Raw genomic sequence first — 46,815 nt, 5'->3', positions numbered from 1 at the left:
CAGCGCGGCGCAAAGCCGCCGCCAGCGTGACTGTGCTGACCCTGGGGCCACCTTGCTCGGCAAGGCCTTGGGCCAACCCCCTCATCGTCGCGTTTGGATGGCTTCTCACCAGCTCCCGCAACTGCGCGTGATGCTCCTCGTCGATGGCCAAGGGCCTTCCCATCTTCCCCATGACTGCATCTCCATGTTCAGTTTAGGAAGAATAGGTCTTTCTTTGTTTTGTCTCCACCCTCTTTACGAGTAAAGAGAAGTGACATCTCACACGTTCTAAAACAGCCAACCCCGTACAGCCGCGACAGCAGCTAGAAGCAATAAAACTCCGCCCACCCACGCTCGTCTGCGCCAGCAGCTAGAAGCCTCAACCCAGCCCCATACCCCATCACCCCTCCCGCAACCGATACTTGAGAATCTTGCCCGCCGCGCTAGTCGGCAACGTCTGCACAAACACCACCTCCCGCGGCACCTTGTAATTAGCCATATGCCGCCGTGCCCAGTCAATCAACTCATCGGCACCAACCTTGCTGCCATGCCGCAACACCACAAAGGCCTTGCCTGCCTCGCCGAGGCGCTCGTGCGCAACGCCCACCACCGCCACCTGCGCGATCGCCGGATGCGACACCAGCAGCTTCTCGATCTCAGCCGGATAGCAATTGAAGCCCCCGACGATAAACATGTCCTTGATACGGTCGGTGATCCGCAGGTTGCCACGCACGTCCAGCGTACCGACATCGCCCGTGCGCAGCCAGCCACCCGCATCGATCGCTTCCGCAGTGGCTTCCGGCAGCTGGAAGTAGCCCCGCATCACGTTGTAGCCGCGCACCGCCACCTCCCCGGGCTCGCCTGCCGGCACCGGCAGGCCGTCGCTATCCAGGCAGCGCAGCTCGATACCGGCCATGGCGCGGCCCGAGGTCAGCGCCACGAGATCGGCATCGTCTCCGGCGCGGGTCAGCGTGGCGAACCCACACGATTCCGTCAGGCCATAGCCGGTGAAGATTTCGCGAAAGCCCAGTTCGCGCTGCATGCGCTGGATCAGCACGGGCGGGATCGCCGACGCGCCAGTAACCGCGACGCGCAGCGAGGACAGGTCGAATTCCCGCAAGCGCGGATTGTTCAGCAGAGTCTGGTAGAGCGTCGGCGGGCCGGGCAGCACCGTAATGCGCTCGTTCTCGACGCGGGTCATCACCGCCTCGGCATCGAACACCAGGTGCGGCAGGATGGTGGCGCCGCTGACCAGCGCCGCCAGCCACCCGGCCTTGTAGCCAAAGGTGTGGAAAAAGGGATTGACGATCAGGTAGCGGTCGCCAGCCTCCACGCCGGTGATCGAGGCCCAGCCGTGGATGGCCTGCAGGTTCTGCGCATGCGCGGTCATCACGCCTTTCGGGCGGCCGGTGGTGCCCGAGGTGAACATGATGTCCATCAGGGTGTCGCCGGTTACGGCACGCTCGCGCGCACGGAACTCCGCCTCGCTGGTCCGCGGTGCCAGGGCCAGGAAATCTGCCCATGCAAGCTCATCCGGCGCCATCTGCCGCCCCGCGCGCGCGCGCAGCACCACCACGCGCTCCAGTGTGGCGGGCCGGTGCGGCGCCAGCATTTCCGGATAGCTCTCGCCGAGGAAGTCGTCGATGCAGAACAGTACCCGCGCGCCGCTGTCGGCCAGGATCGCGCCGGCCTCCATGCCCTTCATGCGGGTATTGATGGGCACCAGCGCCGCCCCGACGCTGTGCGTGGCCAGGGCGGCGACGATCCATTCCGACAGGTTGGGCGCCCACACGGCGACCCGGTCGCCAGGCAACACGCCGAGCGCGAGCAGGGCACGCCCCGCCTGCGCGCGCAGCGCGTCCAGCGCCGTGAAGCTGAGCCGCAGCCCGTCCTCCTGGATGGCGATGCGCGCGCCGTGGCGCGCGGCAGCTGTGCGTACCAGCTGCGGGATGGTGGCGGGAACGGTCTGCCCCGCGCTGGCGGCGTCGGCCAACCCCTGGGCGGTGTCGATGGTGTCGGTTGTCATCATGTCAATCGGGAAATTTCAGGTGCAGTTCGCTGCCGGCCGCGCGGGCCTGGCAGGCCAGGGTCCAGCCGGCCTCGCGGTCGGCGGTGTCGAGCACATGGTTTTCGCCCAGCGTCGCCTCGCCGTGCGTCACCTGGCACATGCAGGCGCCGCACAGGCCGGTGCGGCAGGAGTTCGGGGCCGCAATGCCAGCGCGCAGCATGGCGTCGAGCACGGTCTCGCCGGCCTGTGCGTGGAGCCGGTGGCGCAGTCCATCCAGCTCCACCTCCAGCGCAGCCGGTGCGGAAGCCGGCGGGGCCGCTTCTTCGGCCTGCCCTGCGGCGGGCGGCGGCGCGCCGAAGCGCTCCACGTGAATCCGCTCGCGTGCCACGCCAAGGGCCTGCAAGGCGGCCTGGGCACCGTCCATGAACGGCCCCGGCCCGCAGATAAAGCAGTCGGCGTGGCCCCATGGCGAGGCCAGCGCTTCGAGCTGGGCCTGCGAGGGCGGCCCTTGCACGCTGTCCAGCCAGTGGATCACGCGCAGCCTGTGCGCGTGGCGCGCGGCCAGGTCGCGCAGCGCGTCGCGGAAGATCACGCTGCGTTCATCGCGGTTGGCGTAGATCAGCGTGACGTTGCCGCCGCCATGGCGCAGCGCAGCCTTGGCGATCGACAGCACCGGCGTGATGCCGCTGCCACCGGCGAACAGCAGCAGGTCGCCATCCAGGCTGCGTGGCGTGAAGACGCCCGCGGGCGGCATCACGTCAACCGTGTCGCCGGCGCCGAGCTGGTCGCAGATCCAGTTGGATACGCGCCCGCCGCGCACGCGCTTGATGGTCACCCGCAGCGCGTTGTCGACCTGGGGGCTGCTGGACAGCGAGTAGCAGCGCTGCTGCGCGGCGCCCTCCAGCGGCACCTTGAGCGTCAGGAACTGGCCTGGCCGATAGGCGAAGGTATCGCGCAGTCCTTCGGGCAGTTCGAACACCAGCGAGCTTGCCTCGTCGGTCTCGGCCACCACCTGGGCGATGCGCAGCGGGTGGAATTGCGCTTGCACCATGATGTCCGCGATCAGGCGATGCCCATGATGGTCTGCGCATTGTCGATGCGCAGCTCGGCGCCGTTGACGTAGCGCGACTCATCGGAGGCCAGGAACAGCACCAGGTTTGCCACGTCGCCGGGCAGGCACATGCGTTGCATCGGATCGCCGCCCGCTTGCTCATGGGTGGCCGGGCCGTCGGCCGCGCCTTGCATCAGGGCAGCCGTCATCGGCGTCAGGATGCCGTCCGGATGCACGGAGTTGCAGCGGATCTTGTAGCCGCGCTGCTTGCAGTAGGCCGCCACGCTGCGGGTGAGCGCGGTGACCGCACCCTTGCTGGCGCTGTAGGCGCAGAACATGCTCATGCCGCCCAGCGCCGCCACGGAAGACATGTTCACGATGACCCCGCCGTTTTGCTTCATCGCGCCCACGCCATACTTGCAGCCCAGGAAATAGCCATCGGCATTGATGCGCATGATGCCCTGCCATTGCGCCAGCGTGGTGTCCTCCACCGAGCCCAGCGCCAGCACCGCGGCGTTGTTGACCAGCACGTCCGGCGTGCCGAAACGCTCCTGGGTGCGCTGCATGACCTGCTGCCAGCCGGCTTCGCTGGCGATATCGTGGGGCACGAAGATGGCGGCGTCGCCGATCTCGCGCGCCACGGTATGGCCGGCCTCCTCGTTCAGGTCGGTCAGCACCACGCGCGCGCCCTCCCGCGCCAGCAGCAAGGCGTCTTCCTTGCCGACGCCGCTGGCGGCGCCGGTGACGATGGCGATCTTTCCTTCAACTCGGTTGCTCATGGCTTGTCTCCTTGGTGTGTTCGTCGATGTGTTCATTGCGGCCCGGCTGGTCCGCCAGGGCTGCCAGGGCAACGAGATGGCGCCCGGCATTGCGCCCCGACCAGATACAGTCGGCGAGCGAAAGGCCGCTCACGTAGTGATTCGATGCGATGCCGACCGCGGTGCGGCCGACCGCGTACAGGCCCGGGATCGGCGCCGCCCGGCCGCCGGCTCCTTCCGCCAGCACCTGGCCGCACGCCTCGTCCACGCGCAGGCCGCCGAGGGTGATGGCGGGACAGGGAAAAGCGCGGCTATGCGCGGAGATATCGATGGCCAGGTAGGGCCCGCGTTCCAGCGATGCGCACATCGCCGCGGATTTCCCAGTGGGGTCGGGCAGCTCGCCGCGCGCCGCCGCGTTATACGCAGCCAGCGTCGCCAGCAATGCCGCGCGCGGCATGCCCAGCTTGTCGGCCAGCAACGCGATACCCGGCGCACGCGTGGCGCCGAACAGCATCAGCATGATGGCGGGCACGCGCTGGAAGGCCCAAAGGCGTCCGGTGACGCAATCGCGCAGGGCCGCGCGCGCCAGCCCGGCGTTCAGGATCAGCCATGCGCGGCCGCCGTGCTCCTCGCAGATGCCGTGGCCCAGCCGCGCGCCGTAGACTTCCTCGTTGCCGATGCGCGCGCCTTGCGCGTCGACCACGCAGCCGCGCGCCCAGTCGAACGGCGGATTGATGAAGCGCCACGCGGAAACGCGCTCCAGGTGGCGCGCCGCCGCCCCGACCGACAAGCCGAGGCGAATCCCGCTGCCATCGCAGCCGGTCGTGCCCAGGCGCCAGTTGCGGCGGTACTTGGGCGCATGCGCGGCCACCATGACCGGGTTGAAGATGAAGCCGCCGGTGGCCAGCACAACGGCGCCGGCACGCACGGCACAGGGCTGCGCGAAATCGTCTTCCAGCTGCGTCACGCGCCGGCGCAAGGCATCGGCCAGCGCCGGGGAAAGGTTGTGCAGGCGCTCGGCCGAGCGCGCCAGGCGGGCATGCCGGCGTTGCAGGCGGCCCGGCGGCAGGCGCCGGAGTTCCACGCCAATGACGGTGCCCCGTCCATCGACAATCAGGCGGCGCGCCGCCGCGTGGCGTATCACGTCCACCCCGGCCTGCGCCTGCACCGCGCGCCGCAGCACGCCGTACAGCACGTGACCGGACATGCCGCTGCCCTGGCAGCGATGGCCGCGCGGCGCAGGCTCCGCGTGGCGCGCGTACTCCGCCACGGCCTCGTTGCCCGAGTAGTAGAGGTAGTAGTCCTGCGCGGGATACGAGGTCTTGCGTGGCGGCACGGTGGCGGCAAAGCGCGCACCCAGCTGCTCCAGCCAGCCGATCATGCCCGCGCTGTGCGCGCAGAAAGCCTGCAGCGTGGCATTGCCCACGGCATCGCCAACCTCCTGGCGCAGGTAAGCCGCCATGGCCTCGGGCGTGTCACGGTAGCCGGCGGCGTGCTGGTAAGGCGTGCCACCGCCGGCATACACGACGCCGCCGCTCCTGGCGCTTGCGCCGCCGCCTTCGAAGCGCTCGGCCACGATCACGCCGAGCCCGCCCCGAGCAGCTTCCAGCGCCGCGCAGGCGCCGGCCGCGCCGAAGCCGATCACGGCCACGTCGCAGCGCGCATCCCAACGGTAGGCGTCCGGGTCGGCGACGACCAGCGGCGGCAATACCGCGTTGACGCCGCCGCAGGCGGGATCAGATGCGAGATCAGAAGCGGGATCGGGAACGAAGGCGTTGGCGGTCATCGCGCAGGCTCCGGCACTGGGTTCACCTTACGCCGCCCGCAGGCTGGCCAGCGGCGCCGAGGTGGAGTAGGCGCCATCCACATAGACCAGCGGCGCCACCTCCCCGGCCAGCCGGACTTCGCGCAGGCGGCCGATAAAGACGGCGTGGGTGCCATAGTCGAAACGGCCGTCCTGCTCGCAGATCAGGTTTGCCTGAGCATCCCGCAGGAAAGGCACGCCCAGCGGGTCGGCCTCCCACTGGCCCGTGGTAAAGCGGTCCTCGCCCTTGAGCCGGCCACTGCAATCGACAGCAATGTCGCGATGATCGGCCGCCAGCAGGTTGACGCAGAAATCCACCCCGGCATTGAGGGCCGGGTAGATCGAGGCATTGCGATGGATGCAGATCAGCAGCGAAGGCGGGTCCGCGGACAGCGAATCGACCGCGGTGACCGACATCGAATAGCGGCGCTCGCCCTCGCGGCAACTGACCACCGCAACCGAGCGCGCCATGCGGCGCATTGCCATCAGCATATCGTCGCGCAGCGACGGGGAAATAGTCTGGTTCATCATGCCTCCTGCCTGTGTGATGGTATTAGTCCGCTTGGCCCTGCCCGGCCGCCCCGCCCGCCAGCACATCGGCGGCGATCAGGCCGAAGGTCATGGCCGGCCCGATGGTGGAGCCCGCGCCCGGATAGCTGGCGCCCATCATCGAGGCGCTGGTATTGCCGATGGCGAACAGCCCGTCGATGGGCGAGCCGTCCTCGCGCAGCACGCGGGCGCTGGCGTCGGTCGCCAGCCCGCCCTTGGTGCCGATATCGCCAGCGTCGATGCGCACCGCGTAGAACGGCGCGCGGCCGATCGGCGCCAGGCACGGGTTGGGACGGACCTGGGTGTCGCCGTAATAGGTATCGAAGACGTTGTCGCCCTTGCCGAAATCCTCATCCACGCCTCTCGCCGCAAAGCCGTTCATGCGCTCGACGGTGTGCGCCAGGCCGCCCGGGTCGATGCCGGCGAGCCGCGCCAGCGCGTCGAGCGAATCGGCGCGCAGCAGGACGTCCGCGAAGGGGGCCGGGATGCGGCGGTCCGGCATGACCGAGCCGGGCAGGATCGGCCCGCAGGGATACTTGCGGCGGAAGGTGGCATCGAACACCAGCCACGCCGGCACGCTGCAGCCCGTCCGCTCGTGGTCGCGGTACATCGCGGGCACGAACTCGGAGTACGGCGCGGCCTCGTTGACGAAGCGCCTGCCCTGCCCGTTGACCACGATGCAGCCGGGCAAGGCGCGCTCGACAAAGATCGCGCGCTGCTTTTCCTCGCCGCCGACCTTCACCGTTGGCGCGCCCCATACATGCGACATCAGCTCCAGCGCCGCGCCCGCGCGCTGCGCGGCCTGGATGCCGTCGCCGGTGTTGTGCGGCGGCGTGGCGCTCCACTCGGCCCGGCTGGGATGCGGCAGGTATTGCTCGCGCATGGCCTGGTTCCGCTCGAAGCCGCCCGCGGCCAGGATCACGCCGCGCCGGGCTTCGATGCGTACCTGCGCGCCATTGCGCCGCGCCAGCACGCCGGTGACGCGCGCCGCGCCGCCGTGCTCCTCCACCAGCAGGTCTTCCAGCGCGGTATCGAGCCACAGCGGGATGCCGCGCTTCATCATGGCGTGGCGCAAGCCGCCCACCAGGCTGTTGCCGAGCGTGAGCCGGCGGTCGCGCGCGGTGCGGCGGCGCCAGCCGAGATCCAGCCAATAGCGCCCGAACTGCCGGGCCGCCACGCCCAGCCAGCCCCGGCTCTTGCTCAGCATGGCGTGGGCCTCGGCGGAGGTCACCGCCACCCGGCCCGCCACCAGCGTCCCCGGCGAAGGCGGCCGCAGCCGCGCGAACTCCTCGCCCAGCTGCGCGCCGTCGAACGGCATCGGATCCAGCGCGCGATATCCGGGCAGCGCGCCCGGCAAGCGCTGGAAGTAGTCGGCGTAGCGCGGCAACGAGTAGTAACGCACCGCGGTGCGCTGCTCCAGGTAGCTAAGCATGCGCGGACCGTGCTCGAGGTAAGCACGCAGCTTGGCGGGCGTGGAGCGGCCTTCGGTGCACGCCTCGAGATAGGTGAGCGCGGCGTCGTAGCTGTCGCTGCCGCCAGCTTCTTCAATATGGTGGTTGAGCGGGATCCAGATTCCGCCGCCGGACACCGCCGAGGTACCGCCATACAGGCCGCTCTTCTCCAGCACTACCACGGACAGACCGCGATCCGCCGCGCGGCAGGCGGCCAGCATGCCGCCCGCTCCTGAGCCGACCACCACTACATCAAACACCGCGGTGCCGCCTGCCTGCCCTGTGCCCTGGTTCATGTTCCGCTCCACGCCGGCCTCAGATAAAGAAATCGGTGTTGGCGCGGCCCATCATCACGCCGCCCAGGTTCTGGCCGAAGCGATCCAGGTTGTTGGCGTAGTGGGCACGCGCCGCATGCAGGTCAAGGAAGCGGCGTACCAGCGGATTGGTGACGTAGATACCGTTGCCGCCGGCGTAGCGCAACAGGCTGTCGGCGAGTTGCGCGCACCGCTGGGCCACCTGTGACGACTGGTAGCGGAAATGCAAGCGGCGCGCGGTATCGAGCTGCTCGCCCCGCTGCGCCGTTGCCATCAGTTCGTCGAAATTGCGGTGCAGGATGGTGCGCATCTCATCGATGCCGGCCGCCGCGTTGGCGCAGGCGAGTTGCGCGCCGCCGTCCTCGGCCGTCCTGCCGCCGCTGTTGGCGCTGACCCGGCCATCGGCATAGGCGATGAAATCGTCGAGCCCGCCTTCCAGCGCGCCGATGCAGGCCGTGCAGACGGCACGCACGAAGATCTGGGCGAACGGCAGCTGGTACAGCGGTGCCTGGTTGAGGGACAAGCCCGGGCTGGTGCCCTTGGCGCCGTCGATGGCGCTATGGGTGCGGTAGGCCGGCACGAACACGTCGTCCACCACGATATCGTGGCTGCCGGTGGCGCGCAGGCCCAGCACATCCCAGTTGCGCACGATGGTGTAGTCGCTGCGCGGCAGCAGGAAGGTGCGGTACTCGGGCGCGGCGCCGGCCTGCTGCGGCGGCACCAGGCCGCCGAGGAAGATCCAGTCGCACAGTTCGCTGCCGCTGGAGAACTTCCAGTGCCCGGAGAAGCGGAAGCCGCCGTCCACCGGCACCACCTTGCCCACCGGCATATAGGTCGAGGCGATCAGGGTGGCGTTGTCCGCGCCCCAGACGTCCTGCTGGGCCTTGCCGTCGAACAAGGCGAGCTGCCAGTTGTGCACGCCCACCACGCCATAGACCCAGGCGGTGGACATGCAGCCCTTGGCCAGGGCCATCTGGATGTCGAAGAAGGTTTGCGGGTCCAGTTCATAGCCGCCGTAGCGGCGCGGCTGCAAGACCTTGAAGAAGCCCGCGGCCTGCATGTCGGCCACGGTTTCGGCCGGGATACGCGATTGCGCCTCGGCCTGGCCAGCGCGCTGCGCCAGCACCGGGATCATTTCGTGCGCGCGGCCGATCAGTTCGGCCGCCAGTCCTTCGGGGTAGTTGTCTCGATGCACCGCCATCTCCTCTTGCCGGCCACCGGGCCGGTCTTGTCGTGCCTTCATGCTGGCATCGCCGCTGCCCCGCGCCATCGTCCGGGGAGACTAGTCGCGCAGCAGCGATGGTCCGATGGCTCGCTCAGGCGAGCGCGCGCAGCTTGCGGCCCTGGGCGCGGAAGTGCGGGATCACGTGCTCGCCGATATTGCGGATGGTTTCGAGCTGGGCCCATTGCGGCACCGTGCCCATCTGGCAGATGAACAGGATCTCGTCGGCCCCGGCGTCGATCAGGCGCTGCACATAGCCGATGCAGTCCTCCACCGTGCCGTAGGCATGGTTGGGGTTGAGCATCATCATCGACGGATCGCTGAAATCCACCGTGACCTTCTCCGAGGCGAAGCTGGTCTTGATCACGGCCTTGCCCTGCGCGTCCTGGTCGGTGATGTTGTCCACATCCCAGCCGTCGGGATTGGGGCGCTCGCCGCCGGCATACCAGTACGCCAGCGACTCCATGAAGTAGCGCTGCCCCTTGATGCCGATCTTGCGCGCCGCCACACCGTCTTCCAGCACGATGGTCGGGCACAGGGCGGCAAGATGCTGGTGAGGACGGAAACCAACCTGGTCCTTCGCCTGGCGCGTCTCGTAGGCTTCGCGATAGATTGCATTCTTCTTCGCCACGTCTTCCGGGCCGCCAAAGCCGAGCACCAGCGCGCCCATGCCGCGCGCGCCGGCGCGCTTGAGCGTATCGGCGTTGGTACAGGCCAGATACATCAGTGGGTGCGGGTCCTGGCGTGGCTTGGGATGGATGGGGCGGCGCGGGATCTTGATGAACTCACCGTCGTGCTCGATCTCGTCCTGGGTCAGGATCTTCGGGATCAGGTACATCGCCTCGTCGATCATCGGGTGCAGGGTTTCGAGGTCGTAGCCAAAGGTGCCCGCCTCCTGCTGCGTACCGCCCTTACCCACGCCGAAATGCACGCGCCCGCCGGAGAGAATGTCGAGCGTGGCCACGCGCTCGGCTACCTTGACCGGATGGTTCATCGCCGGCGGCAGGCAGACCACGCCGTGACCGATGCCGATGCGGCGCGTGCGCCCGGCCACAAAGGCCAGGAAGGTCTCCGGCGCGCTCATGTGCGCGTAGTTGGTCAGCGCCGTGTGCTCCACCGCCCAGACGACATCGAAGCCCATGTCCTCGGCGAGCTCCACCTGCTCCATGATTTCGTCGAACACCTTGTGGTCGCCGGCGCGCGACGCGTCGACAGTCTGCGCTTCGTAGATCAGCGAAAATCGCATTGCAGTCCCCTTCCTTTGCATTTGGTTTTCAGGCCATCGGCCGGAAGCGCCGCCGCGTTGTCGTGGCGGGCGGCGCCATCGCCGGCACCGTCATTGCTGGCCTGCGTAACCGCAGTGTGTGCGGCCGGGGAAAGTGCGGCATCGTCTGATTGGATTATGCGCAGCGGCGCCGTGTCCCTATCATGTCCAGGACCACTCACCACATGCACACGGATACGCCCTCATGAAGATTCCTCCGCTTCGCCAGACGTTGCTGGCCGCCCTGCCGACAGGCACCGCGGCGCACGCTCACGCGCCCGACATCCTGCTGTCCGGCGACGACGGTGATCAATCGCTCAATATCCGTGCCGTGTGCCGCCAGGCGGCGTCCGCCGGCTGACAAGGAGCGCAAGCATGCAATCGAACCTCTTGCTTTACCCGGTGGACGATATCGATGCCGCCCTGCCGTTCTTCGAGCAGGGCCTGGGCCTGACGGTGAAGTTCCGCGATGGCGGGCGCTATTGCGCGCTGGACGCCGGCCCCATCACGGTAGCGCTGGTGGCTGGCGAAGAGCGGCTGGTCTCCCAGCCCGCACTGGCATTCCGGCTGGAAGCGGGCGAGGATATCGCCGCGGCGATCGAGCGCCTGCTGGCGGGCGGCGCGCGCGTCGCGCAGCCGCTCGCCAGCGGCCCGCACGAGCTGCGCGCGGTGCTGACCACGCCACAGGGATTCCCGCTGGTGGTCAGCGCCAAGCCCGCCAGGCCGGCGGGCTAGCGCGCTTTAGCCGAGCGCCACCACGCTGCTGAGCAGCATGCGCACCAGCGTGGCCTGCCGGGTCACGCCGGTCTTGGAGAAGATGGCGCGCAGGTGCGCGCGCGCCGTATTCTTGCTGATGCCGAGCTCCTCGGCTGCTTCTTCCAGCGCGAGGCCGTTGGCCAGCTGCAGCGCAAGCTGGGTTTCCGCCGGCGTGAAATCGAACAGCTTGCGCACCACCTCGTGCGAAGCCTGCGACTTGCGCTCCGGGTCGCGGATGAAAATCACGCACGAAGGCCGGCGCTTATTGTCTTCGGACCACTCGCTCAGCGGAATCGTGCGGATCAGCACGCCCAGCTTCGCGTTGCCCGAAGGCCGCGTGATCGACATCGCCTCCATCACCGCCGGCGCGGTGCCGATATGGCCCATGATGGCTTGGCGCAGCAAGCGCTGGAACTGGCGGTTCTCCTGCGCGTACTCGACATCCAGCGAGCCCCTGGCGATACGGATGCCGTCCTTGTCGGCAAGGATTTCGTCCGCGGCCGAATTGGTCCGCATGATGGCGCCGGTCTCGTCGAGTATCGCCATGCCGACCAGCATGCGGTCGATGGCGCTGGCGTACAGGGTGCGCTCCGACTCCACCACATCCATGCGCGAGTGCAGATCGACCGCGCGCCGCAGGTGCGGCAGCAGCACCGCGCAAATGGCTTTGTCCGCTTCCGAGAAGTCCGGCGCGTCGACGTTGCGGCAGACACGGAGTCGGCATTCCACGCCATCGTCGGTGCGGATGTCCGCGCCCATCATATAGCGCACGCCTAGCGGCTTGAGGAACTGCTGGTACAGGTCGCTGTTGCACCACGCGCTGGTGCCAATCTGCTCGTCGATCGTCACCACCCGGTCCGCGGGCAAGTCGACGAAGGGATCCATCGCGTAGTAGTAGTTGTTGTACATGGTCTCGCCGGGCAAGGTGTTGCCGCCCTCCTCGCTGGCATGCACCATCAGGCCCGCGCGGTCGCTTGCCGGCGAGCGCAGGATCAGCGTGACGTAGTTCGCACGCAGGTGGGTGCGGATGAGTTCCAGCGCCTTGCTCCATGGCACCTGCTCCATGGCCCCCTGGTAGATCTTGCCAAGCAGCGTGCTGAGATCCGCCAGCGAGAGCGCCACCGGCGCGTAGCAAAGCGCCGCTTCCTGGCTGTGGCTTGCCTCCATCAACATACCTCTTGTCTCCCGTTATCCACGCCAGGCTCTGCGGCCGGCGTTCGCCATGACAGGGGCGCTGCGCGCCCCGGCGGTTCCCGATTATATGGATCGCCACTGCGCCGGTGGCGGCATTGTGCGTCATGGTTTGCACCTATTCGCGCGCCATGTGATGCCGCCGCTTGCGGATAGGCCAGACCTTACCCTCCTGCCGCGCGCTCACATACCGCAAACGGACTAGGTGACTCCCCCCTCAGGGCAATCCCTGAGCCTGCCTTGCGCCTGGCACCTCACTCAAACAGACGATGCGAAGGCCCGGCCGCGCCGGTAGAAATGGGCAAACGCAATCCAGCGCGCCATCCCTTCCAACCACTTCGCGAGGAGACCTGCCATGGCGGCAAACGAGACCGGAAAGACCGCAGTGATCACAGGCGCCGGCGGCGGCATAGGCCGGGCCCTGGCCCACGCGCTCGCCGCGCAGGGTGTGGCACTGGTGCTGGCGGACAAGGATGCCGACGCGCTGCGGCGCGTGCACGGCGAACTGACGCACCACCGGCAAACGATAGGGACGCTGCAAACCGATGTGGCGCAGGCTGCCCAGGTCGAGCAGCTTTGCGCGCGCAGCTTCGCACTGCTGGGCCGGGTGGACCTGCTCTTCAACAATGCCGGCGTGCTGGCGACCGGTGCCTGCTGGGAGCTGGATGCCGCCGTGTTCGAGCGCGTGCTGAACGTCAACCTGTGGAGCGTCATCCACAGCTTGCGCGTCTTCGTGCCTCGCATGGCGGCACAAGGCAGCGGGCATATCGTCAACATCGCCTCAATGGCGGGTCTTGCCGTGGGCCCCTGGCTTGCGCCCTATACCGTGTCCAAGCAGGGCGTGGTGGCGTTGAGCGAAGGGCTGGCGATGGAGTTGCAGGCGGCGGGCCTGCCGCTCAAGGTATCGGTGGCATGCCCAGGCCCGGTGGCCACCGGCATTGCGCTCGACCTGCCGGCCGGCGCGCAATGCGGCGTCGGCGGCATGAACCAGGCGCTGCAGGCGAGCATCGCGCAGGGCATGCCAGCGGCAACCATGGCCCGGCACATCCTCGACGGCGTGGCCGCTGGCGATTTCTGGATCCTGCCGCACGCCGAAGCCGCCGCCGCCGCGCAAGCGCGCGCCAACGGCATCGCCAGCGGCAGGGCGCCGGCCTTCGCCTTCTGAAGCGCCTGCCTGGCCCGCACCCCTGCACTTCCTCCCGTCCGCATCAGGAAAAACCAATGCAATTCGACCCGCAAGTACGCGCCCTGCTCAACGCCATGGCGCAGTTCCCGCCACTCGACTTCACCACCATCACGCCAGACGCCTACCGCGCCGTGCTGGCCGCGCACCCCGCGTTCGCGCCGGGGGATGCGGTCGCGGAAGAACGCGAACTGCGCGTGGCCGGCGCCGCCGGCCCCTTGCCCGCCCGCCTCTACCGCCCACATGGCAATGGCCCCTGGCCGCTCACGGTGTTCTTCCACGGCGGCGGCTTCGTCACCTGCGGAATCGATACACACCACAATATCTGCCGCTCGCTGGCGAACCGCGCGGGCACCCTGGTGCTGTCGGTCGGCTACCGGCTGGCGCCGGAGGCACGCTTTCCCGCGGCTGCCGACGATGCCTGCGCGGCGCTGCGCTGGAGCGCGGCGCACGCCGCTGAGCTGGGCGCGCTGCCGGACAGGCTGGCTGTCGCCGGCGACAGCGCGGGCGGCAATCTGGCCGCGGTTGCGTGCCAGCAATTGCGTGGCAGCGTGGCGCTGCGCCACCAGTTGCTGCTTTATCCCTACCTGGATTGCGCGGATGAATCCGGCAGCTGGCGCACCTTCGCGCAAGGCTGCTTCCTGACCGAGGACATGTTGCGCTGGTATGCCCGCCACTATCTCCCCGAGCCACCCGACCCGCGCCATGCCGCCGATGTACGCGCCAGCCCGCTGCGCGAGCGCGAACTGGCGGGCGTGGCACCGGCCACCATCATCACCGCCGAATTCGACCCCCTGCGCGACCAGGGCGAGGCCTACGGCGCCGCCATGCAGCATGCCGGCGTGGCTGCCGCCATCCATCGCTGGCCTGGGCAGATTCACGGCTTCATGAGCATGCAGGGCTTGCTGGAGGCAGCCGACGCGGCAATCGACCTGGCGGCGGCAGCCTTGCGCGCCGCCTTTGCCGACGAGCGGGAGGCGGCATGAGCGCCACACCGATCGGCGACGTGCTGCGCGCCATCGCCACCGGCCAGCGGGTCGTGGTCTTCGAGGACGACACCGAGCAAGCCAGCGGCTGCGTGCTGGTTGCGGCGGACCAGGTCAGCGAGGCCGACGTCAACTTCATGGCGGCGCACGCGCGCGGCCTGGTCTGCCTAGCCATCACCGAATCCAGGCGGCGGCGGTTGAGCTTGCCGATGATGGCGGGCGCAGGCAAACAGCGTGAGCCGTTCACCGTGTCGATCGAAGCGGTGGAAGGCGTCTCCACCGGCATCTGCGCCGCCGACCGTGCGCTGACGATGCGCGTGGCCAGCGCCGCGCATGCGAGCGCCGGCCACCTGGTCCAGCCAGGGCACGTCTTTCCCATCGTGGCGCAACCAGACGGCGTGCTGCGCCGCGCCGGCTTTGCCGAAGCCTGTTCGGATCTGCCAAGGCTGGCCGGGCGCGAGGCCGCGGGCGCCTACACAGTGTTGCTGGACGATGCCGGCGAGTTGTTGCGCGGCGCCGCGCTGCTGGCCTTCGCCCGCGAGCACGGCCTGATGGTCTGCGCGATCAGCGACCTGATCCATCATCGCCTGCTGGTGGAGGGCGCGCTGCGCCGCAGCCAGAGCGGCCGGCTGGCCACGCCCTACGGCGAGTTCGCGGTGCATGCGTACTACGACGCGCCCCTCGACGCGGTGCACCTGGCGCTGGTGCTGGGCCGGCCGGAGCTGGGCAAGCCGGTGCTGACGCGCGTGCAGACGGTGGAGACCTTACGCGATGTGCTCGCGTTCGAGCCAGCGCAAAACCAGGCAGAGTTCGCGCCGGGCTGGAACCTGGCACGATCGCTGGCGCGTATCGGCACGGAGGGCTGCGGCATCCTGGTCTTGCTGGCCGAACGCGAGCCGCCTCACCAGCTACTCGAACAGGTCTCCCGCCTGGGTCAAGACAAGGGACAGCCCGCGCCGCCATCGTTCGCGCAGCGCGCGCTGGGCGTGGGGGCGCAGATCCTGCGAGACCAGGGTGCGCGCAAGCTGCGGCTGCTGAGCCAGCCGGTGCCCTATCGCAATATCGCGGGATTCGAGCTGGAGGTCACCGAGTTCGTGCCGCCGGCCTGAGCCAGTGCGGCTATCTCCCGCGCCAGCCGTCTCGCCGCGTCGCGCAGCACCTCGTCCTGCGCGGCGGCGTAACCGATCACCAGCGCTGGCGGCATTGCCCGCTCCCGGCAGAACTCGCCCAATCCCTGCAGCGTCAGCTTCGCGCCGGCGCAGGCTTGCACCACATCGTGCTCGCCGATGCCTTCCGGCAACCACAACACGAAGTGAAACCCGGCGTGCTCGCCGCTGACACGCAGGTGCTCGCCCAGCACCGCGCGCAGTTCCGCCAGCACGATATCGCGGCGGCGCAGGTACACGCTCCGGGAGACGCGCAGGTGGCGAGACAGCGCACCGGAGCGGATAAAGGACGCCAGCGCCAGCTGCTCAACCAGGCTGTTGGAGCGCCCGGTGGTAGCACGCAACTGGCGCAGCGCGGGCCGCAAGGCGTCCGGCATCACCACGTAGCCAATGCGCAGCGACGCATAGAGGCTCTTGTTGAAACTACCGCAGTGGATCACGCGATCAGCATGATCCAGCGCCTTGAGCGCGGGCAGCGGCGCGCGGCTGTAGTTGAACTCGCTGTCGTAGTCGTCCTCCAGGACCCAGGCGTCATGCGCCTTTGCCCAGTCGAGCAACGCCAGCCGCCGGCTCACGGACATCGTCAGGCCCAGCGGCGCCTGGTGAGCGGGCGTGACGTACACCAGCGCAGCATCCGCATGCTGGCGGATGCCATCCATCGAGATGCCCTCCTCATCGACCCGCACCGGCGAAATGCGCGGCGAGGACAAGCTGAAGAGCGGTACCGCCGACAGATAGGCCGGATCCTCCAGCAGCACGCGGCCCTGCTCGCGCAACACCACGCGGGCAGCCAGGTCGATGGCTTGCCGGATACCGGTCACGATCATCAGTTGCCCGGCGTCGCACCGAATGCCGCGGGTCGCCCGCAGGTAGGCGGCGATTTCCCCGCGCAGTGCGAGGTCGCCGCAGGGATCGTCGTCGCCTAGTTGTTGGGCGGACAACGACCGCAGTACGCGGCTCACATGGCTTCGCCATTCGTCGAGTGGAAACAAGGCGGGATCGGCCAGGCGGGCCACGAACGGCAGGCCCGCCACGACGCGCGTCGGCAGCGCCACGGCTGTCGGGGGAGCAATGGACTGCGCCCCGGGGTGGCTGATTTCCTGCAGCGAGAACTCTTCAGGCAGCCTGGCGCTCACGCGCGAGCCCGAGCCGACCCGGCTCGATATATAGCCCTCCAGGCGCAACTGCTCGAACGCCAGTTCGACAATCCCCCGCGACACCGCCCAGCGCGCCGCCAGCGTACGGGTCGACGCAAGCCGCGCGCCGCGCGGCAGGCTGCCGCCAAGGATGGCCTGGCGGATGCTGCGATACACCCACGCTTGCTTGGCTTCGCCCGCACTCCTTGGCAGCACAGCCAGGTCCAGCACTTCGGCGTCCCGCATCTTCGGCATAAATGGCCCAATTAAAATTGCTTGATTCGGCACTTTTAATTGTACCAATCTGGCGCGATAGTCCTTGCGAACCCACTCACTGAATCGTCATGGAACCCTTCGCCACATTGCATCAACCCATTGGTGTCTTCGATGCCGGCATCGGCAGCTATGCCGCCGTCCGCCTCCTGCAGGAACGCTTCCCGAACCAGGACCTGATCTATCTCGCCGACCGCGCCAGCTTTCCCTATGGCGGCAAGGACAGGCAGGCCTTGCTGGACGCCACCGCGCAAGCCGTGCAACGCCTGCAGGGGCTAGGGGCGAGCGCCATCCTGATGGCGTCCAACGCACCCTCGGTCACCGTGCTGGAGGATTTGCGCCGCACCGCCAGCGTGCCGCTATTTGGCGTGGTGCCGCCGGTTGCCGAGGCCCTGGCGCTGTCGAAGTCCGGGCAAATCGGGGTGCTGGGGGTGCGATCGTTGGTGGAAAGCGCCGAGCTTGGCGCGTATATCGCGGCGGCCAGCCGGGGGCGCGGGCAAGCGTTCTCGTTCAATGCCTCCGCGCTGGTCGAGCTGGTGGAGTCGGGGGCGTTCCTGACCGATGCCGCGCGCACCGGCGCCGAAGTCGATGCATTTGTGCGCGCTATCCTCGCCACGCACCCGGAGATCGACGTCTTTACCTTGTCGTCCACGCACCTGCCCTGGCTCAGCGATTATTTCCAGCGGCTGTTTCCCGGCAAGGCCTTCGTCGATCCGGTACGCGCCGCGGTGGAAGCGCTTGCGCCGCTATCGACAACCGGCACTGGCCGGGTTGTTTGTGCGGTTACGGAGAACCGGATGCATACGGTGTTGGATTTTCGTTTGATGTTGGCGGGTATGGGGATTGAGTTGGATGTGGTGGTGGTTGGGGAGGGGATTTAGGGGTGGTCGCTTCTTTGAACGGCGTTGGTTTTTGGACCCAAGGGCCGTACGACATCTGCCTGCGGGGTTGGTCGCTGTTTGTTTGAGCGGCGTTGGCTCTTGCACCCAAAAGCCATACGACATCCCCCTGCGGGGGCTGCCGGTCACTCTTCTTTGCGTCGGCAAAGAAGACTAACGAGAAGAAAGCCGACCCTGCCGGGAGCAGAGCAATAAGGCTCCTGAGCCTCGGTGGTTGCGTCGTACGGCCAGGAGTGTTGGCTAGCGAATCCTACCGGCCCCAAGGACATCATTTCTGCATGACCTATGGGTTACGTCGTGCAGCCCCTGACCTCGCTTGCGGTGACCATTCACACATCTGCCGTTCGCGGGGCGAAGTGCTGCGCCGTTTCGGGTGTGGCTGGTTTCGTGGTTTTGTCTCGGAGGACGAGCGCCGTGGGTGTGAGCGCGGCCCTCGCGCACGGGCCACGGTGCCCACTACGAAACCAGAGGGGGATGAAGCAAGGTGCCGCTCGCGCCGGTACGGCAGGGCATCAAATGGCCGGGCGCCCGCCGTCAGAGACAAAACCACGAAACCACCAGGGCCGGCAGGATCGTGGCACTGCGTACCGCGAACGGCAGATGCCCGAACGCGCACCGAGCAAAGCGATCAGGGACACCACGACGTGACCATTGGGTCATGCCGTAGAGATGACCTCCAAGCCGGTATGGCAAAGGCCAGCCAACACTCCGGGCCGTACGACGAAACCACCGCCCCACATAAGCCTCATTGCTCTGCTCCCGGCAGGGTCGGCTTTCTTCTCGTTAGTCTTCTTTGCCGACGCAAAGAAGAGTGACCGGCAGCCCCCGCAGGGGGATGTCGTATGGCTCTTGGGTCCAAAAACCATCGCCGTACAAAGAAACAGCGACCAACCCAGCAGAGCGATATCGTATGGCACCTTGGGTGCAAGATGCCACCGCCGCTTACAAACCCTTCAACCCCTTCAAATCCTCCTCAGCAAACACCTCCTCCGCCATATGAAAAGCCGAATTAGCCGCCGGCACGCCACAATAAATAGCGGTCTGCAATAGCACTTCCTTGACCTCGTCGCGGCTAACCTTGTTGTTAGCCGCGGCGCGCAAATGCAGCTTGAGCTCTTCGCCGCGGTTAAGCGCCACCATCATGGCGATGGTGATCAAGCTACGCGAATGGCGCGGCAAGCCTTCGCGCGTCCAGATCTCGCCCCATGCATAGCGCGTGATCAGGTTCTGGAACTCTTCGGTCAGCGGGTTGAGCTTGGCCAGCGAGCGATCCACGTGGGCGCTGCCCAGCACCGCGCGGCGCACGGCCAGGCCGGCCTGGTAGCGCTCGCCATCGTTGGCGGGACGGCTGGCGGGCTGTTGCGCCTCGCCGCCCAGGAAGTCCAGCAACGCCTCGGTGAAGCGCGCGGGCTGTTCGCGGTTGGACAAGTGGGCCGCTTCCAGCTCGAGATAACGCGCACCCGGAATGGCGTCGGCCAGGGCGCGCCCTTCCGCCGCGGTCGTGGACGGGTCCGCGCTGCCGGCAATCACCAGCACCGGCACGGGAATCGTCTTGACCGCTTCGCGCAGGTCGGCGTCGCGCACCGCGGCGCAGTTGGCGGCATAGCCCCGGGCATCGAGGCCGGTCAGCACCTGGCGCAGGTCGTCCAGTTGATTGCCGGCGGCGCTGACGAAGGCAGGCGTGAACCAGCGCTGCAACGAGCCTTCAACCAGCGGCGTCATGCCGTCGCGCAGCACGCCTTCGATGCGCGTGTTCCACGCCTCGGGCGTGCCGATCTTGGGCGCGGTGTTGGCCAGCACGATGCGGGTAAAGCGCTGCGGTGCGTTCACGCCCAGCCACATGCCGGTGAGGCCGCCCATCGACAAGCCGCAGAAGGCGGCCTTCTGGATCTGCAGGGCATCCATCAGGGCGATGACGTCGCTGCCCAGTTCCGCCACGCTGCTCGGGCCCGGGGGCAATGCGGACTGGCCGTGGCCGCGGGTGTCGTAGCGCAGGATGCGGAATTGCTGGCCCAGCGCTTCGGCCTGCGGCGCCCACATGGTGTGGTCAGTGCCCAGCGAGTTGGAGAAGATGAGGACGGGCGCGGATGCCGGGCCTTCCAGAGTGTAGAAGAGGCGGTTGCCGGCGTGGGTGATGAAGGGCAAGGTGGTCTCCAGAGAATTCGGTTTGCGATTCAGTTACGTGTTCTTCGTGTGTTCTTCGTGTGTTCTTCGTGTGTCCCTCAAGCGCCTGTGGCTGGGTTCCCGGGACGCTCAATGCTGGCCAGCTTCCTGCCGCCAGGCCGCCAGGACCGCATCGACGAATCCCGCTGCCTGCCCGGCATAATTGGCCGGATCGCAAACCCGGTCCAGCGCCGCCGCATCCATCAACCCCGCATGCGCTGCGTCCTCGGCCAGGGTCGCGCCCAGGGCTTCGCGCAATGTCGTGCCTTCGGCAACGGCCCGCCGGCAGGCGCCTTCCACCAGGTGATGCGCGGGCAGCCGGCCAATCTTGCCGCCGAGTTCCAGCATGGCGGCTTCCGCCAGGATCAGCCCGTGCGTCACACCCAGGTTGGCGCGCATGCGCGCGGCATCCACCTGCAATCCTCCCACCACTTCCAGCATCTGCCGCAATGCCCCTGCTGCCAGCGTGACGATTTGCGGCAAGGTGTCCCATTCCGCCTGCCAGCCGCCCAGCGCGCGCTCGTGCTCCTGCACCATGCCGGCCAGCATGGTCGCCACCAGCGGCGGCACGCGCACGGCGGCGGTGAGCACGGCGGCGCAGCCAACCGGGTTGCGCTTGTGCGGCATGGTGCTGGAGCCGCCGCGCCCGGGGCCGGTGGGCTCCGCGACCTCGGCGACTTCCGTTTGCATCATCAGCGACACGTCGCGGGCGACTTTGCCCAGCGTGCCGGTGAGCATGCCGAGCGTGGTGGCTACCTCGACCATGCGGTCCCGGTAGGCATGCCAGGGCGTGGGCGCCACCGCCAGCGAGAGCGCGCGGCCAAGCGCCGTTGCCACTGCCGGCGCCTCGGCGCCCAGGCTAGCCAGCGTGCCGGCGGCGCCACCGAATTGCAGCGTGGCGGCCTGCGTGCGCGTGGTGTCGAGGCGGCGCAGGTCGCGGCGCAGGGCATCGAGCCAGCCGGCGGCCTTGAGGCCAAAGGTGGTGGGCAGCGCGTGCTGCAGCCAGGTGCGCGCCACCATCGGCGTGTCGCGGTGCTGCGTGGCGAGCGCCGCGCAGGCATGGCCAAGGGCCTTGAGATCGGCGTCGACCGCCTGCAAGGCTTCACGCAATTGCAGCACCATGCCGGTGTCGATCGCGTCCTGGCTGGTGGCGCCCCAGTGCACGTAGCGCGCGGCTTGCGCGTCGCGCGCGGCCACGCGGGCGGTGAGCTGCTTGACCAGAGGAATGGCAAGGTTGCCGCCTGCCACGGCGGCGGCGGCCAGCGCGTCGAAGTCGATCTCGCCGGCGCGGCAGGTGGCGGCGATCGCCTCGGCGGCGTCCACGGGGATGACCCCGCAGCTGGCTTCGGCGCGCGCCAGCGCGGCTTCAAAATCGAGCATGCGCTGCACGGTTGCCATATCGGAGAAAGCGGCCAGCGTGGCGGCGCTGCCGAACATCGGGTCGGTCAGTCGGGATGAAGTCGGCATCGAAAGAGGTTCGCATCGGCATGGAAAAACCCCAGCGCCGGGCCACGATGGGCCCGGCGCCGGGGCTTGGTTCAGCGCGGGCGCGCTGGCAATGGCTGCGCGCGGGATCAGATGTCGAAGAAGACCGTCTCGTCCTGGCCTTGCAGCACTACCTGCCATTGCAGCCTGCCTGCGCCTGTCTGCTGCGCCACCAGCGTGTGGCGGCGCGCGGCGGGCACCTGCGACAACGCCCAGTCGCGGGCGTTGGCCTGCGCTTCGTCCGGGAAGTATAGGCGCGTGGACAAGTGCTTGAGCAGGCCGCGCATGAACAGCGAGACGACGATATGCGGCGCCTGCGGCCGGCCGTCGGGGCCGGGCACGGGGCCTGGCTTGACGGTGACGAAGCGGAAGCTGCCGTCGGGCCCGGTCGGCAGCCGGCCAAAACCGGTGAAGCCAGGCACCAGCGCCGTCTCGGCGCCGTCGCGCGCATCGTCGGGGTGGCGGTAGCGGCCGGCCGGGTTGGCTTGCCAGATTTCGACCATGCCGTCGGGCACGGGATCGCCCTTGCCGTCGATCACGCGGCCTTCGATCACGATGCGCTCGCCCGTCAGTGCCGGCGCCTCGGCGGTCAGGTCGGCGCGGTCAAGGCCGGACAGGCCGATATGCAGGTAGGGTCCAACGGTCTGGGATGCGGTGGCGTACAACATGGCTTACTCCATCGGCGTGGCATCGCGGCCACGCAGCACGATATCGAAACGGTAGCCGAGCGCGTACTCGGGGACCGTGGTTTCCCAGTCGAAGGTGGACACCAGGCGATCGCGCGCCTTGGCGTCGGGCACGCAATTGAAGATGGGATCGAAGGCGAGCAGCGGGTCGCCCGGGAAATACATCTGCGTCACCAGCCGCGTGGCATAGGCGTTGCCGAACAGCGAGAAATGGATATGCTGCGGCCGCCAGGCGTTGTGGTGGTTACGCCAGGGATAGGCGCCCGGCTTGATGGTCTTGAACTGGTAACGGCCCTGTGCGTCGGTCACCGCGCGGCCTTCGCCGGTGAAATTGGGATCGAGCGGCGCGTCGTGCTGGTCCCGCTTGTGCACGTAGCGGCCAGCGGCATTGGCCTGCCAGACCTCGATCAGCGCGTTCGGCACGGGACGGCCGTTTTCATCGAGCACGCGGCCGCTGACCAGGATGCGCTCACCGATGGGTTCCCCGGCGTGGCCGGCGGTAAGGTCGCTGTCGCCGTTGCGCACGAACTCGGCGCCGAACAGCGGGCCGGTGACCTCGGACAGGGTCTGGTTCAGCGCCACCAGCGGCTCGTTGGGCGAGCGCAGCGCTGTGGAACCGTAGGGGTCAAAGCGGTATTCCGGCTGGGTGTCCCAGTAGTGGCGGCGATATTGCGCCAGCCCTGGCGGCAGCTTGATGGGCGAGTCGGCCATGATACGTGTCTCCGTGGGGTGGAATTTTCATTACTTTATTTGCAGTCACGGCGCATGTATATTGAGTTTTTTGACTATTTGCATAACTTTTAGATATGCTGCCGCCCTTCCGCAACCGTGTCCGCCTGCGCCACCTGCATTGCTTCGTGGCCGTGGCGCAAACCCAGCACCTGGGCCAGGCCGGGGAGCAGCTGGGCCTCAGCCAACCCGCCGTATCCAAGACCCTGACCGAGCTGGAAGCGCTGCTTGGCGCACGTTTGCTGGCCCGCGGCCGGGCGGGCACCGAGCTGACCGAGCTGGGCCAGCGCTTCCTGCGCCACGCCCTGCGCGTGCTGGAAGACCTGGACGAAGCCGCGGTCAGCGTGACCGGTGCGCACGCCGCGGGCCTGGAGCACATCCGCGTCGGCGCCCTGCCCAGCGTCGTGCCCGACCTGCTGCAGGAAGCCGTGCTGGCCTTTCGCCGCACGCATCCGGACGTGGGCCTGGCGGTGCAGACGGGCATGAACCGCACGCTGATCGACTGGCTGAAGGCCGACGTGCTCGATATCGCCATCGGCCGCATGGACAATCCGACGGTGATGGAGGGACTCTGGTTTGAAATGCTGGACGCCGAGCCACTGCTGCTCGCCGTGCGCAAGGGCCACGCGCTGGCGAAAGCGCCCCCTTCCCTGACGGAGATCATGGCTTGCCAGCTGGTGGTCCCCGCGCAAGGCTCGGCACCACGGCACAGCGCCGAGAGCCTGCTGGCCCGGCACGGCTTCATGCTGCCACCGGGTGTGCTAGAGACCTCGGACGCTTACCTGGGCCAGTTGGTCGCCCTGAAATCCGACGCCATCTGGCTGGCGCCGCGCTGCGCCATGCGCCAGGCGCTGGAAAGCGGCGAACTGGTGCTGCTGCCCATCTCCGGCCAAGGCAGCGAGGAACCGGTCGGGCTGTTGCGCCAGGGCGGCCGCGAGCTCGGCGCCGCCGCCGAGGCCTTTGTGCAGGACCTGCGCGAGCGCGCCGCGGCACGCTCGCACGGGCTGGCTGGCAAAACGAGGGCATAGCCGGCGGCTACATCTCCGTCGCGTCCTCGACGCCCTTGCCGGCCGGACGGGCCACGTCCGGCGACAGTTGCAGGAAGATCCACGCAGAGGCCGAGGTAATCAGCCCTACGCAGATAAACGTGGCATGGAACGCCGGCAGCGCGCTGGTGGCGCCGTGGCGGCCAAAGGTGCCCTGGAAGGTCGCCAGCAACGCGCCGGCCGACGTCACCGCCAGGCTCATCGACAGCATCTGCACCATCGACAGCAGGCTGTTGCCGCCGCTAGCGCCGGCCGTGCCGAGGTCCTTCAGCGTGACCGTGTTCATGGCGGTGAACTGGATCGAATTGACCATCCCGAACAGCGCCAGCTGCACCAGTACCAGCGCCAGCGGCTGGGTGGGTGAGATCAGCGCGAACGACGCCATCGCCAGCCCCACGAGAAAGGTATTGGTGACCAGCACCTTGCGATAGCCATGACGCTCGATCAGGCTCGTGGCAAGCCGCTTGGACGCCATGCCCGCCGCCGTGATCGGCAGCATCATCATGCCCGCCTGGAACGGCGAGTAACCCAGGCTGACCTGCAGCGTCAGCGGGATCAGGAACGGCATGGCGCCGTTGCCGATGCGCGCAAACAGGTTGCCCAGCAGCCCCACGCTGAAGGTATGGATGCGAAACAGCCGCAGCGCAAACAGCGGCCGCCGCCGCCGCGACGCGTGCAGGACGTAAGCCGTGAGTGAAGCCATGCTGGCAATCAGCAGCATCAGCACGGTGGCATGCTCGAAGCCAAGCTCCGCCAGGCCATCCAGCGAAAACGAAATCGTCAGCATCGAGATCGCGAGCAACAGGTAACCGCTCAGGTCGAACGGCGCCACCCCGTGCAGGCGCGCGTTGGGCATGTAGCGCATGGTGGCCAGCCCCCCTAGCAGCCCCACCGGCACATTGATCAGGAAGATCCAGTGCCAGGAAAAGGTCTGGGTCAGCCAGCCCCCCAGCGTCGGCCCGATCAGCGGCCCCACCATGCCCGGAATCGCCACAAAGCTGAGCGCCTGCAGGTACTGGTCCCGCGGGAACGTGCGCAGCACCGCCAGCCGCCCCACCGGCAGCAACATCGCGCCACCCACGCCCTGCACCACCCGCGAGACCACCAGCCAGGTCAGGCTATTGGAATAGGCGCAAGCCAGCGAGCCAACGACAAACAGCACGATGGCCGTCTGGAAGATGGTGCGGGTACCAAAACGGTCCGCCAGCCAGCCCGACGCCGGAATGATCACCGCCATGGTCAGCGAGTAGGCGATGATCACCGACTGCATCCGCAGCGGGCTCTCCCCCAGGCTCCTGGCCATCGAAGGCAATGCCGTGTTGACGATCGTGGAATCCAGCGTCTGCATGAAGAAACCGATGGCGACCACCCACAGCATGATCCTGCGGGTGCGGTCGTCGGTGGCGAGCGGAGTGGTGTCTTGCATGGAATGTGGGCGTAGAACGGCGCTGGGGCGGCTGTCGGGATAGTGTAGACCAGCGACCACGGGCCCGGTGCCGATGCCGACGACATCCGCACGGCAAGGCATGCATGCCGCCCGCCTTCAGATCTCCGCCCGCAGCCCCACAAAAAACCGCCGCCCCGGCGCCGGCTCGAAATACCGGCCATTGCTCTCGTTTACGATCACCGACCCGATGTAATGCCGGTCGGCAATATTGTCGATGCGGCCATAGGCATACCAGCGCATGCGCCCCACGCGGAAGTTATAGCCGGCGCGCAGGTTGAAGGTGGCATAGCCCGGCGCATATTGCGTGTTGAGGTCGTCGGCGAACACGCGCCCTTCCACGCGCATCTCCACGCCCAGCGTGAGGTCGGCTACCGGCTTGTACGTGGCCTCGGCGAACAGGCTGTGGCGAGCGGTGCCGGGCAGGCGGTTGCCAGAGGCTACCGTTGCGCCCTGCGCATTGCGAAAGGCGTCGCCAAAATAGGCGTCGAGCCAGGTGTAGGCCAGGCCGGTGCCGTAGCGCTCGCCGGGGCCGTAGGTGCCGCGCCATCCCAGCTCCAGACCGCGCCGGTGCACACCGTTGACGTTCTGGTAGACGGAGCGGCCGTTGTCGTTGGACAGCGGCACGATCTCGTTGTGGCTGCCGGCGTCGAACACCGCGGCTTCCAGCCGTTGCCCTTTGCCTTGCCATTTGACGCCGATCTCGCCCTGGCGGCTGGTGGAGGGCTGCAGCCCGAGGTTGGTGCCGATGCCGCCGCGGCCGTAGGCGACTTCGGTCAGCGTCGGGGTTTCGAAGCCGCGGCCAAGGTTGGCGTAGACATTGAGCGAGTCCACCGCCTGCCAGACCACGCCGAGCACCGGGCTGACGTTGTTGTAGGTGGCGGTGCCGCTGTCGTCGGGGCTGGCGGCGGTGATGTAATGATCGTCGATGCGCAGCTTGACCTGGCTGGCGCGCACGCCGCCGACCAGCCGCCAGGAGGGACTCCAGGTCCAGTCGAACTGGCCGAAGGCGCCCAGGCTGCCGGCCTTGTCGGTTTCGTCGCGGCGCAGCGCGCCCTGCGTGCCGTTCTGGTTCACGAAGCCGGTGCGCGCGTCGCGCATGCCGTCGGCGTCCACGCCGGCGCTCCATAGCAACGGCAGTCCGGCTACCGTGGTGTTGTGGTGCCAGGACATCGCACCGCCGCCGTAGGATCTGTCGATATCCACGATGCCGCCCGCCGACGAGGGCGCGATGCCGCTGAAGCCCAGGTACTGGGTGAGCTCGCGGGTGCCGCCATAGAGGCGGAATTCAAGGTTGTCCTGCTCGCTCAGGCGCTGCTCGACCAGCACGCCGCCCTGGTTCTGCCGGACGGTCTTGCGGGTATTGAACTGGGTGGCCAGCGGCACGACCTGGCGCGGGTTGGCGTCGGCCTGGGCACGCGTGAGGCCGAGCGGGTCCTGCGTCTGGGGCTGGTCGAAGGCGTTGAACAACAGCGTGACACGGGTGCCGGTGACCGGCTCTGCCACCACCTTGGCGTTGAGCTGACGGCGCCGGGCCGCGCTGTGGTCGCGGTAGCCGTCGGTCTCGAACGTCCATGCATCCAGCACGCCGCCGATCTTGTCGTTGCCGCCGCCCACCGTCACGCCGGCCATCCATTGCCCGTCGGAGCCGAACCCGGTGGTGGCGCGCGCCATCGGCGCCTTGGGTGGATCGGGCGTGAAAATCTGCACGACACCGCCCGACGCATTGCCGTAGAGCTGGGCAAAGGGGCCGCGCAACACCTCGATGCGGCTGGCATTGGTGAGATCGGCGGTGGAGGCCTGGCCCTGCCCGTCCGGCATGGTGGCTGGTATGCCGTCCACGAACAGCCGCACGCCGCGCACACCGAATGTGGAGCGGCTGCCGAAGCCGCGCACCGCAAGCTGCAGGTCTTGCGCGTAATTCTGCCGCTCGCGCGCAGCCACGCCGGGCACGAGCGGCAACAGCTCAGACAGATTGATCAATGGGCTGGGCGTGCTCAGCGAATCGACGGGAACGCTGTCGATTGCGGCCGGCGCGTCAAAGCGCTTTTGCTCGGCGCGGCTGACGCTCACCACCACGTCCGGCAGCATTTCCTCGGCAAAAGCCGCGCCGGGCGCGGCGGTAAGCATCGCCGCCGCCAGGCAGCACAGGCGGTGCGAAGCCTCTGCGGAAACCGGTTTCCTGCTTCGCCCACCGCCCTTGTTGCCTGCCATATCCCTGCCCTGAGTTTGTTGATTGCTTCCTTTGCTGCTGCGCGGGCGACCTGCCCGGTTGCTACTTGGCCATTGCCTGGGCCTTGGGCCGGATGGCGTCTGCGGTGCCCTGGATAAATGCCTTGATCTTCTCGACATCGTCCGCGCTCAGCTTGCCGGTGAAGTCTGGCATGCCGCGCGCCATGGCGGGTCCCTTGAAGATGAACTTGTCGAGATTTTGAATATAGGCGGTATTCATATAGCCGAGGTTGGGAATATTGCCGCCGCGGTCCACACCGGGCACGCCATGGCAGAGCACGCAGTTGCTGACGTAGAGCGCCGTGCCGGCCGCGACGTTGGCCGGGTCGTACTTCACGCCCGACAGCAGTTCACCCGCGCGGTACTGCACGAAGGCCGGCATCGGCGCCTTGCCGCCAACCGCGAAGGTGTAGACGGTGCCCGGCCCCTGGCGCTCGGTGGCGCGCTGGGCCTGCCCGTAGACGCCCCCCCAGCCGACGGCGACGGACACGTACTGCTTGCCGTCCACCAGATAGCTCACGGGCGCCGCGATCACGCCGGTGCCCGTGGGCGACTCCCACAGCTTCGCACCGGTGGCGGCGTTGTAGGCGATGAAGCGGCCATCGGCCGTGCCCTGGAACACGAGGTTGCCGGCGGTGGTGAGCGTGCCGCCGTTCCACGGCGAGACCTGCTCCTGCGTCCAGACGGCCTTTTGCTGCACCGGGTCCCAGGCGATCAGGCGCCCGAAGGGCTGGCTGGTGGGCGGCTCTGCATTGAGGAACTTGGCCGTGTTCCATCCCACGTTGCCGTGCGGCTGGCCGGGCTGCTTGCCGTTGAACGTCCAGTTCTTGTCGTCCATCAGGTTGAGCGGCACATGCTGCGCGGGCAGGTAGACCAGGCCGGTCTGCGGGTTGAACGACATCGGATGCCAGTTGTGCGCGCCGTAGGGCCCGGGGATGGCGTCATAGGGCTTGTCGGTGGCGCGTGCCTCCGGCAGCTCGATCGGGCGTCCGTTCTGGTCGTAGCCACTGGCCCAGTTCACATCGACGAAGTTCTTGGCCGAGATGAACTGGCCGTTGGTACGGTCGATGACGAAGAAAAAGCCGTTCTTGGGCGCGTGCAGGATGACCTTGCGCGCCTTGCCGCCAATATTCAGGTCGGCCAGGATCATGGGCTGGGTGGAGGTGTAGTCCCAGTTGTCGCCGGGCGTCTCCTGGTAGTGCCAGACGTATTTGCCGGTATCCGGATCCAGCGCGACGATGGAGGCCAGGTAAAGGTTGTCTCCGCCGGCCGGGCTGCGCTTGCTGCGCGACCAGGGCGAGCCGTTGCCGGTGCCCACGTACATCAGGTTGAGCTCGGGGTCGAAGGCCAGCGTGTCCCATGCGGTGCCGCCGCCTCCGGCTTCCCAGTACTTGCCGGCCGGGTCCCAGGTCTTGGCCGCCTTGGCCATCGACTCGTCCTCGAACGGCTTGCTGGGGTCGCCGGGCACGGTGAACCAGCGCCATTTCTGCTCGCCGGTGCCGGCATCGTAGGCGGTGATATAGCCGCGCACGCCGTACTCCGCACCGCCGTTGCCGATGATGACCTTGCCCTTGAACACCCGCGGCGCGCCGGTGATGGTGTACGAGTGGGTGCGGTCGATGATGGTGTCCTTCTCCCACAGCTTGCGGCCGCTGCCGGCATCGAGCGCGATCAGGCGGCCATCGTAGGAGGCGACAAAGACCTTGCCCTGGTACAGCGCCACGCCACGATTGACCACGTCGCAACAGCCCTTGTAGCCAATCGACTTGTCGACCTTCGGGTCGAAGGTCCAGATGCGCTTGCCGCTGCGGGTGTCGATGGCATGCACCACGCTCCACGACGCGCTGACGTACATGATGCCGTTGACTACCAGCGGCGTGGCTTCCACCCCGCGCGTGGATTCGAGATCGTAGGACCAGGCCAGCCCGAGGTCCTTCACGTTGTCGGCATTGATCTGCGAGAGCCGGCTGAAGCGGGTTTCCGCGTAGTCCAGGCCGTAGCTGGGCCAGTCGGGTGTCTTGGCGGCGTTGCCTTCGATGAAGGCGCCGTCGACGCTTCGGGTGACGCTACGGATGTGATCGGCGCTGGCCACCTTGGCCGGCGGCTTGGCCTGCGCCGCCGCCAGCGAGAACGCCGCCAGCCCCGCTACCAGCACTGCCACCTTGCGTGACAGGCCTGCTTGATTGCCAGCGCGCTGCGCAACGCGCGGCCAGCAGGAGATAACCCGCTCGGGTTCTTGGCTCATTGTGTCTCCTCTTTTTTACTTCTTCTTCGGGGGAAGCCAGGCTGGTTCTATGCCAGCGGCTGGCCAATGGCGCGACGGACATCGCCCGTCGCGCCACCGGATTGCAGCAGACCTAAGAATGGCCGCAGGGGTAGGTTTTACCCACTCGGGATTACCCGCAGAGCGAACGCCCCCACCACGCGCGGCGATGCCGCTCAGTAAGCCATGCAGACCGACTTGATCTCGGTATAGGCCTCGATGGCGGAGCGGCCATGCTCGCGCCCGACCCCGGAGGCCTTGTATCCACCAAAAGGCATGTTGGGGTCCACGATATTGTGTGTATTGACCCAGACCGTGCCAGCATCCAGGCCATCGACCAGCCGCTGCACCGCGCGCAGGTCGTTGCTCCAGATGCTGGCGCCCAGGCCATACTCGGACCGGTTGGCCTCGGCCAGCACGGCCTCGGGGTCGTCAAACGGCATAGCCACCACCACCGGGCCGAAGACTTCCTCGCGTACCAGCGTCAGGTCCTTGCACGCGGCGTTGGCCACCACGGTGGGCCGCACGAAATAGCCGGGGCGGTCCAGCGCAGTGCCGCCCGCGACGATGTCCGCGCCTTCGCTGCGCCCAGTGCCGATCAGCCCCATGACCTTGTCGCGGTGACGCGACGACACCAGCGGCCCCATCTGGCTGGCCGGATCGAGCCCGGAGCCCAGCACCGTGGCATTGGCCACCTTGCCCAGCCCCTCGACCACTTGGTCATAGTGGCGGCGCGCCACGTACAGGCGCGAGCCGGCCGTGCAGACCTGGCCCTGGTTGAGGAAGATGGCGCCGGCCGCGCCCTGGATGGCATGCGCGGGATCGCAGTCATCCAGCACGATGACCGGGCTCTTGCCGCCGAGCTCCAGCGACACGCGGCGGATATCCTGGCCGCAGCGCGCACCGATCAGGCGCCCCACTTCGGTCGAACCGGTGAAGGTAATCTTGTTGACGCCGGGATGCGCCACCAGCGCCGCGCCGGGCACGCCGTCGCCGGTCACCACGTTCAGCACGCCCGGCGGGAAGCCCGCTTCCAGCGCCAGCTCGGCCAGCCGCAACGCGGTGAGCGGCGTTTCCTCGGCCGGCTTGAGCACCACGGTGCAGCCGCAGGCCAAGGCCGGAGCGATCTTCCAGACCGCCATCAGCAAGGGGAAATTCCACGGCACGATGGCGCCCACCACGCCGACCGGCGAGCGCCGGGTCATGGCGCTATAGCGCGTGCCAGGGGGAAACGGTACCGATACGTCCAGCGTGCTGCCTTCGATCTTGGTGGCCCAGCCGGCCATGTAGCGCAGCCATTGCGCGCTGCCGCCCACCTCCAGGCCTTGCGAGAACGCCAGCAGCTTACCGTTGTTAAGGGTTTCAAGCCGGGCTAGTTCGTCGCCGTGCTGCTCGACCAGGTCGGCCAGCTTGAGCAGCAGGTGCTCGCGCTGGGCCGGCATCATGGCGCGCCACGTGCCGCCGGCAAAGGCACGCCCGGCCGCGGCCACCGCCACATCGATATCCGCCGCGCCGCCCGCGGGCACGCGCGCGATCTCCTCGCCGGTGGCGGGATCGAACACGGCGAAGGTCTCGCCGGACTCGGCCTGGCGCCACTCGCCGTCGATCAGCATGGCATTGCGGATGGCCTGGTTCAGGCCGCTGCGGGCTTCCTTGGGTGCATTCATCTTCGTCTCCGGTTGGTCTTGGCTGGTGCCTTGTTATGGAGATCGAAGTTAACACCACGGCCCGATCATGGCTTGTCTGGCCGTGCACAAAGCTTGTCGATGCGTGCAAAGCCTGGGAAAGGCTAAAGCTGAAGCCAATGGCCCTTGGCACAACAACGCCGCAACGCGCGCCCGCCCTCTCCCCCGGCTGCTCTCCCACAAGTGGGAGAGGGGAGCCGCCCAGCGGAAGAGTCAGAGCATCGATTCAGTGTAGCCGTGTGACCCGCCCCCAGGCGGGGAACACCCCAGCGCGATGCGAAGCGAGCCGTCAAGGTTTACCTTGGCCGTATGGGGCGCCTCGTGAGCCGACGAAAAGAGCGGAAAAGAGGGACCCATGTCTGAGTATCGCCTTAAGGCGATGCGAGTTTGGGTCCCGGCCGCTCTTTTCGTTGGATCACGAGGGGTAGTCGCCCCATACGGCGCGCCTTCTTTGCCTACTTTCTTGGCAAGACAAGAAAGTAGGTCGCCGCCCCGCAGGGGTGGTGAAACGGCAGTTGAAGTTGCCTTTGACGTTGAAGTCAATCAGTTGCAATTGCAGTCGCAGCAAAGCCCCCCCTTCCCCCCCGCATTCTGCTGCCGCCACTGCGTCGGACTCATCCCGAACCGCTCATGGAAGACCCGGCTGAAATGCGCCGCATCGCCAAACCCCAGCGCAAAAGCAATCTCGGTAATGCTGCGCCCGGCGTCGCCACTGCCCGCCAGCCGCGCCGCCGCCTGCCGCAACCGGCGCGACAGGATATAGGCATGCGGGGTCTGCCCGGACTCACGAAACAGGTTGTACAAAGTACGGCGCGACACGTTCAGCACTGCCGCCAGCCGATGCGCCGAAAGCTCCGGATCATGCAGATGCGCATCGATGAACTCGGCCAGCCGGCGCATGCGCGCTTCGCCAAGATGCCGCGCCACGGCAGCGTCCCCGCCATCGCCAAGGGCCGGCGGCGGCGTGCCGGCGCCTTGCAGCGCCGTCTCCATCAACGACACCACGGAATCCTGCAGCACGATCTGCCCTTGATGATCCAGCAGGTGCCCCGCGCAAGTGTCATGCAGCATGGCGCCCAGCGCCGACAGCGCGATGCGCGCCGCGCCCTCCCCGCGCAGCGCCCGGCCACCCAGGCTGGTCGCCGCCTGGCGCCAGCCGAAGGCGCGTTCCTGCGGCACCAGCAGCACCAGCACCCGGCAGCGGTCCGCCATCTCGATGCTATAGGGCTGCGCGGTATCGTAGATCGACCACATGCCTGGCTCCAGCGAGGCCTCGTTGCCGCGCTGCGCCACGCGGCTGCGCCCGCTTAGCTGCCAGAAGATCTTGAAGAAGCCCGCGTCGGATGCCGCCACGTGCCGGGACTCGCGCGCGACACGGTGCGCGTCGACATCCATGTCCGCCACCGCGCTGGCGCCGAAACGCGCATAGCTGACGTGGCAATGAAAGCCCCCGCGCGTCTGGCGCGAATAATCGAGCGGCAGGAAACTGGTGTCGATGGCTTCGCGCCATTGATCGAAGGTCACGGTGGTCAACCGCGCCGGCGTCTGCTGCAGGTGCTGCGCTGCGGGCATCAGGACATCTCCAGTAGCCGGCGGTGTCTGGGCAACATGCGGGGAACATGCAGGGAACGCGCCGGAGGCCTCGAAGGTGGTTGCAAAGCCTAATGGAAAGCCCGTGAGCCGACAATGGGAACAATCACGCAGGCGCGCCGGCCAGCGCGGCGGCAAACATGCGAAGCCAGCATCACTTGCGATGTCAGACCACGCGATAGATTTCCCAGCGCGCGGTGCCGGAGACGACGAACGGTTCCAGCTCCTTGCCCCATTGCGCGTGGGCAGGTATCGACGCGAGCCGAGCCCAGGCGCTATCCAGTTCGCCGAGGTTGCTCACCTCCCAGTCGTGGACCACCGTGGCCTCGAGCGCGCCAATCGAGCCGGTCAGCAAGCGCCCGGTGACCAGGCCGACTTGCGGGGCGATCTCGCGCGCCCATGCCTGCAGGCGCTCGATGACTTCTTGCTTGTGCCCGAAACGGGCATCGATCTGCCACCTGGCTATCAACATGATGCTGCTCCTTGAACATTGGACATTGAACGTTGGCCGCAGGTGTCGCGAGGGCGGACCGCCCCGCTGCACGCGGCGGCTAGCACCCCCGCCCCACCCATGTGCTACTTTTTTGAGAGGCCACGCCACCGCGTCGCCCCCCAGTTGCACTATAGACCGGCACCGTTGGAATCACGGTTGGAGAAAGCTATCCCGCTAGCCGAGCACCGCCCGGCGCACTTTGACCAGCGCGTCCTCCAGCGCGTCATGCGAGATGGAGCCGATCGCCAGGCGCAGCGCATGCGGCGCGCTTGGCGTGGCGGCAAACGGCTGGGCCGTCGTCACCAGGACGCCTTCGTGCTCCAGGCCAGCGGCGACGCGGTCCGCGCGCAGGTCCTCCGGCAAGGTCAGCCAGAGATAGTAGGAAGCGCGATGCGCTTTGACATCGCAACCGCGCAGCACGCGGCGCGCCAGGCTTTGCCGCAGCCGCGCGTCCTTGCGCTTGCGGTCCTCGAGCTCGTCGACCAGTCCGGCCTCGATCCAATAGCAGCCCAGCGCCACGGTCAGCGTGGGCGTGTTCCAGGTCGAGACGCGGATCGCGCCCTCCAGCGCGGGCACCAGCGCAAGGGGCGCGGCGACAAAGCCCACGCGCAAGCCGGACGCGACGCTCTTGGACAGCCCCGAGACATACACCGTGCGTTCGGGCGCGTAGGTAAACACCGGCTTGGGTGCCGGCTCGGCCAGGAAGGCATAGGCGCCATCCTCGATGAGCAGGAAATCATGCTTCTCGGCAAGCTCGGCAAGCCGGACCCGGGACGGCTCAGCCATCACCGTGCCCAGCGGATTGTGCATCGTTGGCATGGCGTAGACGGCGCGCACCGGACGCCGTTTGCATAACGCTGCCAGGTGCTCCAGGTCCATGCCGTCTACCGTGTGCGGCACCGCCTCCAGGTCAAGACGGTACGTCTGCGCGAGCCGTTTCATGCCGGGATAGGTCAGCGCATCCACAGCCAGGACGTCGCCCGGCTTGAGCAGCCCCATGACCGTCACGGCCAGGCCCTGCTGAGCGCCATTGACGATGAGCACCTGCTCGCCGCTCACCCGGATGCCCCGGTTGCGCAGATGCCTGGCCGCGGTCTGCCGCTCGTGCGCCCGCCCGCCCTGGGGCGCCGAATGCAGCAGCGCATCGAGGTCCCCCGAGGCCGCGATGGTACGCAGGCCATCGCGCAGCATGTCGGCCTGGCCGGGCAAGGACGGATAGTTGAAGGTGAGATCGACCGTGCCGAAACGCACCGGGTGCTGCTCCAGGCCCAGGCCGCGCGGCAGCGAGGTGTCGCGCACAAAGGTGCCCCGGCCGGTCTCGCCGACGACAAGCCCGATGGACTCCAGCTCCCGGTAGACGCGCGATGCGGTGGCCAGGGCGATGCCATGCTGCTTCATCAAGGCGCGAACGGTCGGCAATTGCGTGCCTGGCGGCAGCGCCCCCTCGCGGATGCGCCCCGCAATCTCGTCCATGATGGTTTTGTACCGGGCTGGGATCATGCCTTGGCCTGCGCGCCTTCATAGGATTGTTCTTTGTATCTAGAACAATTTTTTGTTTGTATCAGACACAAAGATTACGCTACCAGCCTCGACAACGTAAAGGGCTCCGCGGAGCTATCTGGAAACCTGGGCATGATCGAATTCGCTACCTTGTCGGTGTTCGCCGCGGCCGTGATGGTGCTGCTGCTGTCACCCGGGCCAAACATGGCCTTCGTCATGGCACACGGCGTCACCTACGGCCTCGGCGGCGGCGCGGCGGCCGCGCTCGGCATTGCCGCGGCAGACCTCGTGCTGACCGTCCTGACGGCAACCGGCATCACCGCCGTGATTGCCGCGTGGCCTCCGGCTTTCGACCTGATCCGCTATGCGGGGGCCCTGTACCTGCTGTGGATGGCCTGGAAAGCGCTGCGCCGCCCGCTGCTGCCGCTGGGCACGGTGACCCGGCAGGCCTCGTTGAAATCGGTGTTTTTCCGCTCTACGCTGAACAGCTTGCTGAATCCGAAAGCGTTGCTGTTCTTCATGGTCTTCCTGCCGCAGTTCGTGGATCCGGGAAAAGGCAACGTGGCCCGGCAGCTGATTGTCCTGGGCTGCGTGCTGACGGCGATCAGCACGGTGTTCCACGGCCTGCTGGGCGCGGCTGGCGGGTCGGCACGGCGGTTCCTGAGCCGCAACCCGCGTGCCGCCGTGTTCCAGAAATACGGGCTTGCCGTGGTGCTGGCGCTGCTGGCGCTGAGGCTGCTTGCCATGCCGAGGGTGTCCTAGCCGGCGAAGATGGCGGGCACTTCCATCCAGATCCTGAAAAGACAATACAAGAAGGACAACACGAGATGTACATCGCAGCCTTTATCTACAAGCCCGGCAAGATCGACGAAGAGTTCCAGCGGCTAAGCGCGGTCATTGACGGCGTGGCGGCCAGCATTGCGGGCTTCCTGGGGGCCGAATCCTGGCGCTCGCCCGACGGAAAGCTGGCCAACGCCAGCTACTACTGGCGGGATCAGGAAGCCCTGCGGGCCTTCGCTGCCCATCCACGGCACCTTGACGCCAAGCGCCAGTACCGCAAGTGGTATGACGGCTATCACGTCGTGGTGTCAAAGGTGGAGCGCGTCTATGGCGACGGCAGCCTTGCTCACTTCACGCGGTTCGGCGAAGAAGAGAAAAAAGGCCGGTCGATCTGACCGGCCAAGCGATCCTCGCGCAAAGCAAGGTCGATATGATTGTTGGCGGCATCCTCCGTGCGCAGGATGCCGCCCAGGTGCTGCTCAGGTGTGGCTCAGGTGTGGTTTAGAAGCGGTGACGCACGCCGACGGTGGCGCCGGTCTGGTTCGCGCCCGGCAGTGCCGTGCCGGCACCGTTCAGGCCCAGGGTGGAGCCCGACTTGTTCTTCACGTAGCCAATGTTCACATAGGCATCGGTGCGCTTGGACAGCGAGTAGTCGCCCGACAGCACGTACATCCACGAATCCGCGCCGCTGTTCTTCATGTCGGTGTAGTATGCCGCGCCGGTCAGCTGGAACGCAGGCGTGAACTTGTACTGCGCGCCTGCCCAGTACACATTGCTGCGGGTGACGGTGGCCGTGGCGCTGGCCGTGCCGTCGTCGCGCAGCCAGCGATAGCCGGCAAACACCTTGGCATCGCCGAAGGCATAGGACGCGCCGATGGCCGCGCGCTTGGCGCTGCGGTCCTTCAGTGCCACCGACGAGCCCTGGAACTGGTCATACGCCGCGCCGACCGAGAAGCTGCCAACAGCGTAGGCCAGGCCCGCGCCGTAGTTGCGGCCCACCTTGCTTTCGCCCGGCACTTCGCTGCCGTTGGTCACCGTGGCATCGCGCCCGGTGCTGTAGAAGCCGGTAGCCGTCAGGCCGCCGAACTTGCCCGTGTACTTGAAGGCGTTGTCGGCACGGCCGTTGAACAGCGAGTCGACACTATTGAGCGAGTAGCGCGGGCCAACGGCCATCGGGTCATAGGCGCCGAACAGGTCGTACAGCGCGTTTTGCTGGCGACCCAGCGTCACGGCGCCGAAATTGCCCTGCAAGCCAACGTACGACTGGCGGCCGAACAGGCGGTTGCCCTGGCCCGAGGCGCCGGTATCGATATCAAAGCCGCTTTCCAGCACGAAGATACCCTTCAGGCCACCGCCCAGGTCTTCGCTGCCGCGCAGGCCCCAGCGCGAGCCCGACAGGTTGCCGGAGTTCATGCGGGTAACGGTGCCACCCGCGGAGCCGGTGGCCGGCATGTGGTTGATGACTTCGATGCCAACGTCGGCGATGCCGTACAGCGTGACGCTGGACGAGGAGGTTTGGGCGAACGCTGCGCCGGAGGCTGCGGCAGCAGCCGCGGCAGTCATTGCAAGGAGAGCTTTCTTCACTGATTTTCTCTGTCTTATGGATGGATGAGGCAGTCTTCCGCCAGCCGCGGGCAACCATGCGATAGACGCCATGAACCGCACCCGTGGCGGCAGACCGCATTGTCGATGCCTTATGTGAAAGCTTGATGTCGCTTTGCATGGCTACATGTCTGCATGACTGCAATTGCAATCATCCAGGCACGCCCCACGCTGCAGCGATCCGGCGGGATGTAGCACAACGTGATGCAAATGGATTTCCGCGAGTCGCCGGCAGCGGGTGAGCAGTGCACCACTTGGCTGCTGCATGGCTTGAGATCCGCCGCAGAAGTTCCCTGCTCCATGGATTTCCGGCGCTAGGGATTACGCGTAGCCACGAGAAATTCTCTTCAACATCGCTGCCCCGAAAGCCGATTGCAAGCCGTCGGAAAGCCGTTTGGAAGATGCCGTTCCTACAGTCTCGACACCCGCTCACGCCCGCGATGAAGTCGCGGTAAGGCAAGGGCGTAAAAACAGGAGACGGAGAGACCACCTCATGCATCGACACACCAACGCACGCTACCGTTCGGGTAGCCGGACCAGAGGGGATCTGCAATGAACACCCCCTCGCGTTTCAAGAAGGACTACTACGGCGGTGGGCTGATGACGCTGATCGGGCTCGCCACGCTAGTGGCCGGCCTGCAATATCGCACCGGCACCCTGAGCCACATGGGGCCTGGGTTCTTCCCGGCAGCGGTAGGGGCGCTACTGGCGATCGTCGGCGTGCTCATCGCCATCTCGGCGCGCAAGGAGCCACCGGCGCAAGCCCAGGCATCCGGACACGGGCATGGCGCCGGCCTGCCGGATCTGCGCGGATGTGCCTGCATCATCCTGGGCGTGCTCGCCTTCTTGCTGCTGGGCAAATATGGCGGCCTGATCCCCGCCACCTTCGCCATCGTGTTCATCTCGGCGCTGGGCGACCGGAGCAATACCGTGAAGCAAGCCGCCATCCTGGCACTGGCGATGTGCGTCATCGCCACGGTCGTGTTCTGGTGGGCACTGCAGTTGCAGCTGCCGCTGTTTGCCTGGGGGGTCTGAACATCATGACCGCGAACGCTCTGCATGATCTCTGGTTCGGCTTTGGCGTTGCCTTCCAGGGCTCCAACCTGATGTGGTCCTTCTTCGGCGTGCTGATGGGAAACCTGATTGGCGTGCTGCCCGGCATGGGCGCGCTGTCGGCCATTTCCATCCTGCTGCCGCTGACCTATGCCATGCACCCGGTACCCGCCATCCTGATGCTGGCGGGGATCTTCTATGGCTCGCAATATGGCGGCGCCATCGGCGCGATCCTGCTCAACCTGCCCTCGCACCCGCCGCATGCGGTCACCTGCCTGGACGGCTATCCGATGACGCGCGCCGGCAAGGGCGGCACGGCGCTGGGCATCACCATGATCTGCTCATTCTTCGCCGCGTCGGTGGGCATCATCGTGATGATCTTCGCCTCGCCGCTGCTCACCGAGATTTCCTTCAAGTTTGGCCCCACGGAGATCTTCTCGATCATGCTGCTGGGCTTGCTGGCCGGCTCCACCATGTCGCGCGGCTCACCGCTGAAAGGCGTGGCAATGACCCTGTTCGGCCTGATCTGCGGCTGTGTCGGCACCGACGTGAACAGCGGCACCTTCCGCCTGGCGATGAACATCCCCGAGCTTAGCGACGGGCTGGAACTGGTCGCCATCGCCATGGGCCTGTTCGGCGTGGCGGACTTCCTGCTCAATGTCAACCGGATGAGCGTGATCGCCAGCAAGGCCAAGCTGCGCATCCGCGACATGCGGCCCAGCCTGGCCGAGCTCAAGACCGCCTTCTGGCCCATGGTGCGAGGCACCGCGGTAGGCACTGTGTTCGGCGCCATGCCCGGGACCGGCCCCACCATCACGACCTTCGTCGCCTATGCCCTGGAGCGCAAGATCTCCAAGACGCCGGAGAAGTTCGGCACGGGCATGATCGCAGGTGTCGCCGGGCCGGAAGCCTCCGCGCACTCCAAGACGCAGGTCGATTTCATCCCCACCATGAGCCTCGGCATTCCGGGCGACGCCGTGATGGCGCTGATCCTGGGCGCGCTGATGATCCAGGGCATCGCCCCGGGGCCGCAGCTGATCAGCGATCACCCCGACATCTTCTGGGGCCTGATCGCCAGCTTCTGGATTGGCAACCTGCTGCTGATCGTGCTGAACGTCCCGCTGATCGGCGTGTGGGTCAAGCTGCTGCAGGTGCCCTACCGCTACCTGTTCCCCTCAGCCATGTTCTTCATCGTGGTCGGCGTGTTCAGCACGCAGAACAGCCTGTTCGAGATCTGGGAAGTACTGGCGTTCGGTGTCATCGGGGCAGTGCTCATGTGGCTCGGGTTCTCGGTGGCGCCCATCCTGCTGGGCTTCGTGCTCGGGCCGATGGTGGAAGAGAACTTCCGCCGCTCGCTGCTGCTGTCGCGCGGCGACATGATGGTGTTCGTGCATCGCCCGATCAGCTGCGTCTTCGTCGTGCTGTCAGCCCTGCTGCTGACCGGGGTCACCTACTCCGCGTGGCGAGCCAGCCGCGGCGCAGGCAAAGGGACCATGCTTGCCGGCGGCGAGCTTGCCGTCAACGAGTAGCCACGACGCAAGCCTGCACCGACGCGGCTAGCCCGGGAAAGGATAGTCCGCGTCGAACGCCGCGAAACGCGCCTGCAGGAACTCGATCAGGCGGCGCTGCCGGTAAGACGGAAACCGGCTCTGCAGGAACACCAGCTGCAGCGGCACGCTGTCCTGGTACCACTCGGGAAACAGCAGCACCAGGCGGGCGGCGCTGACGTCGGCCGCGACATCGAACCAGCTTTTGAAAGCGATGCCATGGCCCGCCAGCGCCCAGTCGCGCACCACCGCGCCATCATCGCTGGTGCGCCGTCCGTTCGCCTCCACTTCCAGCCGGGACTGGCGCGAGCGAAACGGCCAGCGCATGCGCGCCTGCCCGCCCGGCGCCAGGCATAGCATCTGGTGCTGCGCCAGCGCCTCGGGCGACGCGGGTGTGCCGCAACGCGCCAGGTACGCCGGCGCGGCCACCGCCACGCGGCGCGTCAGCGCAAGCTGCCGGCGCACCAGCCCCGAATCCTCCAGCCAGCCCACCCGCACCGCCAGGTCGACATTGCTGCGATACAGGTCGGCAAGCGTATCGCCGATGGACAGCTCAAGCGAAAGCTGCGGATGCGCCACCAGGAAATCGTCCAGCCAGCCACGCAACAAGGCGCGCCCCAGGTCGGCGGGCGCCGACAGCCGTAGCGGCCCGGCCAGTTCCTCGCGCTGCTCCGCCAGTGCGCCCTCGCCCTCCTCCAGCGCCGCCAATGCCTTGCGCGCTGCCTCCAGGAACACCCGCCCCTCCTCGGTCAGGCGCATGCGGCGGGTGGTGCGAGCGAACAGGCGTGCGCTCAGGCGTTGCTCCAGGCGAATCAGGGCCGCGCTGGCGGTGGCGGCGGTCCGGCCCAGTTCGCGCGCGGCCGCGGAGAGGTTTTCAAGCTCGGCCGTGCGGACAAAGAGTTTCAGGTCGTCTAGGGAGTACATTCAAAGCAGGTTTGATAACCATAGTTCTTGTGACATGATTATCAAACTGCACTAGCACAGTAGCAAGTGTGCATTCGCGAGGGGGGCGTCTCGCTCCGGTAGCCCCCATATGATCCACGAGTGCTTCCGGAGGATCCAACTATGCAAGTCTTCAAATGGGGCGACAGCCTGGCTATCCGCTTGCCCAATGAATTGGCGGACGTGCTTGATCTGCATGAAGGCGACGACTTCGAAGTCGTCGTTCGCAACCGTGATGTGCTCCTGGTACTGAACAAGCCTGGCAGGGCCGCCCATCTGGCCAAGCTCCGGCAGTTCCGGGGGCGCCTGCCGCCCGATTTCAGGTTTGACAGGGACGATGCCAACACGCGCGCATCAGGTACGCATTGCTGAGAGTCATCATGCAGGGCGACGTGATCGCCATGGGCATGCCGCCGGTATCCATGAAACCGGGCGACAGGATCGAAATCGATATCGGAGGCATTGGTGGACGAGCGCTTGAGGCGCGCATCACCTCAAAGGCGCCCCGCCAGCTCCGCGGCCGCTTCCTCGTCGGTGCGCTCGAAGCGCAGCGGCGTCACCGAAACGGCGCCACGGCCGACCACCACCGCCTCGCTGTCGTCGGTGTCCGGCTGCGGGCCGCGCGAGAACTGCAGCCAGTGATACGGGATGCCGCGCGGGTCGACATGGGCCCGCACGGCAAGATCCTTGACAAGGCCAACGCCCTGGCGGGTGACGGTGAGCGGGCCGGCGGACCCGGGCTCCACATCGGGGAAGTTGACGTTCAGGCAGGCCTGCTGGTTCCAGCCGGCGGCAAGCAGGCGGCGGATCACGCCGGGGGCCAGCGCGCGCGCCGTTTCCCAGCGCACCGCGTTGCGATCGGTGAAGGCCTGGCTCAGCGCAATGGCCGGGATGCCCAGCAGCACGCCGGTCATGGCGGCGCCCACGGTGCCAGAGAACACGGTTTCGAGGCCGAGGTTGGCGCCACGGTTGATGCCCGACAGGACCAGGCTCGGCGGGGTGTCGGCCATCAGGTGCCGGGCGGCCATGACGACGCAGTCGCCCGGGGTGCCGCTCACGCCAAAGCGGCGCTCGCCCTGCTGGCTGATGCGCAGCGGCGCATGCAGGCTCAGTGAGTGCGAGGTGCCGCTCTGGTCATGCTCGGGCGCGACTACCCAGACCTCGCGCGCCAGCGTTGCCGCCACGGCTTCGAGCACGGCCAGCCCGGGGGCGTCGATGCCGTCATCGTTGGTGAGGAGTACGCGTTCCAATAAGGGTTCGGACATGGTGATAGAGGACCGTAGGTTGACGAATGCTGCGCTGCCTTGCGCGGCACGCTGCGTGCGGCATGGCAGCCGGGGCTAACGCCAGACTATAAACCGAAGCCGTGACGGTTCGGCCACGCGTTGCCGGATTTGCCAAGACAGGACGGCATCGGGCGACTAGCCTGCAGCCCATTGTCGATCATTGCCGCGCCCGCGCGCCGCCGGCGCGCTGAAACACCATGCCCTCATCCCGCTTCAGCGTCCCCGCTTCGGCCGCCTGGTTGTCCAGCCTGGCTTTTGTCCTGATCTGGTCGACCGGATTCATCGTGGGCCGGGCCATCGTGCCCGTGGCCCAGCCCAGCCTGTTCCTGCTGGCCCGCTTCTCGCTGGCGGCCGTGCTGTTCGCAGCTGTGGCCGTGGCCGGCGCAGCGCGCTGGCCAGCGCTGCGCGAAGTGCCGCGGCACTTGCTGGCGGGCGCGCTCCTGCACGGCAGCTACCTGGGCGGCGGTTACTGGGCCATCGCGCATGGCCTTGCGCCGTCGGCCATGGCCTTGCTCGGTGCATTGCAACCGCTGCTGACCGCGCTGCTGGCAATCCCGCTGCTGGGGGAGTTTCCGTCCCGGCAGGGCTGGGGCGGGCTTGCACTGGGCTCCCTGGGCGTAGTATTGGTGGTGGCACCCGCCACCTTGGCCAGCGCACCCAGCCCCGTTTCGCCGTGGGTGGTACTGGTGGCGGTCATCTCCATCCTCTCCATCACCATGGGCACGATCCTGCAGAAAACCTCGATTGCCGCGGCCGACCTGCGCGCCAGCATGGCCTGGCAGAACGTGGGCGGTGCCCTGGTGGCCGGCGCGCTGGCATGGCTGCTGGGCGAGTCGCACTGGCAGCCGGGCATGGCGCTTTGGTCCGCACTGGCCTGGGCCACGCTGGTGCTGTCGGGCCTGGGCACCTATCTGCTGGTGCGCATCGTCAGGCGCGGGCAGGCTGCCACCGCCGCGTCGCTGATGTTCCTGGCGCCGCCGCTGGCGGCGCTGCAGGCCTGGCTGCTGTTTGGCGACAAGCTCGGGGTCCTGCAGTTACTTGGCCTGCTCGTTGCCGGCATTGGGGTCTGGCTATGCCAGGCCGCCCAGGGCGCCGGGATCCCTCGCAAAACCCGCCATGCCGCCGCACGATGACGATGCTGTGCTGCTAGCCCAGGCGGGCCGGCCGGCGCCGCTGGTGGAGACCCGCGTCTACCAGCCAGAACGGGAGTGGCATCGCCATGACTACCATCAGGTCCTGTTCGGACTGGACGGTGCCTGCGAGCTGGAAATCGGCGGCCACCTGCACCGGCTCGATCCCTGCGGCGGGCTGATCGTGCCCGCCGGGGAGCGTCACGACTTCCTTGGGCTGGCCGACAACCGGCAGTTGGTGCTGGACATTCCGCCGGGCTCGCTCGCGTTGCCGGCCGCGCTGATGGACCGGCCCAAAGCGTTTGCCATCACGGACGGCTGGAGCGAACGAGTGCGGCGCCTGGCTACGCTGCCTCAGGCAACCAGCTCCCGGCAACATCACTGGCAACTGGCCGCTACCCTTGCCGCCGACCTGGCGCAGGCGTTGGGCGTGGGCGGCCAAGCCCAGCCCACGCATTTTCCGCTGGCGCAAATCGACGCCTACCTGCGCCAGCACCTGGACGCGCCACTGCGGGCCGACCAGCTCGCGGCGCAGTTCGGCTGGAGCGTGCGGCGCTTCCATACCCTGTTCTGCGACGCCTTTGGCGATACGCCGCATCGCTACCAGACACGCCTGCGGCTGGACCAGGCCGCGCGCCTGCTGGCGGACCGGGCCCAGCCGCTGGCGGATATCTCGCTGGCCCTAGGCTTTCCCGACCAGACCACCTTTACGCGCAGCTTCACCCAGCGCTTCGGCATGCCACCGGGGGCATGGCGCGCGGGCCTCGGGCTGGCGAACATCGCCTTGCCGGCATCGCGCTAGCGCGCGAGCGGCGGTCCAGCACCAGGGCTAAGTCCCCCCCTGCGTTGCCTTTCCATGCAGTACCCTGCGCGTGCCGTGATGCGGGTGTGGCACGCGCAAGCGCGCCGGCCACGCTAGAATTACCCCCGGACCATCAACCGCCAGGGGAGCAGGATGTCAGACGCGCTTGCCACACCCAGCAGGACCAGCGAGGCGAGCACCGAGGCCAAGGCCGCCGCCGTGGTCGCTGCCCTCGCCAAGGCCGAGATCGACCAGGCCGACCATGCCATGCGCAACTGGACCGACCCCGAGCCCGGGCCGATCCGCATCGGCTCGCCGCAGCATTTGCGCATGTTCTGCAATATGCTGCTGCAAACCCACAACCCCTACAAACCCGCCGTCATCGATTGGCCCAGGCTTGACCCGGATGCCTTGCACCGGGTGACCTCGCTGCCGATATGGGATATCGCGGTACAGACCGAAGGCCGTGCCTCCGTGCGGGTGCAGGCCTTCGCCGATACCGTGACCGCCCCCCTGCTGCGCAGCGCGCTGGAAATGGATGGTGGCGAGGAGGCACGCCACAAGGTGGTGCTGTCGAAACTGGTAGAAGCCTACGGCATCGCCCTGGCACCCGAGCCTGAGTACCGCCCGCCGGCTGACGTGGAGTGGGGCTGGCTGGTCACAGGCTACAGCGAGTGCATCGATAGTTTTTTTGCCTTTGGCCTGTTTGCCGCGGCCAAGCGCTCAGGCTTCTTCCCCGTGGAACTGGTGGAAACGTTCGAGCCGGTCATCCAGGAGGAAGGCCGCCATATCCTGTTCTTCGTCAACTGGGCGGCATGGTATCGCCGCAACCTGCCCTGGTGGCGGCGCCCGCTTTACACGCTCAAGGTGATGCGGGTGTGGGCCTTCCTGATCTGGGAGCGCGTCGGCATTGCGCGCGGCATCGATGCCGATGGCGTGGCCAAGGACGCCAATTTCCCCATGAACAGCACGTCCTCGCTAGCCGAAGCCCTGTCGCCGCGGGCGATGATCGAGCTTTGCCTGGCCGAGAACGATCGCCGCATGGCCGGCTACGATCCGCGCCTGCTGCGCCCTGAAACCGTGCCCAAAGTTGCCCGGCTTGCCCGGCGCCTGTTGCGCTGATGCGTGATGCGCTGATGCCGTCGCTGCCCTACCCATCCTGTCCTGGAGTTTTTTGAGATGTTTGTGTTGTCCCTGATCTCGCTCGCCATCTGGTGCGTGCTGCTTGCCGGCCGTGCCGGCTTCTGGCGAGTGCGCAAGCCCGGCCCCGCGCCCGCGCCCGCGCAATGGCCTGAGGTGGTTGCCATCATCCCGGCTCGCAACGAAGCGGACGTGATTGGCGGCGCCGTGGCCAGCGTGCTGGGCCAGGACTATCCGGCAGCGCTGCGGCTGGTGGTGGTGGATGACCATAGCACCGACGGCACCGCCGACCTCGCGCGCAGCGCCGCGGCGGCGTTGGGCAAGGCAGATGCGCTGACCGTGATCACGGCGCGCGACCTGCCGGCCGGCTGGAGCGGCAAGGTCTGGGCGCAGTCCGAAGGCCTCGCAGCCGCCGACAAGGCAGCGCCCGGAGCCGGCTGGGTATGGCTGACGGACGCAGACATCCACCACGGCAATAGCGTGCTGGCCCGGTTGGTGGCGCGTGCCGCGCATGAGCAGCGGGACCTGGTGTCGTTGATGGTGCGGCTGCGCTGCGCATCGTGGTGGGAGCGCCTGATCGTCCCGGCCTTTGTGTTCTTCTTTGCCAAGCTCTACCCGTTTGCGCGAGTGAACAATCCGCGCAGCGGCGTGGCGGCGGCCGCCGGCGGCTGCATGCTGGCGCGCCGTACCGCGCTGGCCCGCATTGGTGGATTTGCCGCGATCCGGGGCGAACTGATCGATGACTGCAGCCTGGCCGCCTGCATCAAGCAAGGCGGCTCGATCCGCCTTGACCTGGCCGACGACAGCATTTCCGTGCGTCCCTACGATGACTGGCGCAGCCTGTGGGACATGATTGCCCGCAGCGCCTACACCCAATTGCATTACTCGCCGCTGCTGCTGGCCGGCGCCGTGGCCGGCATGGTCCTCACCTACCTGGCGCCGCCCTTGCTGGCGCTCGGCGGCGGCCTGCGGCTGTGGCCGGCATGGGCCGCCTGGCTGGCCATGGCGCTGGCCTACGTGCCCATGCTGCGTGAATACCGCCAGCCGCTCTGGCTGGCCCCCCTGCTGCCGGTGACGGCGTTGTTCTACCTCGGCGCCACGGTCGACTCCGCGCGCCGCTACTGGCTGCGCAAAGGCGGCCAGTGGAAGGGACGCGCGCAGGCGCCCCAACGGGGCTGACCGTCGGGGCTTAACCCATTAACCCAGGTAGCCAGCGCTACGGAACCA

41 protein-coding genes (1 of these 41 running past the window's edge) are annotated in these 46,815 nt (G+C 67.4%); 16 read left to right on the top strand and 25 right to left on the bottom strand.

All coding sequences use genetic code 11. The features are described 5' to 3' along the window. Positions 1–379 precede the first annotated feature (379 nt). The 8 genes from AC07XB_RS25810 to AC07XB_RS25775 form a co-directional block, all read right to left on the bottom strand. Positions 380–2,008 (bottom strand): FadD3 family acyl-CoA ligase, encoded by a 1,629-nt coding sequence (locus AC07XB_RS25810; RefSeq protein WP_492832946.1) that lies wholly within the window; start codon positions 2,006–2,008, stop codon positions 380–382. Between the two features lies 1 nt (position 2,009). Further along, entirely contained in the window at positions 2,010–3,038 is a 1,029-nt protein-coding gene (locus AC07XB_RS25805) for a 2Fe-2S iron-sulfur cluster-binding protein (RefSeq protein WP_492832944.1), read from the bottom strand. Between the two features lie 11 nt (positions 3,039–3,049). Further along, the gene (locus tag AC07XB_RS25800) at positions 3,050–3,817 is read right to left on the bottom strand and encodes an SDR family oxidoreductase (RefSeq protein ID WP_492832942.1); all 768 of its coding nucleotides are present in this window, start codon (positions 3,815–3,817) and stop codon (positions 3,050–3,052) included. Next, a complete protein-coding gene (locus tag AC07XB_RS25795; RefSeq protein WP_492832940.1) occupies positions 3,801–5,582 on the bottom strand; it encodes an FAD-binding protein in 1,782 nt (593 codons plus the stop codon). Before AC07XB_RS25795 ends, AC07XB_RS25800 begins: the two co-directional genes overlap by 17 nt. A gap of 27 nt (positions 5,583–5,609) precedes the next feature. After that, positions 5,610–6,128, bottom strand: a complete 519-nt coding sequence (locus tag AC07XB_RS25790; RefSeq protein ID WP_045240863.1) for a flavin reductase family protein — start codon at positions 6,126–6,128, stop codon at positions 5,610–5,612. A gap of 25 nt (positions 6,129–6,153) precedes the next feature. After that, positions 6,154–7,896 (bottom strand): FAD-dependent oxidoreductase, encoded by a 1,743-nt coding sequence (locus AC07XB_RS25785; protein WP_492832938.1) that lies wholly within the window; start codon positions 7,894–7,896, stop codon positions 6,154–6,156. Between the two features lie 19 nt (positions 7,897–7,915). Then, positions 7,916–9,109 carry an acyl-CoA dehydrogenase family protein gene (locus AC07XB_RS25780; protein ID WP_492374037.1) on the bottom strand — a complete coding sequence of 398 codons (1,194 nt, stop codon included), beginning with the start codon at positions 9,107–9,109 and terminating at the stop codon, positions 7,916–7,918. A gap of 121 nt (positions 9,110–9,230) precedes the next feature. Then, on the bottom strand, positions 9,231–10,382 hold the full coding sequence (locus AC07XB_RS25775; RefSeq protein ID WP_492374027.1) for an LLM class flavin-dependent oxidoreductase: 1,152 nt from the start codon (positions 10,380–10,382) through the stop codon (positions 9,231–9,233). Positions 10,383–10,605: 223 nt separating this feature from the next. Here AC07XB_RS25775 and AC07XB_RS25770 point away from each other — a divergent pair, with 223 nt between their 5' ends. Continuing rightward, positions 10,606–10,761 (top strand): hypothetical protein, encoded by a 156-nt coding sequence (locus AC07XB_RS25770; RefSeq protein WP_492374028.1) that lies wholly within the window; start codon positions 10,606–10,608, stop codon positions 10,759–10,761. A gap of 14 nt (positions 10,762–10,775) precedes the next feature. Further along, on the top strand, positions 10,776–11,135 hold the full coding sequence (locus tag AC07XB_RS25765) for a VOC family protein (RefSeq protein WP_492387194.1): 360 nt from the start codon (positions 10,776–10,778) through the stop codon (positions 11,133–11,135). 6 nt (positions 11,136–11,141) lie between these two features. On the opposite strand, the gene AC07XB_RS25760 is transcribed toward AC07XB_RS25765, so the two are convergent. Then, positions 11,142–12,329 (bottom strand): helix-turn-helix transcriptional regulator, encoded by a 1,188-nt coding sequence (locus tag AC07XB_RS25760; RefSeq protein ID WP_492374030.1) that lies wholly within the window; start codon positions 12,327–12,329, stop codon positions 11,142–11,144. Between the two features lie 373 nt (positions 12,330–12,702). On the opposite strand from AC07XB_RS25760, the gene AC07XB_RS25755 reads away from it, so the two are divergent. Genes AC07XB_RS25755 through AC07XB_RS25745 form a run of 3 tightly spaced genes read left to right on the top strand, consistent with a single transcriptional unit; the run spans position 12,703 to position 15,625 of the window. Continuing rightward, positions 12,703–13,512 carry an SDR family NAD(P)-dependent oxidoreductase gene (locus AC07XB_RS25755; RefSeq protein ID WP_492832936.1) on the top strand — a complete coding sequence of 270 codons (810 nt, stop codon included), beginning with the start codon at positions 12,703–12,705 and terminating at the stop codon, positions 13,510–13,512. A 56-nt stretch (positions 13,513–13,568) separates the two neighbouring features. After that, on the top strand, positions 13,569–14,516 hold the full coding sequence (locus AC07XB_RS25750) for an alpha/beta hydrolase (RefSeq protein WP_492832934.1): 948 nt from the start codon (positions 13,569–13,571) through the stop codon (positions 14,514–14,516). Then, on the top strand, positions 14,513–15,625 hold the full coding sequence (locus AC07XB_RS25745) for a 3,4-dihydroxy-2-butanone-4-phosphate synthase (protein WP_492832932.1): 1,113 nt from the start codon (positions 14,513–14,515) through the stop codon (positions 15,623–15,625). Before AC07XB_RS25750 ends, AC07XB_RS25745 begins: the two co-directional genes overlap by 4 nt. Here the strand turns inward: AC07XB_RS25745 and pdxR are convergent. Next, entirely contained in the window at positions 15,568–17,073 is a 1,506-nt protein-coding gene (gene pdxR / locus AC07XB_RS25740; protein WP_492832930.1) for a MocR-like pyridoxine biosynthesis transcription factor PdxR, read from the bottom strand. The genes AC07XB_RS25745 and pdxR overlap by 58 nt on opposite strands. 89 nt (positions 17,074–17,162) lie before the next feature. Here pdxR and AC07XB_RS25735 point away from each other — a divergent pair, with 89 nt between their 5' ends. Continuing rightward, positions 17,163–17,972 (top strand): glutamate racemase, encoded by an 810-nt coding sequence (locus AC07XB_RS25735; protein WP_492832928.1) that lies wholly within the window; start codon positions 17,163–17,165, stop codon positions 17,970–17,972. 960 nt (positions 17,973–18,932) lie between these two features. On the opposite strand, the gene pcaDC is transcribed toward AC07XB_RS25735, so the two are convergent. From pcaDC to pcaH, 4 genes are all read right to left on the bottom strand, one after another. Continuing rightward, positions 18,933–20,135 (bottom strand): bifunctional 3-oxoadipate enol-lactonase/4-carboxymuconolactone decarboxylase PcaDC, encoded by a 1,203-nt coding sequence (gene pcaDC, locus AC07XB_RS25730; RefSeq protein WP_492829635.1) that lies wholly within the window; start codon positions 20,133–20,135, stop codon positions 18,933–18,935. A gap of 108 nt (positions 20,136–20,243) precedes the next feature. Further along, entirely contained in the window at positions 20,244–21,620 is a 1,377-nt protein-coding gene (locus AC07XB_RS25725) for a 3-carboxy-cis,cis-muconate cycloisomerase (RefSeq protein WP_492829637.1), read from the bottom strand. A gap of 107 nt (positions 21,621–21,727) precedes the next feature. Beyond that, a complete protein-coding gene (gene pcaG, locus AC07XB_RS25720; protein ID WP_492372984.1) occupies positions 21,728–22,306 on the bottom strand; it encodes a protocatechuate 3,4-dioxygenase subunit alpha in 579 nt (192 codons plus the stop codon). Between the two features lie 3 nt (positions 22,307–22,309). Continuing rightward, entirely contained in the window at positions 22,310–23,035 is a 726-nt protein-coding gene (gene pcaH / locus AC07XB_RS25715) for a protocatechuate 3,4-dioxygenase subunit beta (protein WP_043355917.1), read from the bottom strand. A 95-nt stretch (positions 23,036–23,130) separates the two neighbouring features. On the opposite strand from pcaH, the gene AC07XB_RS25710 reads away from it, so the two are divergent. After that, positions 23,131–24,081, top strand: coding sequence for a LysR substrate-binding domain-containing protein (locus AC07XB_RS25710; protein WP_492372985.1), 951 nt, complete (start codon positions 23,131–23,133; stop codon positions 24,079–24,081). A 7-nt stretch (positions 24,082–24,088) separates the two neighbouring features. Here the strand turns inward: AC07XB_RS25710 and mdtD are convergent, their stop codons facing one another. The 7 genes from mdtD to AC07XB_RS25675 all read right to left on the bottom strand — a co-directional run bounded on the left by mdtD (position 24,089) and on the right by AC07XB_RS25675 (position 35,306). After that, a complete protein-coding gene (gene mdtD / locus AC07XB_RS25705) occupies positions 24,089–25,525 on the bottom strand; it encodes a multidrug transporter subunit MdtD (RefSeq protein ID WP_492812945.1) in 1,437 nt (478 codons plus the stop codon). A gap of 117 nt (positions 25,526–25,642) precedes the next feature. Then, the gene (locus AC07XB_RS25700; protein WP_492829694.1) at positions 25,643–27,673 is read right to left on the bottom strand and encodes a TonB-dependent receptor family protein; all 2,031 of its coding nucleotides are present in this window, start codon (positions 27,671–27,673) and stop codon (positions 25,643–25,645) included. 145 nt (positions 27,674–27,818) lie between these two features. Further along, the gene (locus tag AC07XB_RS25695; protein ID WP_492372989.1) at positions 27,819–30,020 is read right to left on the bottom strand and encodes a PQQ-dependent dehydrogenase, methanol/ethanol family; all 2,202 of its coding nucleotides are present in this window, start codon (positions 30,018–30,020) and stop codon (positions 27,819–27,821) included. A 194-nt stretch (positions 30,021–30,214) separates the two neighbouring features. Next, positions 30,215–31,705: a phenylacetaldehyde dehydrogenase StyD gene (gene styD, locus AC07XB_RS25690; RefSeq protein WP_492829639.1), complete on the bottom strand. Its 1,491-nt coding sequence runs from the start codon at positions 31,703–31,705 to the stop codon at positions 30,215–30,217. 561 nt (positions 31,706–32,266) lie between these two features. Next, positions 32,267–33,295, bottom strand: coding sequence for a helix-turn-helix domain-containing protein (locus AC07XB_RS25685; protein WP_492829641.1), 1,029 nt, complete (start codon positions 33,293–33,295; stop codon positions 32,267–32,269). A 184-nt stretch (positions 33,296–33,479) separates the two neighbouring features. Beyond that, positions 33,480–33,785, bottom strand: a complete 306-nt coding sequence (locus AC07XB_RS25680) for a hypothetical protein (RefSeq protein ID WP_492372992.1) — start codon at positions 33,783–33,785, stop codon at positions 33,480–33,482. A 195-nt stretch (positions 33,786–33,980) separates the two neighbouring features. After that, positions 33,981–35,306 carry an aminotransferase-like domain-containing protein gene (locus AC07XB_RS25675; protein WP_492814102.1) on the bottom strand — a complete coding sequence of 442 codons (1,326 nt, stop codon included), beginning with the start codon at positions 35,304–35,306 and terminating at the stop codon, positions 33,981–33,983. Between the two features lie 132 nt (positions 35,307–35,438). Here AC07XB_RS25675 and AC07XB_RS25670 point away from each other — a divergent pair, with 132 nt between their 5' ends. Both AC07XB_RS25670 and AC07XB_RS25665 read left to right on the top strand, forming a co-directional pair. Further along, the gene (locus AC07XB_RS25670) at positions 35,439–36,068 is read left to right on the top strand and encodes a LysE family translocator (protein ID WP_492372994.1); all 630 of its coding nucleotides are present in this window, start codon (positions 35,439–35,441) and stop codon (positions 36,066–36,068) included. 65 nt (positions 36,069–36,133) lie between these two features. Next, on the top strand, positions 36,134–36,481 hold the full coding sequence (locus tag AC07XB_RS25665) for an antibiotic biosynthesis monooxygenase family protein (protein ID WP_492829643.1): 348 nt from the start codon (positions 36,134–36,136) through the stop codon (positions 36,479–36,481). 106 nt (positions 36,482–36,587) lie between these two features. Here AC07XB_RS25665 and AC07XB_RS25660 read toward each other — a convergent pair whose 3' ends face one another. Further along, on the bottom strand, positions 36,588–37,670 hold the full coding sequence (locus AC07XB_RS25660; RefSeq protein WP_492829645.1) for a porin: 1,083 nt from the start codon (positions 37,668–37,670) through the stop codon (positions 36,588–36,590). 570 nt (positions 37,671–38,240) lie between these two features. On the opposite strand from AC07XB_RS25660, the gene AC07XB_RS25655 reads away from it, so the two are divergent. Together AC07XB_RS25655 and AC07XB_RS25650 are read left to right on the top strand one after the other, a co-directional pair. Then, positions 38,241–38,723: a tripartite tricarboxylate transporter TctB family protein gene (locus AC07XB_RS25655; protein WP_253931946.1), complete on the top strand. Its 483-nt coding sequence runs from the start codon at positions 38,241–38,243 to the stop codon at positions 38,721–38,723. A 5-nt stretch (positions 38,724–38,728) separates the two neighbouring features. After that, the gene (locus AC07XB_RS25650) at positions 38,729–40,270 is read left to right on the top strand and encodes a tripartite tricarboxylate transporter permease (RefSeq protein ID WP_492829647.1); all 1,542 of its coding nucleotides are present in this window, start codon (positions 38,729–38,731) and stop codon (positions 40,268–40,270) included. 27 nt (positions 40,271–40,297) lie between these two features. On the opposite strand, the gene AC07XB_RS25645 is transcribed toward AC07XB_RS25650, so the two are convergent. Further along, positions 40,298–41,212: a LysR family transcriptional regulator gene (locus tag AC07XB_RS25645; RefSeq protein WP_150991297.1), complete on the bottom strand. Its 915-nt coding sequence runs from the start codon at positions 41,210–41,212 to the stop codon at positions 40,298–40,300. A 141-nt stretch (positions 41,213–41,353) separates the two neighbouring features. On the opposite strand from AC07XB_RS25645, the gene AC07XB_RS25640 reads away from it, so the two are divergent. Further along, positions 41,354–41,602 (top strand): AbrB/MazE/SpoVT family DNA-binding domain-containing protein, encoded by a 249-nt coding sequence (locus AC07XB_RS25640; RefSeq protein ID WP_492372999.1) that lies wholly within the window; start codon positions 41,354–41,356, stop codon positions 41,600–41,602. Positions 41,603–41,724: 122 nt separating this feature from the next. Here the strand turns inward: AC07XB_RS25640 and surE are convergent, their stop codons facing one another. Beyond that, a complete protein-coding gene (gene surE, locus AC07XB_RS25635; RefSeq protein ID WP_492373000.1) occupies positions 41,725–42,495 on the bottom strand; it encodes a 5'/3'-nucleotidase SurE in 771 nt (256 codons plus the stop codon). 218 nt (positions 42,496–42,713) lie between these two features. On the opposite strand from surE, the gene AC07XB_RS25630 reads away from it, so the two are divergent. From AC07XB_RS25630 to AC07XB_RS25615, 4 genes are all read left to right on the top strand, one after another. Further along, positions 42,714–43,649, top strand: coding sequence for a DMT family transporter (locus AC07XB_RS25630; protein ID WP_492373001.1), 936 nt, complete (start codon positions 42,714–42,716; stop codon positions 43,647–43,649). After that, on the top strand, positions 43,633–44,448 hold the full coding sequence (locus AC07XB_RS25625; RefSeq protein WP_492373002.1) for a helix-turn-helix transcriptional regulator: 816 nt from the start codon (positions 43,633–43,635) through the stop codon (positions 44,446–44,448). Before AC07XB_RS25630 ends, AC07XB_RS25625 begins: the two co-directional genes overlap by 17 nt. A gap of 153 nt (positions 44,449–44,601) precedes the next feature. Beyond that, positions 44,602–45,570 carry a ferritin-like domain-containing protein gene (locus AC07XB_RS25620; protein WP_492373003.1) on the top strand — a complete coding sequence of 323 codons (969 nt, stop codon included), beginning with the start codon at positions 44,602–44,604 and terminating at the stop codon, positions 45,568–45,570. A gap of 57 nt (positions 45,571–45,627) precedes the next feature. Further along, positions 45,628–46,767 (top strand): glycosyltransferase, encoded by a 1,140-nt coding sequence (locus tag AC07XB_RS25615; protein ID WP_492829650.1) that lies wholly within the window; start codon positions 45,628–45,630, stop codon positions 46,765–46,767. A gap of 18 nt (positions 46,768–46,785) precedes the next feature. Here AC07XB_RS25615 and hpnA read toward each other — a convergent pair whose 3' ends face one another. Then, a protein-coding gene (hpnA, locus tag AC07XB_RS25610) for a hopanoid-associated sugar epimerase (protein WP_492373005.1) crosses the window boundary here: on the bottom strand, positions 46,786–46,815 show its final stretch. The gene runs 972 nt beyond the window's last position; 30 of the gene's 1,002 nt are visible here — the last part of the coding sequence; the start codon falls outside the window, past its right edge; the stop codon is at positions 46,786–46,788.

The sequence above is a fragment of the Cupriavidus sp. GW821-FHT02F09 genome (assembly GCF_059421605.1).
The sequence above is the reverse complement of the archived record's forward strand: the minus strand, read 5'-3'. Positions and strand labels throughout refer to the sequence as shown.

Coding starts and splice junctions, on each gene's coding strand:
- surE (WP_492373000.1), bottom strand. CDS start 42,495: ATGTCCGAACCCTTATTGGAACGCGTACTCCTCACCAACGATGACGGC.
- AC07XB_RS25765 (WP_492387194.1), top strand. CDS start 10,776: ATGCAATCGAACCTCTTGCTTTACCCGGTGGACGATATCGATGCCGCC.
- AC07XB_RS25805 (WP_492832944.1), bottom strand. CDS start 3,038: ATGGTGCAAGCGCAATTCCACCCGCTGCGCATCGCCCAGGTGGTGGCC.
- AC07XB_RS25795 (WP_492832940.1), bottom strand. CDS start 5,582: ATGACCGCCAACGCCTTCGTTCCCGATCCCGCTTCTGATCTCGCATCT.
- pdxR (WP_492832930.1), bottom strand. CDS start 17,073: ATGCCGAAGATGCGGGACGCCGAAGTGCTGGACCTGGCTGTGCTGCCA.
- AC07XB_RS25665 (WP_492829643.1), top strand. CDS start 36,134: ATGTACATCGCAGCCTTTATCTACAAGCCCGGCAAGATCGACGAAGAG.
- AC07XB_RS25770 (WP_492374028.1), top strand. CDS start 10,606: ATGAAGATTCCTCCGCTTCGCCAGACGTTGCTGGCCGCCCTGCCGACA.
- mdtD (WP_492812945.1), bottom strand. CDS start 25,525: ATGCAAGACACCACTCCGCTCGCCACCGACGACCGCACCCGCAGGATC.
- AC07XB_RS25790 (WP_045240863.1), bottom strand. CDS start 6,128: ATGAACCAGACTATTTCCCCGTCGCTGCGCGACGATATGCTGATGGCA.
- AC07XB_RS25685 (WP_492829641.1), bottom strand. CDS start 33,295: ATGCCCGCAGCGCAGCACCTGCAGCAGACGCCGGCGCGGTTGACCACC.
- AC07XB_RS25680 (WP_492372992.1), bottom strand. CDS start 33,785: ATGTTGATAGCCAGGTGGCAGATCGATGCCCGTTTCGGGCACAAGCAA.
- AC07XB_RS25785 (WP_492832938.1), bottom strand. CDS start 7,896: ATGAACCAGGGCACAGGGCAGGCAGGCGGCACCGCGGTGTTTGATGTA.
- AC07XB_RS25645 (WP_150991297.1), bottom strand. CDS start 41,212: ATGTACTCCCTAGACGACCTGAAACTCTTTGTCCGCACGGCCGAGCTT.
- AC07XB_RS25675 (WP_492814102.1), bottom strand. CDS start 35,306: ATGATCCCAGCCCGGTACAAAACCATCATGGACGAGATTGCGGGGCGC.
- styD (WP_492829639.1), bottom strand. CDS start 31,705: ATGAATGCACCCAAGGAAGCCCGCAGCGGCCTGAACCAGGCCATCCGC.
- AC07XB_RS25655 (WP_253931946.1), top strand. CDS start 38,241: ATGAACACCCCCTCGCGTTTCAAGAAGGACTACTACGGCGGTGGGCTG.
- AC07XB_RS25670 (WP_492372994.1), top strand. CDS start 35,439: ATGATCGAATTCGCTACCTTGTCGGTGTTCGCCGCGGCCGTGATGGTG.
- AC07XB_RS25800 (WP_492832942.1), bottom strand. CDS start 3,817: ATGAGCAACCGAGTTGAAGGAAAGATCGCCATCGTCACCGGCGCCGCC.
- AC07XB_RS25700 (WP_492829694.1), bottom strand. CDS start 27,673: ATGCTTACCGCCGCGCCCGGCGCGGCTTTTGCCGAGGAAATGCTGCCG.
- AC07XB_RS25615 (WP_492829650.1), top strand. CDS start 45,628: ATGTTTGTGTTGTCCCTGATCTCGCTCGCCATCTGGTGCGTGCTGCTT.
- AC07XB_RS25640 (WP_492372999.1), top strand. CDS start 41,354: ATGCAAGTCTTCAAATGGGGCGACAGCCTGGCTATCCGCTTGCCCAAT.
- AC07XB_RS25810 (WP_492832946.1), bottom strand. CDS start 2,008: ATGATGACAACCGACACCATCGACACCGCCCAGGGGTTGGCCGACGCC.
- AC07XB_RS25625 (WP_492373002.1), top strand. CDS start 43,633: ATGCCGCCGCACGATGACGATGCTGTGCTGCTAGCCCAGGCGGGCCGG.
- AC07XB_RS25710 (WP_492372985.1), top strand. CDS start 23,131: ATGCTGCCGCCCTTCCGCAACCGTGTCCGCCTGCGCCACCTGCATTGC.
- AC07XB_RS25630 (WP_492373001.1), top strand. CDS start 42,714: ATGCCCTCATCCCGCTTCAGCGTCCCCGCTTCGGCCGCCTGGTTGTCC.
- AC07XB_RS25750 (WP_492832934.1), top strand. CDS start 13,569: ATGCAATTCGACCCGCAAGTACGCGCCCTGCTCAACGCCATGGCGCAG.
- AC07XB_RS25620 (WP_492373003.1), top strand. CDS start 44,602: ATGTCAGACGCGCTTGCCACACCCAGCAGGACCAGCGAGGCGAGCACC.
- AC07XB_RS25735 (WP_492832928.1), top strand. CDS start 17,163: ATGGAACCCTTCGCCACATTGCATCAACCCATTGGTGTCTTCGATGCC.
- AC07XB_RS25725 (WP_492829637.1), bottom strand. CDS start 21,620: ATGCCGACTTCATCCCGACTGACCGACCCGATGTTCGGCAGCGCCGCC.
- AC07XB_RS25760 (WP_492374030.1), bottom strand. CDS start 12,329: ATGTTGATGGAGGCAAGCCACAGCCAGGAAGCGGCGCTTTGCTACGCG.
- AC07XB_RS25695 (WP_492372989.1), bottom strand. CDS start 30,020: ATGAGCCAAGAACCCGAGCGGGTTATCTCCTGCTGGCCGCGCGTTGCG.
- pcaG (WP_492372984.1), bottom strand. CDS start 22,306: ATGTTGTACGCCACCGCATCCCAGACCGTTGGACCCTACCTGCATATC.
- AC07XB_RS25775 (WP_492374027.1), bottom strand. CDS start 10,382: ATGCGATTTTCGCTGATCTACGAAGCGCAGACTGTCGACGCGTCGCGC.
- AC07XB_RS25755 (WP_492832936.1), top strand. CDS start 12,703: ATGGCGGCAAACGAGACCGGAAAGACCGCAGTGATCACAGGCGCCGGC.
- AC07XB_RS25650 (WP_492829647.1), top strand. CDS start 38,729: ATGACCGCGAACGCTCTGCATGATCTCTGGTTCGGCTTTGGCGTTGCC.
- AC07XB_RS25745 (WP_492832932.1), top strand. CDS start 14,513: ATGAGCGCCACACCGATCGGCGACGTGCTGCGCGCCATCGCCACCGGC.
- pcaH (WP_043355917.1), bottom strand. CDS start 23,035: ATGGCCGACTCGCCCATCAAGCTGCCGCCAGGGCTGGCGCAATATCGC.